This window comes from Paraburkholderia tuberum STM678 (assembly GCF_902833905.1).
GTDB lineage: Bacteria > Pseudomonadota > Gammaproteobacteria > Burkholderiales > Burkholderiaceae > Paraburkholderia > Paraburkholderia tuberum.
Genome location: NZ_CADFGP010000008.1, coordinates 1 through 56523, shown reverse-complemented (window position 1 = coordinate 56523; position 56523 = coordinate 1). Strand labels below are relative to the sequence as shown.

53 protein-coding genes, 1 rRNA gene and 1 pseudogene (1 of these 55 only partly in view) are annotated in these 56523 nt (G+C 61.8%); 27 read left to right on the top strand and 28 right to left on the bottom strand.

Annotation, left to right across the window (positions count from 1 at the left end):
- From HWY30_RS08860 to HWY30_RS08850, 3 genes are all read left to right on the top strand, one after another.
- Positions 1-1049 carry the 3' portion of a serine hydrolase domain-containing protein gene (locus tag HWY30_RS08860; RefSeq protein ID WP_090808844.1) on the top strand. It extends 118 nt beyond the left edge of the window, so only the last 1049 of its 1167 coding nucleotides appear in the window; its start codon lies off the left edge, out of view; the stop codon is at positions 1047-1049.
- An 8-nt stretch (positions 1050-1057) separates the two neighbouring features.
- Positions 1058-1915 (top strand): HTD2 family dehydratase, encoded by an 858-nt coding sequence (locus HWY30_RS08855; protein WP_090810382.1) that lies wholly within the window; start codon positions 1058-1060, stop codon positions 1913-1915.
- Positions 1916-1976: 61 nt separating this feature from the next.
- The gene (locus tag HWY30_RS08850) at positions 1977-2798 is read left to right on the top strand and encodes an HpcH/HpaI aldolase/citrate lyase family protein (RefSeq protein WP_090808846.1); all 822 of its coding nucleotides are present in this window, start codon (positions 1977-1979) and stop codon (positions 2796-2798) included.
- A gap of 74 nt (positions 2799-2872) precedes the next feature.
- Here the strand turns inward: HWY30_RS08850 and HWY30_RS08845 are convergent, their stop codons facing one another.
- Positions 2873-3778 carry an SDR family NAD(P)-dependent oxidoreductase gene (locus tag HWY30_RS08845; RefSeq protein ID WP_090808847.1) on the bottom strand — a complete coding sequence of 302 codons (906 nt, stop codon included), beginning with the start codon at positions 3776-3778 and terminating at the stop codon, positions 2873-2875.
- Positions 3779-3930: 152 nt separating this feature from the next.
- Between HWY30_RS08845 and HWY30_RS08840 the strand changes: the two genes are divergently transcribed.
- Positions 3931-5133 (top strand): cytochrome P450, encoded by a 1203-nt coding sequence (locus HWY30_RS08840; RefSeq protein ID WP_090808849.1) that lies wholly within the window; start codon positions 3931-3933, stop codon positions 5131-5133.
- A 33-nt stretch (positions 5134-5166) separates the two neighbouring features.
- The gene (locus HWY30_RS08835) at positions 5167-5337 is read left to right on the top strand and encodes a rubredoxin (RefSeq protein ID WP_090808851.1); all 171 of its coding nucleotides are present in this window, start codon (positions 5167-5169) and stop codon (positions 5335-5337) included.
- A 47-nt stretch (positions 5338-5384) separates the two neighbouring features.
- Here the strand turns inward: HWY30_RS08835 and HWY30_RS08830 are convergent, their stop codons facing one another.
- The 5 genes from HWY30_RS08830 to HWY30_RS08810 form a co-directional block, all read right to left on the bottom strand.
- Positions 5385-6581, bottom strand: a complete 1197-nt coding sequence (locus HWY30_RS08830) for an acetyl-CoA C-acetyltransferase (protein WP_090808853.1) — start codon at positions 6579-6581, stop codon at positions 5385-5387.
- Between the two features lie 49 nt (positions 6582-6630).
- Positions 6631-7923 (bottom strand): acetyl-CoA hydrolase/transferase family protein, encoded by a 1293-nt coding sequence (locus tag HWY30_RS08825; RefSeq protein ID WP_090808855.1) that lies wholly within the window; start codon positions 7921-7923, stop codon positions 6631-6633.
- Between the two features lie 13 nt (positions 7924-7936).
- A complete protein-coding gene (locus tag HWY30_RS08820) occupies positions 7937-9124 on the bottom strand; it encodes a CaiB/BaiF CoA transferase family protein (protein WP_090808857.1) in 1188 nt (395 codons plus the stop codon).
- Positions 9121-10107: an NAD(P)H-dependent flavin oxidoreductase gene (locus tag HWY30_RS08815; RefSeq protein WP_090808858.1), complete on the bottom strand. Its 987-nt coding sequence runs from the start codon at positions 10105-10107 to the stop codon at positions 9121-9123. Before HWY30_RS08815 ends, HWY30_RS08820 begins: the two co-directional genes overlap by 4 nt.
- Positions 10108-10214: 107 nt before the next feature.
- Positions 10215-10991, bottom strand: coding sequence for an enoyl-CoA hydratase (locus tag HWY30_RS08810; RefSeq protein WP_090808859.1), 777 nt, complete (start codon positions 10989-10991; stop codon positions 10215-10217).
- 218 nt (positions 10992-11209) lie between these two features.
- On the opposite strand from HWY30_RS08810, the gene HWY30_RS08805 reads away from it, so the two are divergent.
- Both HWY30_RS08805 and HWY30_RS08800 read left to right on the top strand, forming a co-directional pair.
- Positions 11210-12004 (top strand): crotonase/enoyl-CoA hydratase family protein, encoded by a 795-nt coding sequence (locus HWY30_RS08805; protein ID WP_090808860.1) that lies wholly within the window; start codon positions 11210-11212, stop codon positions 12002-12004.
- A gap of 48 nt (positions 12005-12052) precedes the next feature.
- Positions 12053-13294 carry a CaiB/BaiF CoA transferase family protein gene (locus HWY30_RS08800; RefSeq protein ID WP_090808861.1) on the top strand — a complete coding sequence of 414 codons (1242 nt, stop codon included), beginning with the start codon at positions 12053-12055 and terminating at the stop codon, positions 13292-13294.
- Positions 13295-13649: 355 nt separating this feature from the next.
- Here HWY30_RS08800 and HWY30_RS08795 read toward each other — a convergent pair whose 3' ends face one another.
- A complete protein-coding gene (locus HWY30_RS08795) occupies positions 13650-14414 on the bottom strand; it encodes an SDR family NAD(P)-dependent oxidoreductase (RefSeq protein WP_090808862.1) in 765 nt (254 codons plus the stop codon).
- Between the two features lie 248 nt (positions 14415-14662).
- Here HWY30_RS08795 and HWY30_RS08790 point away from each other — a divergent pair, with 248 nt between their 5' ends.
- Positions 14663-15457, top strand: coding sequence for an IclR family transcriptional regulator (locus HWY30_RS08790; RefSeq protein WP_090810384.1), 795 nt, complete (start codon positions 14663-14665; stop codon positions 15455-15457).
- Positions 15458-15566: 109 nt separating this feature from the next.
- On the opposite strand, the gene HWY30_RS08785 is transcribed toward HWY30_RS08790, so the two are convergent.
- Positions 15567-16988 (bottom strand): MFS transporter, encoded by a 1422-nt coding sequence (locus tag HWY30_RS08785; RefSeq protein ID WP_244144840.1) that lies wholly within the window; start codon positions 16986-16988, stop codon positions 15567-15569.
- A 235-nt stretch (positions 16989-17223) separates the two neighbouring features.
- Here HWY30_RS08785 and HWY30_RS08780 point away from each other — a divergent pair, with 235 nt between their 5' ends.
- The 3 genes from HWY30_RS08780 to HWY30_RS08770 all read left to right on the top strand — a co-directional run bounded on the left by HWY30_RS08780 (position 17224) and on the right by HWY30_RS08770 (position 20049).
- Positions 17224-18420: an amidohydrolase family protein gene (locus tag HWY30_RS08780; protein WP_090808866.1), complete on the top strand. Its 1197-nt coding sequence runs from the start codon at positions 17224-17226 to the stop codon at positions 18418-18420.
- 75 nt (positions 18421-18495) lie between these two features.
- Entirely contained in the window at positions 18496-19290 is a 795-nt protein-coding gene (locus HWY30_RS08775) for an enoyl-CoA hydratase/isomerase family protein (protein WP_090808869.1), read from the top strand.
- Between the two features lie 63 nt (positions 19291-19353).
- A complete protein-coding gene (locus HWY30_RS08770) occupies positions 19354-20049 on the top strand; it encodes an SDR family NAD(P)-dependent oxidoreductase (protein ID WP_090810386.1) in 696 nt (231 codons plus the stop codon).
- Positions 20050-20111: 62 nt separating this feature from the next.
- Here the strand turns inward: HWY30_RS08770 and HWY30_RS08765 are convergent, their stop codons facing one another.
- Entirely contained in the window at positions 20112-21263 is a 1152-nt protein-coding gene (locus HWY30_RS08765) for an NADH:flavin oxidoreductase (protein WP_090808871.1), read from the bottom strand.
- 108 nt (positions 21264-21371) lie between these two features.
- On the opposite strand from HWY30_RS08765, the gene HWY30_RS08760 reads away from it, so the two are divergent.
- The gene (locus HWY30_RS08760) at positions 21372-21836 is read left to right on the top strand and encodes a PaaI family thioesterase (RefSeq protein ID WP_090810388.1); all 465 of its coding nucleotides are present in this window, start codon (positions 21372-21374) and stop codon (positions 21834-21836) included.
- Between the two features lie 33 nt (positions 21837-21869).
- Here the strand turns inward: HWY30_RS08760 and HWY30_RS08755 are convergent, their stop codons facing one another.
- The 6 genes from HWY30_RS08755 to HWY30_RS08730 form a co-directional block, all read right to left on the bottom strand.
- Positions 21870-22568, bottom strand: a complete 699-nt coding sequence (locus tag HWY30_RS08755; protein ID WP_244144839.1) for a TetR/AcrR family transcriptional regulator — start codon at positions 22566-22568, stop codon at positions 21870-21872.
- A gap of 113 nt (positions 22569-22681) precedes the next feature.
- Positions 22682-24046 carry a hypothetical protein gene (locus HWY30_RS08750; protein WP_090808874.1) on the bottom strand — a complete coding sequence of 455 codons (1365 nt, stop codon included), beginning with the start codon at positions 24044-24046 and terminating at the stop codon, positions 22682-22684.
- Between the two features lie 29 nt (positions 24047-24075).
- On the bottom strand, positions 24076-24927 hold the full coding sequence (locus HWY30_RS08745) for an oxidoreductase (protein ID WP_090808876.1): 852 nt from the start codon (positions 24925-24927) through the stop codon (positions 24076-24078).
- 36 nt (positions 24928-24963) lie between these two features.
- Complete coding sequence (locus HWY30_RS08740) at positions 24964-26349, bottom strand: hypothetical protein (protein WP_090808877.1); 1386 nt, start codon at positions 26347-26349, stop codon at positions 24964-24966.
- Positions 26349-27593 (bottom strand): acyl-CoA reductase, encoded by a 1245-nt coding sequence (locus tag HWY30_RS08735; protein WP_244144838.1) that lies wholly within the window; start codon positions 27591-27593, stop codon positions 26349-26351. Before HWY30_RS08735 ends, HWY30_RS08740 begins: the two co-directional genes overlap by 1 nt.
- Positions 27594-27885: 292 nt before the next feature.
- Positions 27886-28368, bottom strand: coding sequence for a MarR family winged helix-turn-helix transcriptional regulator (locus HWY30_RS08730; RefSeq protein WP_244144837.1), 483 nt, complete (start codon positions 28366-28368; stop codon positions 27886-27888).
- Between HWY30_RS08730 and HWY30_RS08725 the strand changes: the two genes are divergently transcribed.
- Complete coding sequence (locus HWY30_RS08725; protein WP_244144836.1) at positions 28351-29490, top strand: phosphotransferase; 1140 nt, start codon at positions 28351-28353, stop codon at positions 29488-29490. The two genes, HWY30_RS08730 and HWY30_RS08725, sit on opposite strands and share 18 nt — an antisense overlap.
- A 22-nt stretch (positions 29491-29512) precedes the next feature.
- Positions 29513-30460 carry an SDR family NAD(P)-dependent oxidoreductase gene (locus tag HWY30_RS08720; protein WP_244144835.1) on the top strand — a complete coding sequence of 316 codons (948 nt, stop codon included), beginning with the start codon at positions 29513-29515 and terminating at the stop codon, positions 30458-30460.
- 103 nt (positions 30461-30563) lie between these two features.
- Here HWY30_RS08720 and HWY30_RS08715 read toward each other — a convergent pair whose 3' ends face one another.
- The gene (locus tag HWY30_RS08715; RefSeq protein WP_167368751.1) at positions 30564-30710 is read right to left on the bottom strand and encodes a hypothetical protein; all 147 of its coding nucleotides are present in this window, start codon (positions 30708-30710) and stop codon (positions 30564-30566) included.
- 21 nt (positions 30711-30731) lie between these two features.
- Entirely contained in the window at positions 30732-31076 is a 345-nt protein-coding gene (locus tag HWY30_RS08710; RefSeq protein ID WP_090808886.1) for a BON domain-containing protein, read from the bottom strand.
- Between the two features lie 493 nt (positions 31077-31569).
- Between HWY30_RS08710 and HWY30_RS08705 the strand changes: the two genes are divergently transcribed.
- Both HWY30_RS08705 and HWY30_RS08700 read left to right on the top strand, forming a co-directional pair.
- Entirely contained in the window at positions 31570-33126 is a 1557-nt protein-coding gene (locus HWY30_RS08705) for a methyl-accepting chemotaxis protein (RefSeq protein WP_090808888.1), read from the top strand.
- Positions 33127-33192: 66 nt separating this feature from the next.
- Positions 33193-34299 (top strand): lactonase family protein, encoded by a 1107-nt coding sequence (locus tag HWY30_RS08700; RefSeq protein WP_410451312.1) that lies wholly within the window; start codon positions 33193-33195, stop codon positions 34297-34299.
- A gap of 356 nt (positions 34300-34655) precedes the next feature.
- Here HWY30_RS08700 and HWY30_RS08695 read toward each other — a convergent pair whose 3' ends face one another.
- The 3 genes from HWY30_RS08695 to HWY30_RS08685 are packed head-to-tail and all read right to left on the bottom strand — an operon-like array spanning position 34656 to position 40501.
- Entirely contained in the window at positions 34656-36164 is a 1509-nt protein-coding gene (locus HWY30_RS08695; protein WP_090808890.1) for an efflux transporter outer membrane subunit, read from the bottom strand.
- Between the two features lie 29 nt (positions 36165-36193).
- Positions 36194-37333: an efflux RND transporter periplasmic adaptor subunit gene (locus HWY30_RS08690; RefSeq protein ID WP_090808893.1), complete on the bottom strand. Its 1140-nt coding sequence runs from the start codon at positions 37331-37333 to the stop codon at positions 36194-36196.
- Positions 37334-37351: 18 nt separating this feature from the next.
- The gene (locus HWY30_RS08685) at positions 37352-40501 is read right to left on the bottom strand and encodes an efflux RND transporter permease subunit (protein WP_090808895.1); all 3150 of its coding nucleotides are present in this window, start codon (positions 40499-40501) and stop codon (positions 37352-37354) included.
- 87 nt (positions 40502-40588) lie between these two features.
- On the opposite strand from HWY30_RS08685, the gene HWY30_RS08680 reads away from it, so the two are divergent.
- From HWY30_RS08680 to HWY30_RS08655, 6 genes are all read left to right on the top strand, one after another.
- Entirely contained in the window at positions 40589-41248 is a 660-nt protein-coding gene (locus tag HWY30_RS08680; RefSeq protein WP_244144834.1) for a TetR/AcrR family transcriptional regulator, read from the top strand.
- Positions 41249-41572: 324 nt separating this feature from the next.
- On the top strand, positions 41573-42661 hold the full coding sequence (gene pdhA / locus HWY30_RS08675; RefSeq protein WP_090808899.1) for a pyruvate dehydrogenase (acetyl-transferring) E1 component subunit alpha: 1089 nt from the start codon (positions 41573-41575) through the stop codon (positions 42659-42661).
- A complete protein-coding gene (locus tag HWY30_RS08670; protein ID WP_090808901.1) occupies positions 42654-43631 on the top strand; it encodes an alpha-ketoacid dehydrogenase subunit beta in 978 nt (325 codons plus the stop codon). The genes pdhA and HWY30_RS08670 overlap by 8 nt, the downstream gene beginning before the upstream one ends.
- Before the next feature lie 7 nt (positions 43632-43638).
- The gene (locus HWY30_RS08665; protein ID WP_090808903.1) at positions 43639-44754 is read left to right on the top strand and encodes a dihydrolipoamide acetyltransferase family protein; all 1116 of its coding nucleotides are present in this window, start codon (positions 43639-43641) and stop codon (positions 44752-44754) included.
- 374 nt (positions 44755-45128) lie between these two features.
- Positions 45129-45332: a cold-shock protein gene (locus HWY30_RS08660; RefSeq protein ID WP_012428559.1), complete on the top strand. Its 204-nt coding sequence runs from the start codon at positions 45129-45131 to the stop codon at positions 45330-45332.
- A gap of 276 nt (positions 45333-45608) precedes the next feature.
- Positions 45609-45833 carry a hypothetical protein gene (locus HWY30_RS08655; protein WP_090808905.1) on the top strand — a complete coding sequence of 75 codons (225 nt, stop codon included), beginning with the start codon at positions 45609-45611 and terminating at the stop codon, positions 45831-45833.
- Between the two features lie 501 nt (positions 45834-46334).
- On the opposite strand, the gene HWY30_RS08650 is transcribed toward HWY30_RS08655, so the two are convergent.
- Positions 46335-46619 carry a hypothetical protein gene (locus HWY30_RS08650; protein WP_090810391.1) on the bottom strand — a complete coding sequence of 95 codons (285 nt, stop codon included), beginning with the start codon at positions 46617-46619 and terminating at the stop codon, positions 46335-46337.
- A gap of 538 nt (positions 46620-47157) precedes the next feature.
- On the opposite strand from HWY30_RS08650, the gene HWY30_RS41510 reads away from it, so the two are divergent.
- From HWY30_RS41510 to HWY30_RS08635, 3 genes are all read left to right on the top strand, one after another.
- Positions 47158-47445: a hypothetical protein gene (locus HWY30_RS41510; protein ID WP_090810393.1), complete on the top strand. Its 288-nt coding sequence runs from the start codon at positions 47158-47160 to the stop codon at positions 47443-47445.
- A gap of 1053 nt (positions 47446-48498) precedes the next feature.
- Positions 48499-48738: a hypothetical protein gene (locus tag HWY30_RS08640; RefSeq protein ID WP_090808907.1), complete on the top strand. Its 240-nt coding sequence runs from the start codon at positions 48499-48501 to the stop codon at positions 48736-48738.
- Positions 48739-48800: 62 nt separating this feature from the next.
- Positions 48801-49016 (top strand): hypothetical protein, encoded by a 216-nt coding sequence (locus HWY30_RS08635; RefSeq protein WP_018424494.1) that lies wholly within the window; start codon positions 48801-48803, stop codon positions 49014-49016.
- A gap of 362 nt (positions 49017-49378) precedes the next feature.
- Here HWY30_RS08635 and HWY30_RS41505 read toward each other — a convergent pair.
- Positions 49379-49566 (bottom strand): annotated as a pseudogene (locus HWY30_RS41505) (IS3 family transposase); the annotation flags it as partial.
- A gap of 174 nt (positions 49567-49740) precedes the next feature.
- Here HWY30_RS41505 and HWY30_RS08630 point away from each other — a divergent pair.
- On the top strand, positions 49741-50862 hold the full coding sequence (locus HWY30_RS08630) for a sensor histidine kinase (protein ID WP_090808909.1): 1122 nt from the start codon (positions 49741-49743) through the stop codon (positions 50860-50862).
- A gap of 291 nt (positions 50863-51153) precedes the next feature.
- On the opposite strand, the gene HWY30_RS08625 is transcribed toward HWY30_RS08630, so the two are convergent.
- The 5 genes from HWY30_RS08625 to tnpA are packed head-to-tail and all read right to left on the bottom strand — an operon-like array spanning position 51154 to position 54309.
- Positions 51154-51417 (bottom strand): hypothetical protein, encoded by a 264-nt coding sequence (locus tag HWY30_RS08625; RefSeq protein WP_090808911.1) that lies wholly within the window; start codon positions 51415-51417, stop codon positions 51154-51156.
- Complete coding sequence (locus tag HWY30_RS08620) at positions 51414-51938, bottom strand: response regulator (protein WP_090808913.1); 525 nt, start codon at positions 51936-51938, stop codon at positions 51414-51416. The genes HWY30_RS08625 and HWY30_RS08620 overlap by 4 nt, the downstream gene beginning before the upstream one ends.
- Before the next feature lie 14 nt (positions 51939-51952).
- Positions 51953-53509, bottom strand: a complete 1557-nt coding sequence (gene tnpC / locus HWY30_RS08615) for an IS66 family transposase (RefSeq protein ID WP_090801434.1) — start codon at positions 53507-53509, stop codon at positions 51953-51955.
- A 30-nt stretch (positions 53510-53539) separates the two neighbouring features.
- On the bottom strand, positions 53540-53848 hold the full coding sequence (gene tnpB, locus HWY30_RS08610; RefSeq protein WP_425199363.1) for an IS66 family insertion sequence element accessory protein TnpB: 309 nt from the start codon (positions 53846-53848) through the stop codon (positions 53540-53542).
- Between the two features lie 32 nt (positions 53849-53880).
- Complete coding sequence (gene tnpA / locus HWY30_RS08605; protein ID WP_244144833.1) at positions 53881-54309, bottom strand: IS66-like element accessory protein TnpA; 429 nt, start codon at positions 54307-54309, stop codon at positions 53881-53883.
- A 904-nt stretch (positions 54310-55213) separates the two neighbouring features.
- On the opposite strand from tnpA, the gene rrf reads away from it, so the two are divergent.
- Positions 55214-55327 (top strand): 5S ribosomal RNA (gene rrf, locus HWY30_RS08600).
- A gap of 159 nt (positions 55328-55486) precedes the next feature.
- Here the strand turns inward: rrf and tnpC (HWY30_RS08595) are convergent.
- Positions 55487-56523 (bottom strand): IS66 family transposase (gene tnpC / locus HWY30_RS08595; RefSeq protein WP_244144832.1); only part of this gene is annotated, 1037 nt, incomplete at its 5' end.

Here is a 56523-nt window from a genome sequence, read left to right as displayed (position 1 = left end):
AGCTCATGATCGACGCATGGAGCGGCGTGGCCGATCCGTCCACCGGCCGTCCGGTCGACGGCGAAACGCTGTTCAATGTGTATTCGGTGACGAAGGCGGTTGCAGCAACCGCGTTGCATATCCTGGCCGACCGCGGGCTCATCGAATACGACGCGCCGGTGACACGCTACTGGCCAGAGTACGGTGCCCACGGCAAGCAGAAAACGACGGTGCGCGATGTGCTGACTCATCGCGCGTGTGTGCCGCAAATGCCCGAAGGCGTCACGCCGGAGCTGATGTGTGACTGGCAGTGGATGACCAGCGCCATCGCCAACCTTGAGCCGCTTGCGGAGCCGGGGACGAAGACGCTGTACCTCTCGATGACGTTCGGCTGGATCGTTGGCGAACTGGTGCGACGCGCCGATCCGAAGAAGCGCTCGCTGGGCCGTTTTGTCCGGGAGGAGATTGCGATGCCACTCGGCATCGACGATCTGTGGATCGGCATTCCCGACGAAGTCGAGCCGCGCATCGCACGTCTCACCGATGCAATGGTGCCGGTTCCCGCGGAATACCTGCCGCCGCTGTTCCTGCGCTCGATGCCGCCACAGGTCGCATTGGCGCCGCAAGTGTTCGAGCGTCCGGACGTGCGGCGCGCGGAAGTGGCGGGCGTTGGCGGGATCTTCAACGCGCGCAGTGAGGCGCGCTTCTGGGCAATGCTGGCATGCGGCGGCGAGTTGGACGGCGTGAGGATCCTCTCGAAGGAGCTCGTCGCCACGCTGAACACGCCACGCGCCAATAGCGAGGAGCCCGACCCGGTGATGTTCGGCTTTCCGATTCCAATCACGATCGGTGGCTTCTGGTTCGGCGGCAACCATCCGCCGGTGACGGCGGCACGCTCGCCGCGCGCTTTGTGCCATCCGGGGCAGGGCAATTCGATCGGCTGGGCGGACCCGGATACCGGGCTCGCCGTCGCGATCTGCCACAACAAGCTGTTCAACCCGGCCACGCCGGAAGAAGATCCGCTGCTTCCGATCGCTGCGGCGATTCGCGACGCACTGGATCTGAAGTGATTGGCACGATGCGCATGGATATCGAGTATTTGCAGCAATGGACTGGGCGCACTGAGGAAGTGCGGGACCAGGTCACCTCCACGCCGATTGCGGCGCTCAGCGCCATGCTTGACCACGATGACGCGCCTTCAGCACGTGGCGATGACTTACCGCCGTTGTGGCACTGGCTTTATTTTCTGCCGGTTCATCGCCAGTCGATGGTGGGGGCGGACGGTCATCCGAAACGCGGCGGCTTTCTGCCGCCGGTCGATTTGCCTCGCCGCATGTGGGCGGGCAGTCAACTCGAGTTTCTACGGCCGCTGAAAGCGGGTAGCGCGATCACGCGTCTTTCATGCATCGAGAGTGTTGCGCACAAGCATGGACGTACCGGCGATCTCGTGTTCGTGAAGGTCAAGCACGAGGTCAGCGACGCTGCTGGCCTTGCGATCGTCGAGCGCCAGGATATCGTGTATCGCGATCATGCGGCTGCCAGCGAAAAGCCTGCAGCATTCCAGGCCGCGCCCATCGGCGCTCAATGGGCACGCGAGGTCAATCCCGATCCGGTGCTGCTGTTTCGCTACTCAGCGCTTACGTTGAACGGTCATCGCATTCACTACGATCGGCCCTACGCGATCGGCGCAGAGGGATACGAGGGACTCGTCGTGCATGGCCCGCTGCTCGCCACGCTACTGATGGACTCGCTCGGATCGGAGTTGCCGGGCGCGCGCGTCGGAGCGTTTTCGTTCCGCGCGATCAAACCGGTGGTGGACACTTCGCCTTTCTATGTTTGCGGAAAGCAACACGAATCGGACCAAAGCAAGGTGAGCTTGTGGATCGCCGGCAGCGACGGATCGTTGCGCATGGAAGCCACGGCTGTTCTGATCTGATCGTCGAGCCGGTCCGCTGGCGGGGTCGCCGTAGCCGGACCTGACGCTGAATGGGAGACTTATGCGTTCGTTTCTTTTTGTGCCGGGCAGCAAGCCCGAACGATTCGCCAAGGCACTCGCGGCAGGCGCCGATGCGGTGATCGTGGACCTGGAGGACGCTGTCGCAGATGTGGACAAAACGTCGGCGCGTGCACGTGTTGCCGGTGCGGTACGAACATTTTCGGCATCGGCGGTTCGCGTACTGTTGCGCATCAATGGAGCGGGTACGCAGTGGTTCCAGCAGGACCTCTCACTCGCAGCGTTCGATGGTATCGATGGCGTGGTGTTGCCCAAGGCCGAGAATCCGGCTGCTTTGGCCGCTGTCGCGGCGGCAACGGCGAAACCCATATTGCCGATCATCGAATCTGCCGAGGGCGTCCGGAACGCACTGGACGTGGCGCGCACGCCCGGCGTCGAGCGACTCATATTCGGCTCGGTTGACTTCGAACTCGATCTGGATTGTGACGGTTCATGGGACGCGCTGCTGCTCGCGCGTTCGCGTATTGTGCTGGCCTCCCGCGTAGCGGGCATTCAGTCTCCCGTGGATGGCGTTACCGTGGCAATCGATGACGAACGACAACTCGCGCACGACTCGTCGAAGGCGCGATCGCTGGGCTTTGGCGGGAAGCTATGTATTCATCCGCGCCAGGTTGCAGCGGTCAATGCGGCGTTCAGCCCGAGTGGGAATGAAATTGCCAAGGCGCGGCGAATCGTCGACGCGTATGAGCGGGCAGAAGGCGGGGCGGTGTCCGTAGATGGACGGATGGTGGACTTGCCGGTATTGCTCAAGGCGAGACGCATCGCTGGCTTGTCTGAAAGCGTGCGAGGTTCAGAGGAAGGGTAAGTGGTGTGGCGGGTGAGCGCCGCACCGCCCGCGCCACCACCGCATCATGTGGCGCGGGCGTGACACGGTATCGCTTACACCGGATCCCAGGGCGTGAGCGCCATGGACGGCACGTTCGGGAAGAAGCTCGATTCGAACGCCGGCATGACCTGCTCGGCAATTGCTTCGGGCGTCCAGCCGCCGTCGCGATGCAGCGAGCGGATCATGCGGATCTGGTTGAAGAAGTAGATCTCGTTGGCGCGCACGCCGAAGATCTGACCCGAAACCTTTGCGGCCTGGTCGGACGCAAGGTAGACCGCGAGCGGCGCGATCTTGCGCGATTCCATGCGCTTGAGAATTTCGACGCGTGCTTTTTGCTCAGGCGTCTCCGAGGGGATCGAGGCCGTCATTGCGGTCCATGCCCACGGCGCAATGCAGTTCGAGCGCACGTTGAATTTCGCCATGTCGAGGGCAATCGACTTCGACAGACCGACGACCCCCATTTTGGCGGCGGAGTAGTTGGCCTGTCCGACGTTGCCGATCAGACCCGAGGTGGAGGTCATGTGAACGAAGCTGCCGCCGTTTTGTGCCTTGAAATGCGGAGCCGCCGCGCGTGCCACGAAAAACGACCCGTTCAGATGCACGTCGACTACGGCCTTCCACTCGTCGAGGCTCATGTTGAAGAACATGCGGTCACGCACGATGCCGGCGTTGTTGACCACACAGTCGATGCGGCCGAACGTGTCCAGCGCGGCCTGCACGATCTTCTGCGCGCAATCCCATTCAGCGACGCTATCCGTCGAGGCAAGCGCTTGCCCGCCGGCCTCCTTGATTTCTTCGACGACGCGCTCTGCGGCGAACTGGCCGGATTCGGCGTTGCGACCCAGGTCGTTGACGATGACCTTTGCGCCGTTCGCCGCGAATTGCAACGCAAAATCGCGCCCGATGCCGGCACCCGCACCCGTTACCACTACCACCTTGTCCTTGACGAAATCGCTCACTCTTGTCTCCGTTCGATAGGCGTTGATGTAAAAAAGCTCGCTTCGGTATAATATCAAAACTGAACGGCGTTGCATAATATGAACGCTGGCACGTTGATGCAAAGTGTGACGATTGATCCATTCGAAGACGACCAAATGATAGGAGACGCGAGATGAACCCTACGAAAGACTGGACCGTGCCGGATCATGTTCCGCGAGAACTCGTGGTCGATTTCGACTATATGAATCCGCCAGGCGTGCAAGACGATGTTCATATGGCGTGGAAGACGCTGCACACCGGGCCCGATATCGTCTGGTCCCCGTACCATGGCGGCCACTGGATCGCCACGCGCGGCGAAGACATCGAGGCGATGCAGAAGGACCACACCCATTTTTCGCATCGCAGTGTCAACATCCCGCCGCTCAACGAGACGCAGCTCGTGCCGCTCGAGCTTGACCCGCCCGAACATACCGCGTACCGCAACCTGATTACGCCCGCTTTCCTGCCGCAAGCTATCGCCTCGCTGGAAAGCGACGTGCGCAGCCTCGCAATCGAGCTGATGGAAGAAATCGCTCCACGCGGCGAATGCGAGTTCGTTTCGGAGTTCGCGAAGATCCTGCCGATCGTGATTTTCCTGCGTCTTGCCGATCTTCCGTTGAGCGATCGAGGACAATTGCTCGAATGGGCGGAATGGGCCGTGCGCGGCAACGTCGAGCAGCGCAACGAATCCCAGCACCGGCTGATTGGCTATATCTCGACCTGGGTGGAGAAGCGCAAGGCAGAGGCGGGCGGCGATCTCGTCAGCCTCATTGCCAACGCGCAGATCGACGGCAAGCCGATCAGCCCCGAGCGGATGTTCGGGATGTTTATCGTCGTGCTGTTTGGCGGCCTCGATACCGTCGCGTCGATGATGGGTTTCATCGCGCGCTTTCTGGCGGAGAATCCGGCGCACCGGAGGCAACTGATCGAGAATCCCGATCTGATGGTGTCGTCGGTCGATGAGATGATTCGTCGCTTTGGCGTGGCGAACACCGCGCGGCTCATCACGCAGGACATGGAATACAAGGGCATCCAGTTCAGGAAGGGTGACCAGATTCAATTGCCGAACTCCCTGTTTGGCCTCGACGACCGCAAGTTCAGCGATCCGCTCGCCGTCGACCTGACGCGCAAGCCAGTGCTGCACGCAGCGTTCGGCAACGGCCCGCATCGCTGCCCGGGGTCGTTCCTTGCGCGTACGGAGATCAAGGTTTTCCTCCAGGAGTGGCTCAAACGCATTCCCGATTTTCGCATTCGCGAGGGCGACAAGCCCCGATGCGGCTCGGGCTCCGTCAACGGCATGCTCTATCTGCCGCTCGTCTGGGACGTAGCGCCCTGAAGTATCCCCACCCTCAACGACTCATCGACGATCATGAAAAAGTGGCAATGCATTTTTTGCGGTTTTTACTACGACGAAGCAGCGGGACTTCCCGCGGAGGGCATCGCGCCTGGCACTCGCTGGGAAGACATCCCGGATGACTGGGCATGCCCCGAGTGCGGTGCGACCAAGGCCGACTTCGTGATGTTCGAAGTGGAGGCCTGAGCGCGGGCGCGCGCACGGCGCAAGGCCGTGCGCTTCATCGCTCAGGATCAGGCGCGCTCGAACACGGCGGCAATACCCTGGCCACCGCCGATGCACATGGTCTCGAGCGCATAACGTCCTTTCCGGCGCGTCAACTCGTGCAACAGCGTTGTCATGATGCGCACGCCCGTTGCGCCAATCGGATGGCCCAGCGATATGCCAGAGCCGTTCACGTTGAGCCGGTCGGTATCGTGCCAGTTCCAGCCTTTGAGGACTGCCAGCACCTGACACGCGAATGCTTCGTTTACTTCGACAAGATCCATCTGCTCGAGCGTAAGCCCGATGCGCGTCATCAGCTTCCGCACTGCGGGCACGGGCCCAATGCCCATGCGTGATGGCTCGCATCCGGCTGCGGCCCAGCCGGTCAGCCAGGCCATGGGTTCGAGTCCGAGCGCTTCGAGGCGGTCTTCCGCGACGACGAGGCAAGCGGCAGCGGCATCGTTTTGCTGGCTGGAGTTGCCTGCGGTGACTGTGCCGCCCGGCATCAACGCGCGAAGCTTGCCGAGGCTTTCCATGCTGGCGTCGGCGCGGAATCCTTCATCTTTGGAAAACAGAAGCGGCTGGCCTTTTTTCTGAGGAACGCTGACCGCCACGACCTCTTCGGCCATATGGCCGGACTCCCATGCGGCGGCCGCGCGCTGATGGCTGCGCAGCGCGAACTCGTCGGCGGCCTCGCGGCTGATGCCATAGTCGGTGGCCAGATTTTCCGCGGTCTCGATCATGCCGGAGATAAAGCCGAAGCGCGATTCCGGCTGTGAGCGCTCGCGGCCCCGCGCGAGCCGGTCGTGAAACTGGACGGAGCCCGACCGTGCGCCCCAGCGCATGTCCGTGCTGTAGTACTCGATATTGCTCATGCTTTCCACGCCGCCGGCCAACACCACGTCGGCGGCGCCGGTCTGCACCATCATCGCGGCGGTGACGAGCGCCTGCAGGCCGCCGCCGCAACGTCGGTCAAGCTGCATGCCCGGCACCTCCACGGGCAGGCCCGCCTGCAGCGCAATCCAGCGGCCCACGCAAGGTGTTTCGCTGTTTGCGTACGATTGCGCGAAGACGACGTCGTCGATGCGAGCGGGATCGAGTCCTGCGCGCCGGATCGTTTCATTCGCAACGAGCGCGCCGAGATCTTCGACGCAAACGCCGCGCAGGCTACCGCCAAAGGTGCCGACGGGCGTTCGTACAGGGGAGACAATTGCCGCGCGTTTCATTGGACGTTTCCTTGCAAAGTTTGAAGTTCTGATTCGGGTGCGGTTGCAATCAGCCGACGAGCGTCGCGCTTCTTAAGCGATTGGAAGGCGGGACGCCCGCCATCTGATCGAGAGCGCTGCGATGGTCCGGATGGGCGATTGCCAGCATGCGTTCGCGCCTTTGGCGCAGCGTCAGGCCGCGCAGATCGGCCACGCCGTATTCGGTCACCACGATGGCGGCGTCGCTGCGCGGCGTGCTGACCGGTCCGTTCAACGACGCGACGATGCGGGTCGCGCCCTTGCCCGCTGTGGACGGCAATGCGATGACAGGAACGCCGCCACGCGAGCGCCGCGCGCCGCGCAGGAAATCCAGCGCGCCGCCCACCGCGCCCACATACACGCCACCGGCAATTTCGGCGTTGATCTGGCCACTCAGATCGACCTCGACCGCCGAGTTGATGGCGACGAAGCGGTCGATGCTTGCGAGCACGTTCGGATCGTGCGTGTAGCGGGTCGAACGAAACTGCACGGCGTCGTTTCGATGCGCGAACTCGTGTATGCGGCGACCCCCCATCATCACGCCAGCAATGGTCTTGCCCGTGTCGATGGTCTTGCGCACATTGTTGATCACGCCGCTTTCCATCAGATCGGCGACTTTGTCCCCGATCGTGCCGGAATGGATGCCAAGGTCTCGCCGGTCGCCGAGGCAGGCAAGGATCGCTTCTGGAATCGCGCCGAGGCCGACTTGAATGGTGGCGCCGTCTTCGATCAAACCGGCCGTGTGCCGTGCAATCGCCAGCTCCGTCGGGCTGACGGCGCTGGGCGAACTCTCGGGCAAAGCGCGCGACGTCGGGACAATGAAGTCGAGGTCGTCGTCGCGAAGATATCGCTCGCCGTAAGTCCAGGGTGCCTGTTCGTTGACTTCCGCAATGATGACGCGCGCGCGCTCGAGCGCCGGGATCAGATACTCATGCGCGACGGACAAGCTGTAGCGGCCGTGCGCATCGGGTGGCGCCAACTGCAGTAGCAGGACGTCGATCGATAGCTGACCCGACTCCATCATCTCCGGCAACTGCGAATAATGGCAGGGCAGGATATCAAGCGCGCCAGCCTTGGCCAGTGCGCGGTTGGAGCCGCTCCCGCAGTACGAAACGAAATCGATGCAGTCCGCGTGCTCAGGCCGGCACGTGTCGTAGTTGCCGGCGCCGAGAAAGACCCGGAACGCGCCGATGCTGTGCCGCTGCTGAAGTAGAGTGCGCGTGAGCGCAAGGGGCTCTGCGTTCGATTGGCCCCATGCGACGGTATCGCCGGGGCGGATGATGGACGCGAAATCGACGGCGTCCGCCTCTAGCTGTAAGGGCATGGTGTGGTTTGCGTCAGGTGGCGGGTTGCGCAAGGGCCTGGGCTTCGTCGTGCTGCCCCCGTACTGCGCCTGTCGCGACGAGTTCCGCGATCCGTTCGGCGCTGTAGCCGATGCTCCGCAGCACGAGTTCTGTGTGCTCGCCAAGGTGTGGAACGGCGAGCGGTGGCGACCCAGGCTCCAAACGGAAGTGAATCGGGCTTGCAACGTGGTTGCGTCCGGACGGATCCGTCTGGACCATCCCGCGCTCGTGCGCTTGCGGATGGTCGAGCGCTTCGGCGAACGAGAGCACCGGCGCCACACTGATGTTTCGGCCTTCGAACCAGCAGAGCCATTCATCGAGTGTGCGAGTCAGGAAGATTTGCGTCAGGCACGCCCGGACGCGTATCTGGCCCTCACCGGCTGGGCCGATCGCGTCGGCGACGAGATCCGGACGGCCGAGTGGTGTCAGCAGGTTGGTTGCGAAGCTGTGTTCCCGGCCGCCCAGGCAGAGCCACTTCGAATCGGCGGTCTCATAGGTGTCGAGCAACGCGAGCCCGCTGTCGCCTTCAGTCGGCCCTCGCAATTGGCTGTCCGGCGCGTTGAGCAAGCGGCCGCTCAGATACGGCTGCGAGGTGAGCGCCGCATCGAAAAGCGCCATGTCGATGTAGTCGCCGCGCCCCGTTTCCCGCGCGCGCAGCAGCGCCATCAACACGGCGGACAACGCTGTCAATGAACCGGCCAGCGCGGCGAGCGACGGCCCCGTGGCAATTGGGATCCCCCGGCCATCGCGCGGCAGCGTGCCTGCAAGCGATTGAACTACCGGATCGTGTGCGGGCAATTGAGAGAGCGGGCCGGTTTGGCCGAATGCGGTAATCGCACAATAAACGACTCCCGGGTTCGTCCGGCTGATCGTGTCGTAGTCGATGCCAAGCCGAGCGGCCACGCCCGGCCTCGACGATTCGATCACGACGTCGGCCTCGTTCATCAGCTTGAGCGCGACCTCGCGTGCGTCCGGATGTTTCAGATCGAGCGCGATGCTGCGCTTGCCGCGGTTGATCGCGGCGAAGAACGCGCCGTCGGTGCCGGGTGCGCCGCGGGTGGGGTCGCCGGTGACCGGTTCGATCTTGACGACGTGCGCGCCGTGATCGGCGAGGTTGGCGGCGAGGAACGGACCCGGCATGAATTGCGACAGGTCCACGACGCGAAGGCCGGTCAGTTTCATGCCAGAGCAGCGCCGAAGCCGAGCTGGCGTTGCGCAATCGCGGCGGCTTCCTTCACGATGCGACCGATCAATTCCGCACAGGTCGGCAAGTCGTGAATGAGGCCGGTCACGATACCGGCGGGGAAGGCGCCGCCTTCCACTTCTCCTGTCACGAATGCGTCCATCCAGCGCTGTGCTCCGGTCAGCGCGTAGAGGTCCGAGCGCGTCACGTTGCCGGCGCGCTCGAGTTCGAGCGCGGCGAGACTCACGCTGTTCCTGACCACCCGGCTTGAATCGCCGATCGAGCGGCCAACCAGCACCGTATCGCGCTCGCTCGCTTCCAGCAGCCGTTGCTTGATCGCAGGGTGGACGGGGGACTCCTGCGTGAGCATGAATCGGGTTCCCATGTTGATGCCGTCCGCGCCGAGCGCGAGAGCCGCCATCAGCCCGCGCCCATCGGCAAAGCCGCCGGACGCGAGAATCGGCACCTTCAGCTTGTCGGCGGCGGCGGGAATCAGGATCAGTCCAGGGATGTCGTCTTCGCCAGGGTGCCCCGCGCATTCGAACCCGTCGATGCTGACGGCGTCCGCGCCGAGCGATTCGGCCTTCATCGCGTGGCGAACCGTCACGCACTTGTGCACGACCTTGACGCCCTGCGCCTTGAACTCGGCGATGTATTTCGCCGGATTGCTGCCTGCTGTCTCGACGACCTGGACGCCTTGAGACACGATCGTGCGCACATACGCGTCATAGTCGAGACCGACATTGGCGCCGAGAACGGTCAGGTTGACTCCAAAGGGCTTGTCGGTGAGCGAACGCACCCTGTCGATTTCGCGCGCGAGTGCATCGGCGCTTGCATGGGTGTGTGCGGAGATGAAGCCGAGACCGCCCGCATTGGCCACGGCCGCCGCCAGTTCGGCTCGCGCCACCCAGCGCATGCCGCCTTGAATGAGGGGATATTGAATGCCGAGTAATTCAGTAATGCGATTGACATACGGTTTCATCGCGCGCCTGTAGCCTGGATAGGAAGTATGGGTGCCAGAGAAATGCGCGTGACGCGCGTGACCTGGCGGGCTTTGTTCGCCACGACAGCGTGGCGCTTTTGAGCAATTCAACAATCGCGAAACTGGGGTTTGCGCTTTTCGGCGAAGGCCGCCATGCCTTCCTTTCGATCTTCTGTGGCGAAGGTCGAATACGCCATACGCCGCTCGAACAGGATGCCTTCTGCCAGGCTCGATTCGTAGGCGCGGTTGACGCACTCTTTGGCCATCGCTACGACGGGTTGCGAGTATCGCGCGATCTCGTCGGCCGTTTTCAACGCTTCCTCGACGAGCGTGTCGGCGGGCACGATGCGGCTCACGAGGCCGCATCGTTCGGCTTCAATGGCGTCCATCTCGCGGCCGGTGAGGATCATTTCCATCGCCTTCGATTTGCCGAGCGCGCGCGTAAGGCGCTGCGTGCCGCCGGCGCCGGGAATGGTCGCGAGCGTGATTTCGGGCAGGGCGAAACGGGCGTTGTCGGCGGCAAGAATGAAGTCGCACATCATGGCCAGCTCGCAGCCTCCGCCTAACGCAAGACCCGCGACCGCGGCGATGACCGGCTTGCGACAACGCGACGTGCGTTCCCAGTTCGACGTGATGAACTGATTCTTGTACACGTCCATGTACGTCCATTCGTTCATCATCTTGATGTCGGCGCCGGCGGCGAACGCCTTTTCGCTACCGGTCATCACGATGGCGCCGATGGCGGGGTCGGTTTCGAGCTCGTCGAGTGCCGCCGTCAGCTCATCCATCAGCTGGTTGTTCAGTGCGTTGTAGGCTTGCGGACGGTGCAACCTGATCAAGCCGGTTTTTCCGTGCGTTTCGACGACGATCGTCTCGTAGGCCATGGTTCTTCCTTGAACGAATGAGGGTGAACACCTAGGCCCGAATGGGGCCTGCTCGCCGATGATTTGCATGTCTGCGGTGCGCCGCGCGGCAGCGTCGGAGCGTATCGTGCGTTGCCAATTTTATGAACGACGTTTATGATTCTGAATGTGTGACCCCGCTTTGTCAATTGAGCGCGAGGTCAGAATTGCTAACGGAAAACACCGCGAGGAGACACTGCATGACCACTCGTCACGAGGACGGACAGATTCGCGTTGAGCAGCGTGGGAACCTGCTCTTGATGGGCATTGACCGGCCGGAAAAGCGCAATGGTTTCACGCCGAAAATGTTCGGAGAGCTTGCCATGGCTTACACGCAGCTCGAGAAGAGCAGCGATATTTTTTGCGGGCTGGTATACGCCGAAGGCGATCACTTTACGGCAGGGCTCGACATGCCAAAGGTCGCGCCGTTGCGCCGCGAAGGGAAACCGCTGCTTCCTGAAGGCGAGGTCGATCCGTTCAACTTGCGCGCGCCGCTGCGTACCAAGCCGGTCGTCATTGCGCTGAAGGGAATCTGCTTCACGGTCGCGGTCGAATTGATGCTTGCATCGGAAGTGGCTGTTGCGGCCGACAACTGCCGTTTCTCCCAGCTTGAAGTCAAGCGGGGGATCATGGCAGGTTGTGGTGCGACGTTTCGCATGGTGCAGCGAGCCGGCTGGGGCAACGCAATGAAGGTACTGCTTACCGGCGATGAATTCACCGCAGACGAGGCACGGCACATGAACTTCGTGCAGGATGTCGTGCCTGCGGGGCAGGAGTTCGACCGGGCGCTCGCGATCGCCGAGCGAATCGCGGCACAGGCACCGCTAGCCGTGCAGGCCACGATGCAGAACGCGCGCGTTTCGCTGGGACAAGGCTGGCAGGATGCTTACGCGACGATTCAGTCGACCCAGCAGTTTCTCTACAACACTGAAGACGCGAAGGAAGGCGTTCAGTCCTTCATCGAAAAACGTACGGCGAAGTTCGTCGGACGCTGATGCAAGGCTTCCGGCGCAGCCGGTGTGAATTCAAGGGGACCGTTTGCTATGACAAAAGGCGCATTGGCGGGTGTTCGCGTACTCGACCTGAGCCGCATTCTCGCGGGGCCTTGGGGGGCTCAGATGCTGGCGGATTTCGGCGCGGAGGTCATCAAGGTCGAGCGTCCGGGCAAGGGCGACGATTCGCGGCAATTCGGCCCCCCGTTCCTGATGGATCGGGAGGGAAAGGTCACGCGCGAGTCGACGTTTTTTATCAGCGCGAACCGAGGCAAGAAGTCGATCACGTGCGATATCTCCACGGCCGAAGGCCAGGCGCTGATCCGCTCGTTGGCGGCGCACTGCGACGTGTTGATCGAGAACTATAAGGTTGGCGACCTCAAGCGTTACGGGCTCGACTACGACAGCCTAAAGCTGGTCAATCCGCGCCTGATCTACTGTTCGATAACCGGATTCGGTCAGACCGGACCGTATAGCCCGCGCCCCGGCTACGACTCGATTTTCCAGGCGATGGGTGGCCTGATGAGCGTGACCGGAAACGGCGACGACGTGCCGGGCGGCGGCCCAATGAAAACCGGGCCCAGTCTTGCGGACATCCTGTGTGGTCAGTACGCCGCTTCGGCGATCATCGCAGCGCTTTATCATCGCGACGCGGCGCAAGGCGGTACCGGGCAGGGGCAGTACATCGACCTGGCGTTGCTGGACGCGATGATTGCTGCCACATCGCACTATGCAAGCCAGTATCTCGTTTCCGGCCAGATTCCCATTCGGCGCGGTACCGAGGGCAACGGTGGTATGCCGTCCCGCATGTTCCGCTGCGCCGATCGCGACATCATGATCGTGGCGGGCAACAACGAGCAATACGCGCGGATGTGTAACGTTCTGGGGCACCCCGAGCTAGTCAGCGATCCACGATTCAGCGAGATTGCGCTGCGCGTGAAGAATCGTCGCGCGCTGGGCGAAGTGTTCGAGCCGCTGATCCTTCAATGGCAGAGCGATGAACTGCTCGCAGCACTCGACGCCGCCGGGGTGCCGGCCGGACCGATCAACAATCTGGAGCAGGTGTTCGCAGATCCGCATGTGCAGGCACGCGCGATGTGCGTCGAAGTTGCGCACCCGCTCACGGATAAGGCGGTTCGGATGGTCGCCAACCCGGTCAAGATGTCGGGCACGCCTATCGATTCGTACGGGGCGCCGCCGATGCTCGGACAACATACGGACGACGTGCTGCGTGATGTGCTGAGTATGTCGCAGTCGGATATCGATATCCTGCGCGAAAAGAAAATTCTATAGAAAGGGCAAAGCCTGCGACGCGCAACTTGCCTGGACGCGCTTTTCGTTCGACGGTTGAATGATTGCCGCATCCCGTAGCGGCCTCGTCGGTATTTTCGTATCACGCTTATGTAATCAGAGGTTCTTTGATGCACATCGGAATACCCGCGGAAACGCGGGCGCCGGCGCGAGCTATCCCGACGACGCGTACACCGCCGTGGGCGCACACGCTCTCGCGAAGAGTGTGAGAGGAGAAACGCCTGATCGCTCTTCAAGCTTCGTGGTACGCGCCCGGCGGGAAGCTCACTCCTCGGATCGAGGCTCGCGATAATGCAACTGGACGTTTCATATGTTGCACCGTGTTCAAACAGACGCACTAGAGCATTGACTGTCCGCCGTCCACACTGATAGTCTGCCCGGTTATGAAATTAGCGTCGTCACTACATAGAAATGCAACTGTTCGTCCAATATCGCGCTGAGGATCGCCGAAGCGGCCAAGCGCAATTTCAGAGAGATAGCGAGTGCGTTCCTGAGGATTGGCTTCGAGGTAGGCTTCGGCGGCAGGTGTGAGCGCTGCCGGGCAAATGACGTTGACGGTAATGCCGTAGACGCCCCATTCGCGCGCGGCAACACGCGAGAGCCCACGAATGCCCTCCTTGGTTGCGGCGTACGCGCCGAATCCCTTGAGGCCTTCGATGCCGGTGCGCGAGCCGAAGTTGATGATGGCGCCGCGGCCCTGCGACTTCATCCGCGGCAATGCGGCCTGCATGAAATACAGCGTGCCGTACAAGCCCGATTCGAGCGTGTTGCTCCAGTCATCGTCGGTAACGGACTCGAGCGGTACCCCCGGGCTGCTGCTTTGGGCATTGTTGATGAGTGCGTCCACACGTCCGAATCGCTCGACGGCAAGCTCGACTGTCCGCACGGCGTCGGCACGATTGCGCGTATCGCCGGGCACAACCAGCACTTGCGAACCGAGGGCGCTCAGTTCCTCAGCAGCCCGCGCGAGTTTGGCCTCCGTGCGACCAGTGAGGACCAGACTCGCCCTCTCGGTGGCAAGCGCCAGGGCGATGCCGAGTCCAACGCCTTGGCCGCCTCCGGTCACGATGGCGACCTTTTCTGCCAGTTTTTTCGTGTACATGAGTGAATCCAGAAGTGAAGGTTGATGTTGCTGTTCGACGCGCGAGCGTATTGCGTAAATGGTCTGGAAGATGATGCTTCTGCATTTCAGATTTGCGAACGATGTTCAAATATATATCAAGCTGTGTGAGGGAGCGCCCTGGCGTATTCCCGAATTCGGGTGGTGTAAAAGTGTGCCAAATTTTGATCGATGTAAAACTATGTGAATAGTTCACGTATAATCGATACAGTCAATTCATGGGGAAAATCATGTTGAAAGAGACCTCAGCGCCGGCGGACCGGGACGTCAGCGGGCCGCGCTCGCTGACCCGACTCCTCGGAATTTTCGATGTGCTGGCGAAGTCTCCGGACGGGATGTCGCTAGCAGAACTGAATGTCGCTCTCGAGTCACCGAAGAGCAGCCTGCTCAATCTGCTGCGACCTCTGGTGGCGGAAGGGTACTTGATGCACGACGTAGGCCGCTATCGCCTGGGACCGTCGATCTTCCGGTTGTCGGCAGGCGTGATGGCCGCGTGGAATTTTTCGAAGATACTGCGCCCGTTCCTGGTGGATCTCTCGAAGAGCACCAATGAAACCGTGTATGTCGGTGTCCTTGACGTCGAACACAAAGAGATCACCTATGTCGACGTGATCGAGAGCGAGCAATCGGTGCGCTATTCAATGCACATCGGTTTGCGTCGCCCGCTCTATTGCACGGCTGCGGGCCGCGTGCTGCTCGCCCACGCACCGGACGCTTTCGTTACCGACTACATGAAGACGGTCAAATTGGAGCGCCGCACCCCGCAAACGATCGCAACGAAGAAGGCGTTGCGTGACGAACTCGACCACATCCTCGAAAGCGGCCTGTCGGTGAGTCGCGGTGAACTACTGCCGGATTCGGCCGGCGTGTCGTCGCCGGTCTTCGGACCGAATGGCAATGTCATCGCGGCGATGGCAATTGGTGCGCCGCTCGAACGCTTCGACCGCGAACGTCACCGGCTCGAAGAGAACATGATCAGAGTCGCCCAGCGGGCGTCTGCGTTGGGTCAGGCAGACGAGGAGTGACTCGCCAGTCGGCCGGCGGCGCAGTGAAGCGGGTGCTTCAATGCGCCGCGGTCGCGGTGCGGTCGAAGAAGCGTCGTACCCGCGCGCCACGGATCGGTCGCAACGACCGTCAGTGTGTACGACGCTTCGGCAGCATGAAGGCGACCAGCAGTCCGGCGATCGAACTGCAGGCGATGTAGACGAATACCGAAACATAGCCACTCTCGGCCGGAAACGATGCACCGTCGTGTCCCGCCGTCGCGCTGCGCAGCAGCGCAAATACCGCCTGGGCGCCTACCGCGAAGAAACACGAGAAGAAAACGTAGAGCATGCCCGTTGCCTCGCCTGTCTGATGTGCAGGCGTCGCTTCCACGATCTGGTTGTACAGCGCCGTGCTTGCGAAGGCGAGGCCGAACGAGCACAGCACCGCACCTGGAACGAAGAGCAGCAGGCTGCGATGAAGCACGATCAGCGAGGCCCAGCCCAAGGCCAGTATGAGCATGCCAATCAAGGCAGCGGGCCGGGCCTTGTAGCGGGCCGCAACCCGGCCGCTCCATGGGCTCGCGACCAGCGCGACGATGTTGACGCTGAACATCAGTAATCCGGCCGCCGTCGCGCTCAACCCGAATCCGGCGTGCGTGCCGGCAGGTTGCTGGGCGAGCAGCGAGAAGACCTGTCCTAGTTGCATGGCGCCTGCCGCGAGGAATGCCATGCATGCATTGGCCAACACGACTTCGCGCCTCTTCAGCAGACGCACATTGATGAGCGGATGACGCGCCTCGTGTTGATGGCGTGCCCAGAGTCCGAGCACGATCATCCCGCCAGCGATCAAGCCCCACAGCCGCGGATCGCCGAGCCCCCACGTGCGGATTTGCTGCACGGCGAAGAGGATGGCGCAAAGTGCCGGAGCGAACGCGAGACCTCGAATGTAGTCGATCCGTACGCCGGGATTCGGTGGCGACGGCGGTGCCCACGCGCGTACCGCCGCGACGGCCACGACGCAAAGCGCGACTTTGAACCAGAAGCCGCCCTGCCACGAATAGTGATCCACGACAACGCCCGCGCAGATGTAGATCAGCCCCGCCGACACCATGCCTGCTGCACTGATCAACCCCACCGCGGCAGGCAGCCTGGCGGGTGGCAGATTCTCACGGACCAGCCCGATGGAGAGTGGCGTAATGCCTGCCGCGATCGATTGCATCGCACACCCCGCGACGAGCATGCCGACATCGGTCGCGCATGCGGCCACGACTGCGCCGGCCGCAGCGACCGACATCACCACGAGCAGGATGCGGCGGTAACCCAACAGGTCGCCGAGTCGCCCGCTCACGGCGGCAAAGACGGCCGAGCCGAGCCAGTACGCGGTGACGGTCCAGCTCACGGAGTTCGATGCAGGAAAAGCCTTGTAGAGCGTGACCAGCACGGTGTAGATGACGGTGATGCCGGACGAGGCCGCTACCGCGGCAAGCAGGATCGCCATCGTGAACCCGCGCGGTGGACCCGCCACGGGTTGCGCTCGGTGTGCCGGCTGGGAGAGTACTTCGGCTTGCATAAACGTCTCCGGTTGCGTGTCTTCGTTTCGATTATACTTATATACGAACGGCGTTCGTATTGATGTTTTTGGAGAGTTCGATGCCGACCGCAAGGATCGCGAGGCCACCGCCCGATATCAAATCGATATCGACGTTTTCGAGTTCGATATGAAAGTTTTTTGGTCGATGGCTTGACCCCATACTTCTCTCAAGGGCGCACGTTCTGAAGCGCTCCCCACAATCAGGAGCGAGACCATGCAAACGTATCAAGGGAAGATCTACGACGCCGACACGCACTTCTACGAAGTCGAGGACGCGTTCAACCGTCATTTGCCCGAGAAGTTCAGGAAGGACTGGTCGTTTACCAGCCGTGTCACGGCAGACGGCAACCGCTGCATGTATGTGGGCGACCGGAAGGTGGAAATCAGCGAGGGCTACACATCGGCCGATGGGCACGTTCCGCCGCCGGGCAAGCTGCATGAATGGCTGCGCGCGATGAAGGATGGCAAGGATAACGTCGATATGCGGGTGTCGCCGACGCCGGACATGTTCAACCGCGACGCGCGCCTTAAGAAGATGGACGATTTCGGTGTTGAAGCCTGCACGATGTACATCGGCGAAATGGTCGCGTGTATTTCCTACCTCAACGAGCCCGTTGCGGCAAATGCGGTGTTGCATGCGTATAACCAGTGGATGCTCGACGACTGGGGCTTCAACTACAAAGACCGCATCTACACGACGCCGGTCGTCACGCTCGACGATCTCGATGCGGCTGTCGCCGAGGCCAGGTGGCTGGTTGCGAACGGTGTGCGGGTGATCCTGATGCCGATGGGGCCGTTCAATGGCCGTGCACCTGCGGATCCGTACTTCGATCCGTTCTGGTCGGTCCTCAACGAAGCGGGCGTGCGCGTCACCTTCCATGTGTCGGAAGCGATCTACATGAAGGATCATATGGCGGTGTGGGGCGAGCCCGTGCAGCAGTCGCGCCAGCGTCAGACCGCCTTTGTCTGGATGCACGGTTACGGCGAGCGGCCGGTCATGGAAACGCTGTCGTCGTTCATCTTCTACAACTTCTTCGAGCGTTTCCCGCGGGTCAAGCTGTGCAGCGCCGAAAACGGTGCCGAATGGGTGCCTTCGCTGCTCGTCAAAATGGACAAGTGTCGGGGGATGGCGAAGAATGGCTACTGGCCGTGCGGTCAGCTGAAGAAACGCCCGAGCCAGATCTTCAAGGAAAATGTCTTCGTGGTCGCGTATCCGGAGGACGACATCGCCCAGATCATCGCTCAAACGGGATCGTCGGACTTCCTGTTGATGGGCTCCGACTATCCGCACGCGGAAGGCGTGCCCGAACCGAAGGACTTCGCGTCGGAAGCATGCAATGAGCTCTCGGAAGAAGACACGCGCAAGATCATGTACGACAACGGCCGCCGGTTCATTCCGCTGCACGTGTAATCGGCCTTGCACCGGTCGACGGCGGCAGAAGGTCTGTCGGTCCCGCGCGATTTCTTCATTATGAACAGGTTAGCCATGAATATTTCGGACTATCAGGCGCTATTGCTCGAACGCGAAGGCGGCGTCTTGACCGTTACGCTCAACCGCCCGGAAACGTTGAACGCGTTCGACGAGCAAATGGACATTGAGATGTCACGGCTTTTTCTGGATGTCGCCGAGGACGTTGAGACCCGTGTCGTGGTGTTGACGGGCGCAGGGCGGGCTTTTAGCGCGGGCGGCGATATCGAGCATATGCAGCAGGTCATCGACAACCCCACGCTGTTCCTCGAAGGCATGCAGCGTGCAAAGAAAATTGTCTTCTCGATGCTGGATTGTCCGAAGCCGGTCATCGCCAAGATCAACGGTCATGCAATTGGTCTCGGCGCGACGATCGCGCTGTTCTCGGATCTGAGCTACGCGGCCAATCATGCAAAGATTGGCGATCCGCACGTGAAAGTCGGCTTCGTGGCGGGCGATGGCGGCGCGGTGATCTGGCCGCAGCTCGTGGGCTATGCGAAGGCCAAGGAATACCTGTTGACGGGGGATCTCGTCACCGCGGAAGAGGCGGCACGACTGGGTCTCATCAATCATGCCGTACCGGCCGACCAGCTGGATGCGGTGGTCGACGCGATGGCGAAGCGTCTCGCAAACGGCGCTTCGCGCGCCATCCAGTGGACCAAGGCGTCGATCAACATCGGCCTGAAGCAACTTGCGCATGCCATTCTCGACGCGTCGATTGCATACGAGGCGCTGTCGAACCTGACGGAAGACCATCAAGAGGCGGTCAACGCGTTTCGCGAGAAACGCGAGCCGGTGTTCAAGGGACGTTGAGCTTTTACAGTGTCCGGCGCCAGCGGTACAGGCGGCGCCGGGCGCGGCGAGGGAGAGATGCACATGCAACGGGTAGTGGCGATAACGGGCGGATTCGGCACGCTTGGGCGCACGGTTGGTCGCGTGTTTGCCGAGAACGGCTGGAAGGTCGCGCTGATCGACAAGGCGCTGGAACCGGAGAACGCGAGCGCGGAGCAGCTGCACGCTTCCTGGTGGCGAGGAGGCGTCGAGCTGACTGATCTCGATGCGGCGCGCTCGGCGCTTTCCGCGGTCGTCGAGCAGCTTGGCAGGCTCGATGCGATCGTCAATGTAGCGGGAGGCTTTCGCTGGGAAACGCTGGCGGACGGCAGTCTCGACACCTGGGATCTGATGTACCGGACGAACGTGCGCACGGCGGCGACTGCGTCGAAAGCGGCACTCGACCATATTGCCGACAGCGCGGAGGGCGGACGCATCATCAATATTGGAGCCGGCGCTGCGCTGAAGGCGGGCGCGGGCATGGGAGCGTATGCGGCCTCGAAGTCGGGGGTGATGCGTTTGACTGAGGCGCTGGCCGAAGAACTCAAAGGCCGTTCCATTACCGTCAACGCTATCTTGCCAGGCATCATCGATACGCCACCGAACCGCAAGGATATGCCCGACGCTGACTTTTCCCGCTGGGTACGGCCTGAAGAAATTGCCGAGGTGATTCTCTTTCTCGCGTCTGGCGCCGCGTCGGGGGTGACCGGTGCGTTGATTCCTGTCACCGGGCGTACGTAAAGATCCCGAACCGGAAATAGCAGTTGACGCCGGAGTCAACGGCGCCGACTGCAAATCGCGTTTCAGCTGAGGTGTGCGAGCGAGTCGTTGCTGAACCCGAGGAACGGCTCGCCAAGCCGTACGCGCCGCGCCCAGTTCGGATCATGTAGAAGCGAGCGTCCCACGCCAACAAGATCGAACTCGCCGCGTGAGAAACGATCGAGCAGGGCAGTGAGGTCGGGCTGCGCCGATGTCGCGGCCCCGGCCATTGAATCGTAGTAGCCCTTGTTAATGCCGATCCCACCAACGGTCATCGAAAGCTTGCCGGTTACCTTCTTCACCCAACCGGCGAGATTCATCTCTGAGCCCGCGAATTCCGCCCGGTTGAAATAGCGGGTGCTCGCCTCGAAGATGTCGACGCCAGCATCCGCGAGCGGCGCGAGAATGTGCTCGAGTTCGTGCGGGTCGTTGGCGAGACGCGCGCGGAAATCCTGCTGCTTCCACTGGGAGAAGCGGAACGAGATCGGCATCGTCGCGCCGATCGCTTCGCGGATTGCGCGGACAACTTCGGCGGCAAAGCGGCTGCGCGCCGTGAGATCCTTGCCCCATCGATCCGTGCGTTGATTGGTTTCCGCCCACAAAAAAGCGTCGATCAGATAGCCGTGAGCTCCGTGAATCGCGATGCCGTCGAAGCCGGCGGCCGTCGCATAGCGCGCGCTTCGACCATAGGCTGCAATGACGTCCGCGATCTCGGCATCGGTCATCGGGCGCGTTGGCGGCATGACGCGCTCCATGTAACTTGCGTTGAGCGATGTCGTTCGTCCTTCCGGTCCCCACAGTCCCGATGGGCGCAGTGGCGAGGCGGCCGGGAAGGGGCCCGTATTCGCCTCTTTCATGGGTCCCATATGCCACAACTGAGGAAAGATGATTCCGCCGCTAGCGTGAACTTCGTCCGTCACGCGTCGCCACGCGGCAACTGATTCCTCTCCGGCGAGCATGGGAATCGAATTTTCTCCGAGTCCGGCCTCGCCGAGCGCCGCGGGGTGATCGACGCCGACGCCTTCTGTGATGATCAGGCCTGTCTCGCCCTGCGCACGCCGCTTGTAGTAGGCGGCGACGTCACTACCGGGCAATCCGTTCGGCGAAAAGCCGCGAGTCATGGGTGACATGACGATACGGTTGGCAAGCGTGACCCCGCGCACGGTGAGGGGTGAAAAGAGCGAAGCGGTATCCATGGGCATTCACATATTTGACTTGTGTGCGGATAATGATACGCTATGTTCTATCGATGAAAAAGCAATATTGGCGCCGTCTCGCAGGCGGCGTTGAACAGGAGGATTGCATTGGAGCAAGCAGACTCATTGGCGGTAGACGCGCTCGAAGAGAGCGGCGCAAAGCTCATCCCGGAGGGCTTTGCATTGATGCCGGAGTTCGGTCCCTTCCATCGGATGTTCGGACCTACCTACTTTCGCAAGAGCGAACGCGGACACGTCGTCGGCATGTACGTTCGCGAAGCGCATCGCAACCTTGGCCAGATGATGCACGGGGGCGCTGTTTGCATGCTGGCAGACACCGCCATCACGTGGGCGAGCAAGTATTCGCGTCAACCAGCCGTCAGGGTGTTGACGACGGGCTTGACGGTCAATTTCATGGGGAACGCGGAGCCGGGCGACTGGGTGGAAGCACACGTCGACGTTCTACGTTCGGGAAAGCGGGTGATTTTCTCCGACTGCCGGATCTGGGCGAATGCGAAATGCATCGCCCAGGCGTCGGGGCAATTCCAGGTGATGGGTGAAATTGACAGCTAGTGCGTCGGCGAGACCTGGATGGCCGCACGAACGTTACGGCATTGACCGGGCTCGAACCTTATCCAGTGCCGCACGGTACCTCCACGCGGTTAACAGAAGGCGATGAATCCGCTCAGCCCGGCGTTTCCGTTCGGAACGAGTGGTCTGAACCGCGAGGTGCACTTCGGGCGCGCCTGTGACCAGTGTGAGAAGATCGCGCGCCGCGTTCGAGGGATCGTCGATGGCGATTACGCCGCTGAGCGCGGCGGCTTCCAGAACGCCGGTTAGCGGCTCCAGCATCGTCACCACGAACTGCAGAAACTGCTTTGCGACATCGGGAAAGCGAATCGCCTCGCCAATGACCATGCGTGAAGTGTGCATGCTGTCCGGTATTGCCATGTGTTCGACGAGCGCATCGATAAGGGATGCCAGGTTCGTCGAAAAATCGCGGCCCGGTTCCAGGTGCTCCGAGATCTTGCCCCGCAGATCGGCCATCCCGCGCCAGACGATGGAGCGAAAAAGCTCTTCTTTCGTGCCGAACTGGCGATACACGGTCGTTTTGCTGACGCCAGCCAGCGATGCGATTTCCTCGACCCTGGCGGCGCCGAAACCTTCTCTGATGAACACGGATTTGGCGGCGTCGAGCAGCCGCTCGCGCAACTGAACCGCATCGTCGTGGGTGGGCCGGCCAGCCGTTCGAGGTTTGTCCGCCGCAGCGAGCCGCGAGGCTCCGTTGGGAGCCTGAACTGACATAGGTTTGTACATCGGGGAGTGTTGGATGTCGGAATCAGGACATCAGTATACTCATGAGCCCAAGGGGGCGCCAGTAATGGCGCCCCTGGGATTCGGACCGAGCGCAGCAGGGCTCAAACGTTGATCATGCCACGTACATACGACTCCATCGTGCCTGCGCACGAGAGCTTGTCTTCGCCTTCCTCGAGATCGGCATAGCGGCCGACTTGACGGACCAGCGGCCCCTGCAGGCCGTCGGTGTTCCCCGCCGGTGAAAAGTCGACCACGACCTTGTCGCCAGTGATGAAACCACCCCAGTATCCTTCGGCCAGCAGATCGAAAAACGCGAAGCGCCCCTCAACGACGCCCAGTCCATCCGCAGGATTCAGCAGTTGCTCTCCCGCCTTGTCGAGGACGAACGGGACGATCCACGGGCAGATTGCATAGCCCTGCGCAACTTCCGACCAGGGGCCGGTCCCGATCATCTCGGACATGCCATAACTGTTCTGGACGTTCTCGGCACGAATACCGTAGAAGCGGATGATTTGCTCCCGATAGTCGGCGGGGGCCGAGGTGCCCTTCAAGCCGCCACCGGTGGTGATTACCGTATCCGGATGGCAGATGCCATCGGCGCTGCCGCGCTGACGGGCGCGCTCGACGAGCGTCCAGTGCAACGACCAGTTGCCCTGGACGAGCACCGGAACTTCGCGCTGCGCGGTGAGCTTGTCGAGAAACCGGTCGATCATCTTGCCGGTATGACGTTGGCGCGCCACCGCCTGCTCCTGAAACGCCGCGACCTCGCTCGGTTTCGCGGAGCCGTCGGCGATTGCGCGGCGCATGCGGCCCATCGAAATCGTTGCGGATGCGAGCACCGGTTCGTCGAACATCAGCGTGGTTTCCGCGCCGAGCCGTTGCGCTGCGTTCAGTACCGGTTCGATATGCCGATGCGCGCCGGCAGGCGGCATCATGAGGAAAGCCGGGCGCTTGCCGAAATCTCTTCGGATCATTGCGTTGCCGTAGACGCCCAGCTTCACGCACGACTCGGTGACATTGTCGAGATCGGCTTGCGTCTGACTGATGAAGCTGCACTTTCCGGATGTGCCGCTCGAGCTGAAAACATGGTGTCCCGCCGTGCGCAGACGGTCCATCCATGCGTCGACGTTGTCCAGGCCGTCCAGATCGACTTCGGCCACCCGTTTGCTCGATAGCGTTTGCAGCCATGCCGAAAGATGCTTCCAGCGGCCGTTGTCGATGAATGACTCGGGGTAGCTCTTGTAGATCTGATGCGCAAACAGCAGGGGCACCATATCTTCATGGCGGGTCACCTCGTTGACGCCGACATCTTCCGCTCTGCGACGCAGTAGCCTGATCTGTTCGCGGCGCTCGGCGAAGCGCTCTTTCATGGCAGCGAGCTGAAGCTCGCGAAGGTTCTCGGGGTGCTTGCGAAACGGGTCGCTTTCACCGCGCAGCATTGCATAGAACGGGTCCAAAGCGGACATGTCGTCTCCAGGGCTTGAGTTGCCAGGCGTCAGTGGTCGAAGTCGGTGGAACTCGACACGTCGAGCCAGGCTTCGAGGTCGTGTTGCACGGACGAAAGTTTCTTCCGAACGAGGTCGACGGCGTCCGGACCTAGCGGTAGCCGCAGCGGTGGGACGTCTGCGGAAACCGCGCGCACGATGGCGTCGGCAGCCTTGGCCGGATCGCCCGTTTGCGTGCCGTGGTAGCTGCTCATGTAACGACGCATCTTGCCCACGGTCTCCGTATAGACGGGTGATTCGACCTCGCTCCACTTCAGCGATCCGCCCGCGAAATTGGTGCGGAAGCCGCCCGGCTCGACCACGGTCACACGAATCCCGAACGGGCTCAGCTCACGAGCGAGCGATTCCGAAAGCCCTTCGATCGCATGCTTCGAAGCGCAATAGAAACTGCAGCCCGCGATGCCGATCACGCCCGCGACCGACGAGAAGTTCACGATATGACCGCGGTTGCGCTCGCGAAAATGAGGCAGTACGGCACGTATGACGTTGACCGTTCCAAACACGTTGGTATCGAACAGCTGACGTGCTTCCGCGTCGGAGACCTCTTCAAATGCGCCGAAGAGACCGTAGCCCGCATTGTTGACGAGTACGTCGATCGGTCCCGCGCGCTCGATGGCCTGCTCGACGCCGCGACGCGCCGCTGCCGCGTCGGTCACGTCAAGCAGCACACCGTGCGCGCGTCCGGGTGCGAGATTTTCGAACGGCGTGATCTGTGCGTCATTCCGAACGGTCCCGACCACTTTGTCGCCACGGGCGAGGACCGCCTGCGCAAGCGAACGGCCGAAGCCGGACGAAACGCCGGTAATGAACCACACGGCTGGGCTTGCATGTGTTTCAGTCATTGTCGATTGGCCTTCAGATGAGTAGCAAACATCGATTTAGTTGGCGGTCCGGGCCTCGGTCATGTCGGCGATCTCTCCGCGGACGTAGGCGTCGATCGTTCCCGCGCAGGACAGCTTGTCGTCGCCGCCGGGCAAATCCTTGTAGCGCACCACGTCGCGAATGATGGGCGTGCGTACGCCGTCGATGCCGTGACCGAACTCCACGGTGACCTTGTCGCCGCTGATCACGCCGCCCCAGCGCCCATCCGCGAGCAGGTCGATCATGGCGAGCCGTCCCTCGACGATGCCTTTCCCGTCCGCAGGATTGAGCAGTTGTTCGCCGGTCGAGTCGAGCACCAGCGGGACGAGCCAGGGCGGGACCGTCCACGCCTTCGCTTCGTGAAACCACGGGCAAAAGCCCGATACTTCGCCCATGCCGTAGCCGTCGTTGAAGTTGGTCGCGTTGAAGTTGAAGAAGCGCTCGCACTGTTGCTGGAAATCTTCTGGCAGGTTCGCACCTTTCTTGCCGCCGCCGATACTAATGATCGTGTCGGGGTGAAAGTCGGCGTCGGGAATGCCACGCTGGCGCGCCGTGGCGACGATCTGATAAAGCATGCCCATCATGCCCATGATGAACATGGGCTCGTGACGCCGTTCGAGCAGTTGGTCGATGAACTGCCGGAAATCGGCTTGTACGCGTTCGCTGCGTTCTCGACTTTCGTTCTGGAAGGCTTCGATTTCACTCGGGAGCACGGTGCCGTCCGCGATGGCCCGCCGCATGCGCGCCATGCGCGTGGTGTGCGCGGCGCTTTGCGGCACATCCGACATGTAATGAAGGTCGCCCGGCATTGCAATCGATTCGGCGAATTTCGCCATGCGCTCCGTTCCGGTGTAAGAGCCGGAGGAGGGCGTCAGAAGGAACACGGGATAGCGACGCGACGGATCGCGCATGCCGCTCGCCGCCCAGCGAATGCCTTGGGAGAGAAGGCGCCAGCCGAGATCGCGGTCGGCTTCGCTCTGGTAAATGAAGGACTGCTTGCCCGAGGTCCCGCTCGAGCTCATCACGTAGTGGCCGTTTCGACGCAGCGCATGGATCCAGTCGTCGAGATCGGCGATCGTGCCGTAGTCGAGTCCGTCGATCTTGCGGGTTGTGAGCGTTTGAAGCCACGCCGTGAGGTGGCGCCATTTTCCCTGCTCGATGAACGAATCGGGATAGCTCTTGTAGACGGAGTCTGCAAAAAGCAATGGCACGGCGTCGCTCATGCTCTTCACTTCCGTCACTCCGGCCTCGCTGGCTCGCTTGTCGAGAATGCGAATCTGCTGCCGGCGCTGCGCGAAGCGCTCGCGCACGGCTTGCAGTTGCGCGGCATGGAGGCTTTCCGGCGCGTTGCGGAAGGGGTCTTGAAGATCCGTGAGTTGAAGCAGCGTGGAAAGGGCTTGCATTATTGGGTCTCCCCCGGATTCGGGCCCGATTCCTCCGAGACCCATTTCATGAATCGATGGATCGGGAACATGCCGTCGTGCGGATAGCCGCCAACCCCATCTGAAATAGACTCGCCCAGCGCCACGATGCGTTGCACGCCAGCGCACGCGAGCGCGTCGCGCACCTCTGTGACCCGGTGCGGCGGATAGATGCCGACCGTTTGCGTGGCGACGGTCGCATAGCGCGCACCGTCGCGCAGGCTTGCCACGGGAACGACGTTGACGGTCTTGCAAATGGGATGAAAATCGACCATTTCTTCCGAGCGAATGACGAGCCCCTTGCCGTCGTATCCGCCGAACACCCGGTAGAGCGGCTCCATCTCACGCAGCACATCAACCGCTTCGCGAATGTCGCTGGGCACCAGCGGGCCCTGGCCGTCGCCATAGCGAAAGTCCTGGCCGAGTGCCAGCGCCAGTTGCTCGGCATAGCGGTCGGCGTCGTCTTCGTCGCCTTCGATGAATTGATACCGGCTCGCATTGCACGCGTCCTGGTTGAACGACAGCACATCGGCTGCGCCGGCACGCGCGACGTCGCGCAGCACCTCGTCGGATGCAAAGGCTTCACGGCCGACCAGCGAGATAGATACCTTCGGATCGAACGCGACCAGCTCGAGCCCGGGGCCAGCGTAGCGCATCACGTGCCGAACCGCGCTGTCGCCACCCCATACGACAATCTTGTCGAAGTACTGCGGACGATAAAGAATCGACTCGACATTTTCGTCTCCACCGCGCCAATACGCAGCCGAAAACGACTGGGTGACGGGATGATCCGGGTCGATGTCGGCCATCGTGCGCAGAATTGCAGTGGCCGTGAAAAGATCGTTCGAAGGCAGCTTGAGCAGGTGGACGCCTTTCGTCAGCGCCGCGCGCATGACCGTCATGGCTGCCACCATCGGCGAGTTGCCTGCGAGCACATGTACGAGGCGCGGAGGAAACGCGCGCAGACGACTCGGGCGCCCGCGCAGCGTGCGTGCCACCCAACCGTCGACGAGGCGCGCGTCGCCAAGACTTACGCGCAACTCGTCCTCGATTACCTCGCGTGCGAAAAGGTTGGGAATGTCGCGATAGCAGTTTTCGAGAATCCGTCGCCCGAGCGGACTCACTTTGATCATTGACTCGAGCGCGGCCTGCATCAGCGGATTGACGTCCAGATGCAAACGCGGCCCCAGCTCGACAAGAAAGTCGATAACCTTCGCAATCGGCATATCGAAGGCGGGGCCTGACTCAGCTCGCGGCCACACGAGGTCGTCAAGGTCGATCCTGGGCGTGCAGAAACCTTGGCCAAGATCACGCGACACGTGCCTGATGGCGCTTCCGGTGACAGTGCGACCGCGGTATACGTGAGGAACCGGCAGCGGCACGAGGCTGGGCTCCTGCGCCGGGTTCCCGCGTTGCCTTTCCGTTGTTTCGGGGTGCTCCATAAAAGCTCCTTTCAAATATCGATACGCGTTGACCTGGGGCGCAGACGCTGGTCCATTCCGAGCTTGCTATCGCTAGTCAGCTCAGATTGACGATCATCCGATCGAGTAAATGTTTGACGGTTCGGACTTCTTCGACCGTGAAGCCGCGAAGCTGCCGATTGCTTGCATCGACGATGTGCGGCAGGGTTCCGCGCAACAACTGGCGGCCGTTCGCAGTCAATGTGAGCTCGACACAGCGTCGGTCGGAAGTGCTGCGAATTCGTTCAATCAATCCTCTTTTTTCAAGCGAATCGAGCTTGCGGGTCATGATGCTGCTGTCAGCGAGCAGCACCCGGCACAAGGCGGTAGGTGTGCGAGCACGTCCGTCGTACAGTGCTTTCAGGATTCCCCACTGTATTGCTGAAAGCTCGCTCGCAGCGAGCTTTTCGTCGATTTCCTGCCAAAAAAGTAGCTGCATTTGCAAGCAACTATATGCACGGCATTCAAAATATGCAACGATAGGCGAGGTGTGGTTTTCCCCATGTTGCGACGGGGAGCAGGTATGCGCGACGATGCGCATGCGTCTTTTTGTTTGCAATCTTCGGGAGGAACCTTGTCGGAATCTGGTGTGGTAAGTGACATGGCGTTGCCTGTCGCTGTTGAGGAAGTGACCGCAAAGTGGCTAAGCTCCGCGATCGCGTTCCGCTTTCCCGGCGCCGAAGTAACTTCGTGCCGGCACGTGGAGGTATTGCCGGGTACGTCGACCAAGGTACGCGTCGCACTCGAGTACAACGAGGCGGGACAGGCAATGGCGCTGCCGGCGCGCATGATCGTCAAGGGCGGTTTCGAGGATCACAGTCCTTCGATGAGAGACATGTATCGCAACGAAATGCGGTTTTATCGCGACGTTCTACCGTTCATCAACATGAACGCGCCTAGATGCTTTTTTGCAGGCACGGATCCTGACGCCTGGCAATCGGTCGTCGTGATGGAAGACCTGAGCGAGCGTAACGTTCAGTTTTGCCGTGCCCAGCAATCGCAGGGCTACGAACAAGTCGCCCTACGGTTGAGTGCGATGGCGCGCTATCACGCGCAAACATGGAACAGCCGGGAGTTCGACAAGGGCGGTCGGCTCGAATGGGTGGGAGAGCGCTTTTCGGACTGGTCGCTGGAATACCAGAACCGATACCTCGAACCGGACGTCTGGGCCCACTACATATCGCTGCCGAGAGGAGCGGCAGTAAGCCGGTATCTGCACGATCGGGACTGGATGATGGCATCTCTCGCGCGCATTGCGCGCGAACATAAGAGCAAACCGGTATGCCTTATTCACGGCGATACGCATCTGGGAAATCTGTACGTCGAAGCTGACGGGACGCCAGGTTTTTTCGATGCCCAGGTCAGTCGGGCGCCTTGGAGCCTCGAGGTTGCCTATCACATAGGGTGCGCACTCGATATCGAGGACCGTCGCTCATGGGAGCGGTCGCTGCTCGAACACTATCTTTCGCAGCTGGCGATTGGCGGGGTCGAGGCGCCCGATTTCGACGAAGCGTGGAACGACTATCGACGCGATCTCGCGTATGGATACTTCATCTTTGCGATTAACGAAACCCGCTTCCAGACCGAAGCAGTGAACACCGCGTATGCGGCACGCTTTGGCGCGGCATTGTTGGATCACGGCACGGTGCGCGAATCGACATGATCCAGGCCAATAATGCAACCATATGTTGCATTATTGGCCTCGCGAGACTAAGCTCGACCATCGGCAGCCTCCTGGCGAGTTATGGCTTGAACGTGCAGGTGCTCGCTCGAACGTTCAAGATGACAGTGGACTTTCATCAACCGATTACGGCATGCCTGTTCCGAAAATCTTTCATCAACGTTTAAGCGGCAAGATCGCGATCGTGACCGGCGCAGGATCGCTCGGTCGGGGTTTTGGCACGGGCAAGGCCATTGCCTGTCTTTTTGCGGCGGAGGGCGCGTCCGTCTGCCTCGTCGATCAGCAGTACGAGCGGGCGGCGGAAACGCTCGCGCTGATCACGGAAGCGGGCGGCCGAGCGTTCGTATCGACCGGCGATATCACGGACGGCGCTGTCTGTGCGCGCATTGTCGAAGAGACCGTTCAGCGGTATGGAGGCCTGGACATTCTCATCAACAACGTCGGTATCTCGGGCGCGCCGGGGCGATTGCAGGACGTCGACGAAGCGTCCTGGGACCGTGTGATCGACGTCAATCTGAAAAGTGCGTTCTTGATGAGCCGAAGTGCGGTGCCGAAGATCGTGGCGCGCGGGGGCGGGGCCATCGTCAACATCGGTTCAATCGCAGGCATCCGCAGCCACGGGTCGGCCGCGTATGGCTCGTCAAAGGCGGGAATGGTCGGCTTTACGCGTGAACTCGCGGTGATGTACGGCCGCGATCAAGTTCGTGCCAACGCGATTGCTCCGGGGCATATTCTTACGCCAATGGTGGAAAGCATGCTTGACGATAAGGCTCGCGAACGTCGCCGCAAGATCGCGCCCCTCCCATTGGAGGGAGATGCATGGGACGTCGCGGCCGCCGCGCTGTTTCTCGCCAGCGACGAATCGCGATTCATTACCGGTACGTGCTTACCCGTGGACGGTGGCGTGACGCAGATTGCGGCGCTTGCGGCGTACGATCTGGTCCAGCAATAGCCACCGTATCGGGCGGGGTACGTCGGGCAGCAAAGCGTCACTTTCCGCTGTGCTTTCCTGGCCAAATCTTCTGGTAACTTAGCGGGGCCGAATTTGACCCGCGTTACAGGAAACGGCACCTGTCTGGCACTGGCATGGCCGTCGAATTGCGGTTCATGCCAATCGCCCCTTTGCTCGGCCCTGGATAAATATCGCGCTCGATCCGAACGATCTGTCGATGTTCGTCCAGGTCGTCCGCGCCTTGGTTCATCTGCTTTCCGGCAAACGCGCGTCATTGCGGCCTGAGGTGCAGATCGTTGCTCACGGATTGCACCCCCGGCACGCCGCGCGTCACGGCAAGCGCTTTCTGAATCTGTGCCTCCGAATCCACGTATCCTGACAACTGCACGACGCCTCGATACGTCGCGACGCTCATCGGCAAGGATCTCAGTTCCGGGTTCGCGACGAGCGCCTGCTTCACCCGGGCGGCGAGCGCAGCGTCGTCAGCGGCGATCTTCCCCGGCGCTGTCAAGGGCGGCGTCACCGTGGATTTACAGCCGCTGGTGAACACGAACGCTGGCAATGCGAACGCCGCGACGATCAGCAATCGGCTTTTGATGTATGGCGCGTTTCGCATGTCGGCTATGAAATCCTGATTCGATAAGCGCTAAATGGTGGGCTGAAAAGCGCGCCGAGTGGCGAAGGGATACGGCGCATCTCGGCTTACAGGCTACCTGTATTGGCAGGGCAACCCTTCGCGTCGATTTGGCGAGGCGAATCAGGCGTAGCAATTGCGCAGGTACGAGAGAACGAGTATCTGACTGTCGCCATCGCAGTTTCCCACGAACTGCATACGTTAGCCGAAGACGGTATCTGAAGAAGTTTTCCCATGTCTGAGCCTGTCAATCCTCCCAATACCCGGGCGAGCGGGTTTCAAGGTGTCACGCGGAGGGTCGCACTGTCATCGGTCCGCTGGTCAAAGCGCCGCACGGGGGCAACGAAGACCCTTGAAGCGCCCCACCAGAAGTCTGATGTCCCGGCATAAAGCCTATCTGCATGCCCATTTTCTAAAGAGATCGCGGAATCTGCCGATAAAGAGGTCATCGTACAACACCGGGTTGAAAAGCGGCATGAGAAACGTATCGGTTCGAAATAGTCTCCTGACTGTCTTCCTGATCTTTGCGGCGATGATTTTGCTGGGCGGCGTGATCGGTGTCGCCACGCTCAGCCGCGCGAACGCCAATCTCAACCGCATCCATCAGATTGCGACGCAGGAAATTCTCGTCAACGACGCATACAAGGACTCCACACGCACTCGAGCCGCGTTGACACGAGCCTACTCAGCTCTAAAGGAGCGCAACGACGAGACGACGCGAGACTCGGCATTGAAGAGCGCCGAAACGACGATGAACCGGGCGGCTGCGGAAACCGAGTCGTTTCGAAGCGCCGCCGTTTTTCGTGGCCAGGACGACGGGTTGAAGCAGCAGTTGATCGAATCGTCAGTCAACCTCGCCGCGATTCTGAAGAAAGCCTCCGATGCTCTGCGTGCCGGCGATACGAACGCCTACGCCGCTATCAACGATCACGACATTACGTCAACCGGTGTGGCGTATTCGGTGAATGTCGAGAAATTCCAGAGCATGGCTAACAGGTTGTCGAACGATGCCATCGCGCAGCTCGATCGCGAATATACGTGGGTCGTCAGCCTGGTCATTTTCGGAGTGAGCGCGGCGCTGGTCCTGATCGTCGCTGCGCATTTCGCGCTGCGGCGCATCGTGACGACTCCGCTGAACGACGCCGCCAATCTGCTCGACCGAATCGCGGCGAATGATCTGACAGCGCGCATCCCCGAGGCGAGCGGCAACGAGATCGGTCAGCTATTCGCGGCGATGCAGCGGATGCAGCGTGGTTTGGCTCGGACAGTGGCGAACGTGCGCAACAATTGCGAGGCCATTTACGGCGGCGCGCGCGAGATTGCCGCGGGCAATGTGGATCTGTCGAGCCGCACAGAGCAGCAATCAGCGGCACTGGAAGAAACCGCGGCCAGCATGGAGCAATTGACGTCCACCGTCAAACAGAACGCGGATAACGCGCAGCAGGCAAGTGCACAGGCTTCGAGCGCAGCCGATGTCGCCGAGCAGGGCGGCGAAGTGGTCGAGCGCGCCATCGAGACAATGAATTCAATCAGCCAGAGTTCGCGGAGGATCGCCGAGATCACCGGGATGATCGACAGCATCGCATTTCAGACCAATATCCTTGCGCTGAATGCGGCGGTCGAATCGGCACGGGCCGGTGAGCAGGGACGCGGCTTCGCCGTGGTCGCAAGCGAAGTTCGCAGTCTAGCTCTGCGCAGCGCGGACGCCGCCCGAGAGATCAAGACCTTGATCGGCGCCTCGGTCGAGGACGTGGCTAACGGCAATAGCCTGGTCGCGCAGGCGGGTCAGTCGATGAAGCAGATTGTTAGCGCCGTGCGCGGCGTGGCCACCATCATGAATGAAATCAAGGCAGCAACGATCGAGCAGAGCACGGGCATCGAACAGGTCGGCCAGGCGGTTACGCAGATGGACCAGGTGACTCAACAGAATGCGGCACTCGTCGAAGAAGCCGCCGCTGCCGCGAGCGCGCTCGAACAGCAGGCGCAGTCAATGACGGATGCAGTCTCGGCATTCCGCCTCGCCGCGCAATAGAAGCTCCGATTGACCGACGCAAAGCGCTGGTCGATTCAGACAATCTAAATCATTTCTAACTGGGGTATGAATATGAACGTTAAAGGCGTGCTGGGCGCCACCGCAATTCTGATTGCCGGTGCTTCCCTCTCCTGCATGTCACAGGCCGCGACGTACGCATATGTATCGAATGCAGATAGTCAGAATATCTCGGTTTTCAGTCTCGACAAGTCGAACGGCTCGCTTGCGCCCGTGGAGACTGTGTCTGTCGGTGCAACGGTGATGCCGATGGCGTTTTCGCCGGATCACCTTCGGCTCTACGCAGGACTGCGTTCGAAGCCTTATCGCGTGGTGAGCTTTGCGGTCAATCCGCTCGATGGCCGGCTGATCGAACTCGGCAGGGCGCCGCTTGCGGATAGCATGGCGTATATCTCGACGGACGCAAACGGCCGTTACCTCTTTTCCGCGTCATATGGCGGCAACCTTCTGGCGGTGAACCAGATCGGCGCGGATGGTGTGGTCGGCAACGTACAGCAGACCGTCAAGACCGGCCCGATGGCTCATGCGATCCGCAACGCTCCGGACAACCGTTTCGTATTCGCGTCGGTTCTCGGCGCGGATGCCTGGCTCCGTCTCAAGTTCGACGCCTCGAATGGGCAGTTGACCGAGGACACCGCGCCCGCCTATTCGTTGCCGCCGAAATCGGGACCACGTCACTTCGTATTCTCGCCGGATCATCGCTTCACGTACCTGATCGATGAACTCGACGGCAAGCTGCACGTACTCGCCTTCGATAGCACCCGCGACACCGTCAAGCCGGTCGAAACAGTCTCGATCCTGCCGCCCGATTTCTCCGGCGACAAGCCATGGGGGGCCGATCTCCACCTGACCCCGGACGGGCGATTCCTGTTTGCATCGGAGCGCACATCGAGCACGCTCGCGGCGTACAAGGTGAACGCTGCCTCTGGCAAGCTGACGCGTATCGGTACGTACCAGACGGAAAAGCAACCGCGTGGATTCAATATCGATCCGTCCGGCAAGTACTTGCTGGCTGTCGGGCAATTATCGACGAGCCTTAGCGTTTACAACATCGATCGCAAGACTGGCAAGCTGAGTGCGATCGGACAGTATCCGGTCGGCAAGGGCGCGAACTGGGTTGAACTCGTGGAGTTTGATGGCACGAACGCCGATTGAGGTTTGATTCCCGGATCGCCGTGCGGTGAGCATGGCGTTCCTGCTTCGGCTTTCACTGGGCGCCACGATTTGCGTTTTGTCGGCGGTGATGCGTCCAGTCTTCCGAGAGGTGGCGCTGCCTTGGAACGCACCCGGCGCCCCGTTGCAGAACGTCAGGCTTTCGTGGCAGCGAACGGCCGCTATAGAGAAGGTCGACCCTCCACTTACGGCCACTCTGAACCACTCGAACCAGATTTGCCACGGTCTCATTGCGGGCCGACAGGATGTCAATCCGAGCGGTCCGGAATGGCTTGCCAGGACCATGGCTGTGCCGCATGGTTCCGGGCGACGGAAGGGCATGCCCGCGATGAGGATCATTAGCCGCGCTCACGCACCACATCGCTGCGGTTCCACCATCCGCCGCCGACAGCCTGAAAGAGTGCGACGGTATCGGAATACCGGGTGGCCTGAGTCTGGACGAGGCTGATGCGGGCCTGCTGGTACGTCCGCTGCGCGTCGAGCAGCGCAAGATAGCTGATCGCGCCAACGTGGAACTCGCGCTGGGACACAGCGAGGCTGTCGGCCGCCGCCCGCTCGGCTGCTGCCTCGGCCACCACTGCGTCCGCATCTGATTGCAGCGCTCGCAACGCATCAGCCACGTTCTGAAACGCCGAGATCACGGTGTTGCGATACTGCGCCGCTGCTGCATCGAAAGCGTCAATTGCGGCGCGGCGCCGGTGCAGCAACGTTCCACCTTCGAAAAGGGGCTGCGTGAGTCCCGCTCCCAGGTTCCAGATCGCGCTTCCCGGCGAAAACAGCGCATCGTTGGTCTCGCTGCCATAGGCGGCGCTGAGCGTGAGTTGCGGCAACATATTGGCGGTGGCGACGCCGATCTCTGCGCTTGCGGCGTGCAGTTGCGCTTTCGACGCGCGAATGTCCGGACGCTGCTCGACGAGTGTCGACGGCAGGCTGACCGGCAACGTGTCGGGCAACTGCAGCGACGCGAGATCAAACGTCTCGACCAGCTCGTCACTCGGGAAGCGGCCAAGATAGGCCGTGAGCTGATTGCGGGTCAGCGCCAGTTGCTTTTGCAGCGGCGGCAACTGCGCGCGTGTTTGCGCCAGCGTGGCCGCCTGCGCGAGTACCGCCGCATTGGCGACGGCGCCGATCGCGAATTGCCGTTTCAATCCCGCGAGTTGCTGCGTCTCGATGTCGACGATCTCCTCTGTGGCTGCAATCTGCGCCCGCAACGAAGCCTCCTGTACGGCGGCCGTGGCGACGTTCGACGTCAAGCTCAGATAGCTCGCCTCGAGTTCGAAGCGTTCGTACTCGGCTTGCGCGGCGAGCGATTCGATCTGCCGGCGCGTACCGCCCCAGATATCGAGCAGGTAGGTGACGCTCACCGAGGCGTTGTTGAGCCTGAAGACCGGCACCGCGGTCGAGATCCCGAACGGCGAGCCCGAAATCTTCTCGCGAGCAGTCGAGATGTCCGCACTCACCGTCGGGAACAGCGCCCCTTGTGCTGCGTAAAGCGCTTCGTTGGCCTCGCGAAGGGTGGCCTGCGCCGCCTGCAGGCTCGGGTTGGCCTCAAGCGCACGTTCTACGAGTGCGTTTAGCGCAGCCGAGTGGAATAGCGTCCACCATTGCCCCGGAATGTCGAGAGCTTGCACGAAGCGCTGCGCCTCGCCGCCGTGGACGTCCGACGCGACGGTTCGCTCCGGCAGTGGCTCCCGCGTATAGCCGCTGACCTGCGGCGGCCCGGGTGGCGCGAAGTCAGGTCCGACTTCGCAGCCGCCAAGCAGCGTCGCCGCCGAAAGCGCCGCGCAGGCGGCGCTGCGGCAACATGCTGCCCGGGGGTGACGCGCAAAGCCGGGGTTCGATGTCATTGCTGCGCGCTCCTCATGTTCCGGGCCGTTTACGAAGGCTTCGCCGCAACCGGTTTCACGGCCATGCCGGGGCTGAGCTTGAGGAGATTGCCGACCACGACCGAATCGTCCCGAACGACGCCCTTCCTGACCACGACAAGTGGCCCGTAGTCCGAGCCGAGGGTCACGTAGCGCTGCTCGACCCGCTTGTCTGCGCCGACGACGTAGACGTATTTGCCAAGCTGGTTGGAGCCGACGGCCACTTGTGGCACCAGCAGCGTGTTGGGTGCGTCCGCGACGTGCAGGCGCACGCGGATGAATTGCCCCGGGAGCAACGTGTGATCCGGGTTCTCGACGGTCGCGCGCGCGGTGATGGTGCCGCTGCTGCGCCCCACGTTGTTGTCGAGAAACGTGAGCCTGCCACGGTACTGCGGGCTCGCGCCCTGACCGACGATGACCTCGGCCGCGATGGTCCCCTTCGCCTGATCCCGCTGGATAGTGGCGAGATCGGTGTCCGGCGGATTGAAGGTGGCATAGATCGGGTCGAGCTGCACGAGGGTGTTGAGCTGGGTCCCCGTGCTGCTGACGAGCGCACCTTCATGCACCTGACTCAGGCTGAGACGCCCGGAGAACGGCGCGCGGATCTTCGTAAAGTCGAGATTGAGCAGCGCCGTCTCGATCAGCGCACGATCCGCCGCGAGCGCGGCCAGGTCCTGATGCTCGGTGCTCGCGGACTGCTGCAGCGTATCGATCGACACGTCGCCCGTCTCGCTCATCAGCGTATTGCGGCGATGGCTGGCGATGGCATATTCGAGCGCAGCCGCATCCTTTGCCGCCTGCGCCCTCGCCTGATCGAGCGCCGCCTGATAACTGCGCGGATCGATCTCATACAGGAGTGTGCCCTTGCTCACGTCCGAGCCATCGGACACCCCCTGCTTCGCCAGGTAGCCGGTCACCTGCGCCTGAAGCGTGACGGTGCGGATCGCGTCCGTGGTGCCGACATATTCGAGGTAAACCGGCACGGTCTGCTCGACCACCTGGGTTACGGGCACCTCGGTGGGGGCGGCTGGGTCCGGCGCGGGCGGGCTGCCGGTAGCCTGTCGCGCTCCCCCACCCGTGAACGACAGGACGCAGACGACTACGGCGATCGCCAGGCCCGGGGCTACAACGCGAAGTTTGCCGACTCTCATTGCGCCGTTGCTCCCCGATCAATCCCCGGACGCCGCCTCGCCGCCATCGCGAGGCGCGCGACCGATACGTTTGAGCACGGCCTCACGCAAGTGCTCGATCACCGTGTAGAAGATCGGCACGAATCCGAGGCTGAGCAGGGTGGCGGCGAGCATGCCGCCTACCACCGTCGTCCCGATCGAGCGGCGGCTCGCGGCGCCCGCGCCGGAGGCGATCATCAATGGGACGGCGCCAAAGATGAACGCGAACGCGGTCATGAGGATCGGGCGCAGACGCAGGCGGGCCGCCTCGGTCACCGCCGCGACGATATCGAGGCCGGCTTCGCGGCGCCGCTTGGCAAATTCGACGATCAGGATCGCGTTCTTCGCCGCCAGCCCGATCAGCAGGACGAAACCGATCTGCGCATAGATGTCGACCTGCATGTGGCGCAGCCACAGCAGCCCCAGCGCGCCGAACAGGGCTAGCGGCACCGTGAGGATGATGGTGAACGGCAACGTCCAGCTCTCGTATTGCGCGGCGAGGAACAGGAACACGAAGGACAGCGCGAGCGCGAAGACCAGGCCCGCGACCGAGCCGGCCTGCAGCTCCTGATAGGTAATGCCCGTCCAGTCATAGCCGAAATCCGCCGGCAAAACGCGCGCCGCGCGCTCCATCGCCGCGATCGCCTGGCCCGAACTGTAGCCCGGCGCCGCACTGCCGGTGATCTCCGCGGCACCGTAGAGGTTGTAATGAGGCACCGTGTCCGGCCCCACCGTCGGTTCGAGCCGGCCGAGCGTGCCCAGCGGCACCATGCTTCCCGCGGCGTTGCGCACGTAGAGCCGCGACAGGTCGCTGCGGTTCCCGCGGGCGTTGTCGTCGGCCTCGAGCAACACCTCGAAGGTGCGGCCGAACAGCGTCACATTGTTCACGTACAGCGAGCCGAGATAGATCTGCATCGTATTGAACACATCGCTCAGGTTGAGCCCGAGCAGCTTCGCCTTCACGCGGTCGAGATTGAAATCGTATTGCGGCGTTGACGTGTTGTAGCTGGTGAGCAGGGTGCGCCGCTCGAGTTCAGGCTGTTGCTGCGCCTGGGCGAGAAAGGCCTGGGTCGCCTCGCCGAGTGCGGCACTGCCCCGGCCGCTCAGGTCCTCGATTTCGAAATCGAAGCCGCCGAAGGTGCCGAGGCCGGCAATAGTCGGTGGAATCAGTGCAAGCGCCACCGCCTCCGGAATCTGATTGAGCTTCGGCTGTACCGTGGCGATGAGGTTGGCGACGCTCTGCTTCGCACCTCGCTCGTCCCACGGCTTCAGGATCACAAACTGGGCCGCACTGTTCGACGTCGTGCTGCGAGTGATGAAATTCAGACCGCTGATGGACAGCACGTTCGCCACGCCGGGCGTCGCCCTCAGGATCGCGCGGGTCTTCTCCATTACGGCCTCGGTGCGTTGCAGCGAAGCGCCATACGGGAGTCGCGTAATCACATAGAAATAGCCGGGATCTTCAACCGGCAAAAAGGCGGAAGGGATCGTCGAATGGAGCAGCCAGGTCACACCCAGGCCACACGCGAAGACCGCCAGCGCGAGCCAGCGCAGCCGGATCAAGTCGCGCAGCGAATTCGCGTAGTGGCTGCGCGCCCAGTTAAAGCCTTGATTGAACTTGCGAAACAGGATGAACCGTGGCGGCCTGTCCCGTCGCAACAGCAACGCGCAGAGCGCCGGACTGAGCGTCAGGGAATTGAACGCCGAGAGCGCCACCGAAATGGCGATGGTCAACGCAAACTGATTGTAGAGGCGGCCCGTCACGCCCGGCAGGAAGGCGATCGGCACGAACACGGCGCCGAGCACTGCCGAGGTGGCAACGATCGGCCCCGTCACTTCCCGCATCGCCGCCTTGGCCGCAGCCATGGGCGTCAGCCCGCTCTCGAGTTGGCGTTCGACATTCTCGACCACGACGATCGCATCGTCGACGACGAGGCCGATAGCGAGGACCATGCCGAGCAGGCTGACCGTGTTCAGCGAAAAGCCGAGCACCAGCATGATCGCGAGGGTGCCGATGAGCGCCACTGGAATGGCGATCATCGGAATGAACGTGGTCCGCCAGCTCTGCAGGAACAGGAACACGACGCCCAGCACCAGCAGCAGCGCAAAGCTAAGCGTTTTCATCACCTCGACCATCGAGGCGGACACGAACATGGTGGTGTCGTAGGTGATGCCCCACGCCATCCCTTTCGGGAAGCGCTTTGCAAGCGTCTGCATCGTGGCCTTGACACGCTGGTCGAGGTCGAGCGCATTGGCGCTCGGCAACTGGAAGACGGCGAGCAGCGCCGCCGGGTGTTCGTTCACGGAGGCGCTAGAGGTGTACTGAAGTGCGCCCAGATCGATGCGCGCCACGTCGCGCAGATACACAGTTGCGTCGCTCGCCGTGCCGGCGCGCAGCACGATATTGCCGAATTGCTGCGCGTCCGCCAACTGGCCGTGGGTGTTGATCTGGTATTGAAACGTCGTGCCCGCCGGCGCCGGCGCCTCGCCGAACTTGCCTGCGGCGACCTGCACATTCTGCTCGGCGATCGCATGCTGGACATCGCTGGCTGTCATGCCGAGCGCGGCGAGCTTGTTGGGGTCGAGCCAGATGCGCATCGAGTAGCGGCGTTCGCCGAAGATCGTGACATCGCTCACGCCGGGCAGGCGCTTGAGCGAGTCGACGAGCTGGAGATAAGCGTAGTTGCTGAGGGTGACAGGGTCGATCGAGCCGTCTGGCGAATAGAGATTCACCGCCAGAACAAAGTTCGGGTTCTGCTTCTGGATGGTGATGCCGGCCTGATTGACGATGCTGGGAAGCTGCGCCGTCGCCTGCGAGATGCGGTTCTGCACGTCGACCGCGCCGATGTCGATGTTGTAGCCGACGTTGAACGTGACGGTGATCGTGGACGTGCCATCGTTGGCACTCACCGACGACAGGTAGCTCATACCCGGCACGCCGTTGATCTGCTCTTCGAGCGGCGCGGTGACGGTGTCCGCCACGACCTGCGCGCTCGCACCCGTATAGGTCGACTTGACCAGAACCTGTGGCGGCGTGATCTGCGGAAACCGCTCCACCGGCAGGTTGAACCAGGCAATGAGCCCCGCGAGCACCATGATGATGGCGATCGACGATGCGAAGATCGGACGCTCGATAAAGAAATCGACCATTGACCTCGCCCCGAGTCCCAGGTAGCTTGACGGAAACGCGCCGGTATAGTTTCCGCCGTCGGTAGACATTGTCAATAGGCCTGGATCGTGACGCGCGAAACACAGACTCAACCTATCCGATCAGGCGGGCGTCCTACGCTGCGAGAGTCCGAAATTCGTCTGCAGCGCCTGCTCGATGTTGCGCAGCGCCATTTTCTTGCCGCTGGATATCGCGAGACCAGCCTTGAAGGCATCGCGCGAGAGGCGGGTATTGCAAAAAAAACGCTGTACGATCGATTCGGCAGCAAGGCGGGCCTGTTCAGCGCAATCGTCGAGACGCTGCGTCGTTCATGGATCACGCAGCTCGGCGATATCGTGCTCGATGCGCGCCGTCCGGAAAATGTCCTCGAGAAGGTCGCGCTCCATCTGCTGGATGTGTGCACGCGGCCTGACATGATCGCATTGCATCGCCTGCTTCTGACCGAGGCCTATCGTTTTCCCGAACTCATCAGCGGGTATTACAACAAGGCGGGTGGACTACGCGGCATGGAGCCGCTTTCGGACTATCTTCGTTCGGCAGTCGCCGATGGCGCATTGCAACTCGATGACGTTGCGCTGGCTACCGAGCAGTTTCTACACCTGGTACTCGGCGGGGTCCGCGCGCGGCTGCTGCTTGGCGCCACCAGGAGGCGCCCCGGCGCATCGGAGCGCAACAGAATCGCGCGTGAGGCGGTCCGCATCTTCCTCGCTGGATGCAAGGTGCTCTGAGCGAGCACGTTCCGGTCTTCGTCCGATTCTGCCCGGCCGATATTCGCCTGGAGCGGCCGCGGCCGGCGGGATGCAGGCCCAATTCCCGTCTGCTTCCGGGGCCGCGCAACCGGCCACCCGCTGCTGCATTGCGACAATCGGGCGTTCGTATTCCTGGTTGCCGTGCCGCGTGTGGTTGAGGCGGCGAGGAATTGGCCCCCTGTATGTGTTTCCCTTGCCTAAACTCAAGTTGGTACGCGCCGAACTCTGATGGCACAAACGCGGTAGCGCTCGCGCGCGAACTCCGGCACGTATTTGAAATCTGAAAGAACATGGGGGGCGGACATGACGACGGCTGTCAGCTTTCATATCGGCTATACGCAATACCTTGGCCCCGATGGCGAGCCTGTCCAGTCATTGCCAGCCTTCGCACGTGACCCGGCGGCGCTGATTCCGCTCTATCGCGCGATGGTGCTGACACGGGCGTTCGACACGAAGGCGGTCGCGCTGCAGCGTACCGGCAAGCTCGGCACCTTTGCGTCGTCGGTCGGCCAGGAGGCGATCGGTGTCGGTGTCGCCAGCGCGATGCAGTCCGACGACGTGCTGTTCCCTTCGTATCGCGATCACGCTGCGCAATTGCTGCGCGGCGTCACGATGACGGAAAGTCTCCTGTATTGGGGCGGCGACGAGCGCGGCAGCGATTTCAGCGTGCCCCGTAACGATTTTCCGAACTGTGTGCCGATCGGCACACAGGTGTGCCATGCGGCCGGCGCAGCCTACGCGTTCCTGCTGCGTCACGAGCCGCGCGTTGCGGTGGCGATCTTCGGCGACGGCGGCACATCCAAGGGCGATTTCTACGAGGCGATGAACATGGCCGGTGTCTGGCAGGCGCCGCTTGTGCTCGTCGTCAATAACAACCAGTGGGCGATTTCTGTACCACGCAGCCGCCAGAGCGCTGCGCAAACGCTCGCGCAAAAAGCGATCGCTGCAGGAATAGAGGGGCTGCAGGTCGACGGCAACGACGTGATCGCCGTGCATCAGGTTGTCCGCGCGGCGCTCGCCAAGGCTCGCCGCGGCGATGGCCCGACGCTGATCGAGGCGCTCAGCTATCGCCTTGGTGATCACACGACGGCCGATGACGCGACGCGCTATCGCGACGCCGAGGTCATCGCCAAGCAATGGGAATACGAACCGCTGCTTCGTTTGCGCACCTACCTGATGCACGTGAACGTCTGGACCAAGGCGCAGGACGAGGGACTCGGTAAGGCGTGCCGTGCGCAGGTCGAGCAGGCCGTCGACGCGTACCTGGCGATACCGCCTGCGGGCCCATCCGCGATGTTCGATCACCTGTATGAGGCGTTGCCCGCAGCGATGCGTGAGGAACTGGCGATGGCGCAACGTTTCGCGCCGGCTAAGGGGCACGGCGATGGCTGACCTCAACATGGTCGAGGCCCTCAATCAGGCGCTCGCATATGAACTGGCGCACGACCCTGCCGTTGTGCTGCTCGGAGAGGACATTGGCGTGAACGGCGGCGTATTTCGCGCGACCGTCGGGTTGCAGACGCGCTTTGGCGCTCAGCGGGTGATCGACACGCCGCTGGCCGAAACCGCCCTCGCCGGCTGCGCGATCGGCATGGCGGCGATGGGCGTTAAGCCCGTTGTGGAGATCCAGTTCGCCGGGTTTGTCTACCCGACCATCGATCACATCCTGAATCATGCGTCGCGTCTGCGGCATCGAACGCGCGGACGACTGACGTGTCCGCTGGTGATCCGTGCGCCATGCGGCGCAGGCATTCACGCACCAGAGCACCATTCCGAAAGCCCTGAAGCGCTGTTCACCCACATACCCGGGCTGCGCGTCGTGACGCCGTCGTCGCCAGCACGCGCGTACGGCTTGCTGCTGGCGGCGATCCGGGATCCGGACCCGGTGATCTTCTTCGAGCCGACGCGGCTGTACCGGCTCTTCAGGCAGCCGGTGGAGGATGACGGCGAAGCGCTGCCGCTCGACAGTTGCTTTACGTTGCGCGATGGGGCAGACGTCACACTGGTGAGTTGGGGCGGGGCGTTGCAAGACGTGCAGGCCGCGGCCGATCTGCTCGCGCAGGAAGGCGTAATGGCCGAGGTGATCGACGTGGCGACGCTCAAGCCGCTCGACATGAACACCATTCTCGCGTCGGTGGCGAAAACCGGACGCTGCGTGATCGTGCACGAGGGCTCGCATGCCGGAGGGGTCGGCGCGGAGATCGCCGCCAACATCGCCGAGCGCGGACTGTACTCGCTGCTCGCACCGGTGCAGCGCGTCACCGGTTATGACGTGGTGGTGCCGCTGTACAGACTCGAGAATCAATACATGCCAGGCACTGAGCGCATCGTTGGCGCGGTCAGGCAGGCGCTGGAAGCGTAGGGATGCCATGAAAATTTTCAAACTGCCTGATCTCGGCGAAGGTTTGCAGGAAGCGGAGATCGTCGAGTGGCACGTCAGGAGCGGCGAAGACATTCGCGCGGATCAACGGCTGCTGTCGGTGGAAACGGCGAAGGCGATCGTCGATATTCCGTCGCCTCAATCCGGCCGAGTCGCGAAGCTGTTCGGCCAGCCCGGCGATATCGTGCATCTGGGGGCGCCGCTCGTCGCATTCGAAGGAGCGGCCGACGAAGCCGATGCCGGTACCGTGGTCGGTCATATGGAGGTCGGCCAGCATGTGGTGCACGAAGCACCGGCGGCGCTCGGCGGCAGCCCGGGCACGGGTGTCGGCACAATCAAGGCGATCCCGGCGGTGCGGGCGCTCGCGCGCAAGCTTGATGTCGATCTTGCGATGGTGACACCGTCGGGGGCGGAGGGTGTCATCACGGCGGCTGACGTGCAGCGCGTCGCGAAGATACTCGCTCAGCTCGGCCCGCCCGAAGTGCTGCGCGGCGTGCGGCGCGCGATGGCGCAGAACATGGCGCGCGCGCAGAGCGAAGTGGCGGCCGCGACCGTCATCGACGACGCCGACATTCATGAGTGGCCGCCACATACCGATGTGACGATCCGCCTGATCCGTGCGCTGGTAGCAGGATGCAGCGCCGAACCCGGGCTCAACGCATGGTTCGACGGACATGCGGGACGGCGCCACGTACTGGAAAAGATCGACCTCGGCATTGCCGTCGATCTACCGGATGGCCTCTTTGTACCGGTATTGCGCGACGTTGCGCACCGCAACGCAGCGGATCTGCGCGGCGGCCTCGACCGGATGCGTGTCGACATCCGGGCACGCAAGATTCCACCGGAGGAACTGCGCGGCAATACGATCACGTTGTCGAACTTCGGCATGATCGCCGGCAAATACGCAGCTCCCGTGGTCGTGCCGCCCACTGTCGCGATCCTCGGAGCGGGGCGCATTCACGAGCAGGTCGTGGCGGTAAGTGGCGTTCCGGCCGTGCATCGGATCTTGCCGCTTAGTCTGACGTTCGACCATCGGGTCGTCACGGGCGGCGAAGCAGCACGGTTTCTCGCCGCGGCGATCGTGGATCTGCAGATGGCGCAGTAGCTGTGACCGCGCGAATTCAAAAATTCAGAAGGTGTATGCGTTGTGTCCAGCTTGGGACGTTCGCAGATTTAGGCACAGCGAAATCGTATGCCAATCCGTAAATCGATCGAGGCGTGCCGGTTCGCAGCTTCGTGCAGCGCACCCGGTCTTTGGATCGCTTCGTCTGCAAAACGGCCCCGCCCCGTGGAACAGTTACAAGATAAGTATTGACGCTGGTACCACTTGGCGGTTAAGGTGCCGCATGAAGTTCAAGAAGTTCGATTGCTGTTCATCAATTGCTCGCTCCTCAGCGGTATTCGTTGTCCTCTCCCTCCTTGACGCTTCATACGCTCTTCAACGGAGCACATTTTCCCGTTTTTTCTCAAGGATTCTTCATGGATACCGGTACTGTTAAGTGGTTCAACGATAGCAAAGGTTTTGGCTTCATCACCCCGGACAAGGGCGGTGATGACCTTTTCGCTCACTTCTCCGAAATCAGCGGCGACGGTTTCAAGACGCTGGCTGAAAATCAGAAGGTGAGCTTCGAAACGAAGCAAGGCCCGAAGGGTCTGCAGGCAGCTAACATCAAGCCGCTGTAAAGTTTGAAGAGCCCGGCGTTCCGCGACGGACGCCGGGTTGCAGGGACTTCCTTACGGAGCGTTGTTTCCTGAAGTGGCGCGTTCGCTCCTGGCTGCATCGGTTTCGCCGGCAGCTTGCCAAGCGCCATACGTCTCATTGCGCTCATTTTCCCCTCTGGCATTAGCGCCACGTCTTCGCTTTCCGAGTGCTTCAGATTCGGCCTGAGATGCCTTTGAATCGGCGTACCTGTGCACATTTCGCAAGGCACGCGCGCACTCGACATTATTAAAACTAAAATGCAGAACAAACAAACTCAACAATACAACGGCTATGCCGTACAGCCCTCGGCGCATCGTTTGCCCGACGGCAGTTTTTCCTCCAACCTGCTGCTAGAACGCGCCGATAGCGAGCGCGCGGACGGCCGCTACCAGTTCTATTCGCTCGATTACTTCACGAGTGAGGAGCAGGCGTTGCAGCACTCGACACGCTGGGCACGCAACTGGGTCGACACGCGCGGTTAACGGCGACGCCCCAGATCTGCACGCTCAACGCATCTCAGGCATCAGGACGCATGCGATAAGGCGCGCGCAAACATCACGCGCGATCGATTGGTTACCTTTCGGTTTGAGCCGCGCTCAGTGCGAACTTCTGGATTTTCTCTATCGACGTCTTCGGCATTCTACGCACGGCATGGAAGTCGACGACGCTCTTGAGCTTTCAGAATGGGTCGAAGTGTGAACGCAGGCGCGGGCGGACGGCAATCACCCATCGGTCACTATGCGGCCGAGATGGAATGGACATGGCTTCCCTTCGGGCATGACGGTATCTACTTCGTGGTCGACGCCTGAGGAGGCGATGACCGGAACTGGCAGCAATGCGGTCGCACTGGCATAGCCTGCCGAGCATGTGGCGACTGACGATCAGAAGGTCAACTTCTTTATCACACACATTGTTGATGGCGTGCCGCTGGCGCGCGCGAACACGGGTACCTTCCGCATAGACTCGGGTTCCGGCTCTAGCGCTTAGGGGGATTCCAGGATGGCGCGATCAAAGCCGTCAGTATCAATCAGCATTTCGGCGTAGGCCACCGACGCGCGCCTTGCGTCGCCGGCATTCACGAAGGGCCTCTTGCCGGGCACACGGAATAAGCGGCTTCGCGGGTTGTCCGTCATGGAATCCGGGTCGCTGATGCGAATCGACGCATCGAATCCTTCCTCGTAATTGTGACCATATCCTGGTTGAGTCGTGCGATGCGGATACACGAGTAGGGAAATATCGAGGCCGCGATAATGGCGAATGGTTGTCATCAGGTCACTCCTTTTGGCCGCAGCAAGCAGCACGTTTTTGATCGTTGTGCAGGTTTGGCCGAAGGAGATACGCCCCCGAGCCACACCGACGAGGCGACCGGAACGAAGTTTCCTGGCTAGCTGTCCGGTACGCGGATGCCCGAGCTTCGTGCTTAACATCCGCAAGCGTTCCCTCACCCGGCATTCCGCTCACGTTTGTCCGATCGGGCACCACACTGTCCCGAACTCACGAAGTGGGTCGCTCCCGTATCCTTGGCCAGCCTCATCGCGCGTGGCAAGCAGACGCTGTTGATCGCGCGGTGTTCTTGAAGGGTTTGCAACGTAAGCGCAGAGGTGGAACCAGGCAGACAGCCGTCGCCGGCCATCCAAGCCAACGCTATGACAATCCGGGCAGTGCCCCGCTTTGCCGACCCCACGTTTCAAGGTACGCGCGACAGTACTATCGGTCAATACAATTCTGGTAACAGCCTCTGCGTCTGCGCCGCCCGATGTAACCCGTTCCAGCGTATAGTGAGCCATACCCTGTGGAGTGACCATCATGTCGACACACCCGATTCTTCTCTACAAGGGGTACGAACTTCATCCCCTTGTCTTTCCCCGCACATTCAGTCGCTTTGACGGACATTCCCGTTACGCGGAAGGTTACGAAATTGCAGTACGGATATGTCGTCCGGCGGCGACAGCAATTCCCTCCGCAAGCCGGGTCTTCAGGCTGAACCAAACGCATACATTCTCTGACTTCGGTACGGCAAGGCGAGCCGCCCGGCAGCAGGGAAAGGACATCGTCGACGGAAAGGTGAGCGGCGCTTCGGTCATCGACATATGAAAACGCCGCTGACGGACAGCATCCATCGATGTGCTCGATCGTGCGACGAATTGCTGTCTGCCTGATGGCCGATCTGATCGCCGCTCGCACATAAAAGGCGGCTGCCGCAATAGCGGGACAGGGCTGCGATCGACGTGCTGCTCGGGACGCTCGCCGGCGATCACCCTCCTGAACGATTCGCGATTTTGCCTTCCCCGAAGATTCGATGTGGCCGGCTGCAAAAACGTACCGCAGACCTGCAAGTCGAGCAGCAATTGGCGTCGCTGGCTCACGCCGTCTCGTCGCCCAATCGGGCCACGCGTTTCCAACTGTTCCGCGACGAACACGTACCCCCGAAATGAAGCCGGTCCGGATAGCCGTTGCGTGTCACGCTCGGCAATCGGGTGGTTGCGGGTGCGTCCGCGTCGAGCCAGAGGCGCAAACACCGCATCGGTCTCCTCGCAGGCGGTCGGGTAACGCTGGAACTCCTTATTACCTGACGAAAGGGTGAATCGATTTCCGCCAAAAAGGGTGGACGGGGCTGCAATGCAGTTTCGCGCGCTTCGTTTCGCCGTGGTTGAATTGTTGACGTCGAGACTGCTTGCCGCGCATGTCGGAGGCGCACTCTGCGTCGCCACATGATGAACCGGAGAAGAAAGGCAGTCCGATGTGGATCTTCGGATCGCCGCCGCCTACTGGCGCTGCGGTACGTAAGTGCCGGGTTGACTTGCATGTTCCCTGTGCTTCTCTGACGGCGCCTGGAGCACGGGTTTTTCTGTACAAATCCATCAATGGGCGTAGCATGAAATGGTCACTCGACCTGCGACCGGTCCTCGCGTCCTTAAGTTGCGTACCCGACGGAACCGGAGATACGCTTTCACCCAAAACCGAAACGTGGCCGACCTCCTGAACGGCAGCGGACGCAGTGGCCACGTCGCTACGCTTCGTCTTTTCCGCTACACAATGAGACGGCCTCAAAGGTACCGATCACAACCGGTTCCCCGTCTCTACCGCGGGCTCGAACTTCATCCGCTGGTGGTTGACTCAGAGCCGTTGCAATCATTGGAGTGTGGTATGGAAAGAAACGACCTGCTGAAATGGATTCGGTGCGATGGTGCTGACATCGTCGATCGGTTTCTGCCGCCCGGCGCGCAGGGCGAACTGGATAGTCTCATCCATGACCGCCGTCACGAGATCGATGCGGGCGCGTTTCTGATGTTCATGTCGATTCGTGCGCTTCTATGCGAACGCGGCATGGAAAGCTGCGATTCGGATCGCGAGGCCGGACAAATCATGGCCATGCTGAGCACCTAGGTCGCGCTTTTCGACGCCCCTCTGCGACAGTCGCAATCGAGCGATAACCCCAAAGGAATACCATGCGCTTCAATTCCACCCTGATCGTTATCGACCCGACCCCCCGGCGGGCCGACGGCGAGTACATGGCCCACGCACGGATCAGCGGCAGCCGTGCCGACGGTACCGGGTACGAGATTCATTCGAGTGGCGATCTGGCAGGCTTCGACGCACGCGAGGACGCGATAGCCTATGCGAAGAACTGGGCGCAAGACTGGCTGCACGCGCGCTTCGGGTGACAGACGTCTCACCTACGGAAGCAACGAGAGAGGGATTGGCGTGCAGGCCGGCCATTCGCCATCAGAGGAAGATGCAGCGGGATGTTGGTCACGCGTTTCGATCCAATCGCTTGCCCATCGGTTCTGGTAAACCGGTGCCTCCGCTTGACGGCCACAGTACCCGAGAGAGTAGAACTCGAAAAGCAGGGGGCCGTACGGACATCGGACCACCTAAGCGGTCTAAAGAGAAAGAGCCGTCGGATAGAGAGCGAGCACACAGCGTATCGGCGGGACTGCGTGGGGCCACATTGTCGGGCGAGCACCCTTTGCGCGACATCGACCGAATCAGTTTCGCCTCGTGCATACGTGAGAGCCACCCCGGCCAGCAACGTCTTCTCCCGGTTGGTCAGGAGTTGCAGGTTGACGCCCAGGTCTCTTTTAGCAATTGATTGGTCTTCTCCAGGATGTCGTGTTCAAGCTGCAATTGGCGGATATCGCGTCGAAGCGATTCGACCTGCCGCCCCAGTCCTCACCGCTCGGGGGCGTGCGGCGAATCGTTGTGGCGTTTCATGAAAGGCCGGACACGAACGCTCACCACTGTCCAGAAAATCCAGGCGGTTCATTACAAGTACATGGACTACCTCCAGGTAGTCCAAGACGGTGTAAACCCGATGGATCCCGCGACGAACTGACGCGTAATATCGGTTCGGCTAAAAATCTCCTCAATTTCTTCGCCGGAGTAGGCATGCGACTGTCCGATTTTATCGTGCAGGAAATGGAGCCCATTCTGGCGCAGTGGGAGGCGTTTGCCGCCACGCTGCTGCCAGCCGCTGGCAACATGGGCACCCTCGCGTTGCGCGACCACGCGCAGCAGATTCTGGAAGCAGTAGCCAGGGATTTGCAGACTTCGCAGAGCAGGGAAGCGCAGCACGAAAAATCCTTGGGGAGGGCACCCCGGCTGACGGATGCGCCGGAGACAGCTGCGCAATCCCATGCGGTCCTGCGCGCTCGAGGCGGTTTCAACATCAACCAGCTGGCCGCGGAATACCGCGCTTTGCGTGCAAGCGTGCTGCGTTTGTGGATGGATGAGTGTCAGCCCGATGCGCCTCATCTGGATGACATCATCCGCTTCAACGAGGCCATCGATCAGGCGCTGGCCGAATCACTCGGTTTTTTCAGCACACAAGTCGAGCAGGCTCGCAATCTGTTGCTCGGGATGCTCGGACACGACATGCGGAGCCCGCTGCAGACGATCCAGGTGACAGCTTCATATCTGTCCGCGCTCAATGCGGGGCAGCGCGTTTCAGAAGCTGCAGCCCGTCTGGTGCGCAGCGGCGCCCGGATGCAGGCACTTCTGGATGATCTGTGCGATTTCAACCGAACAAGGCTCGGGCTAGGTATTAACGTCATACCTGCTCCCGTTGATCTGACGAACGTGTTCACCGATGAGCTGGACCAGTTGCGCGCAGTCCATCCAGACCGGCAGATCGAGCTCGAGGTGCACGGTGACGTTCAGGGTGTCTGGGACGGTCCGCGTCTGCAGCAACTGCTCGGCAATCTCGTTCTGAATGCGCTCAGATATGGCGCGCGAGACGCGCCCGTTCGCGTCGTGGTGACTGGCGACGAGGCCGAGGTGCGCTTCGAAGTCTGCAATAGCGGACCAGCCATCGAGGGACTGTTGCTGGAGCGCATCTTTGATCCTCTTCAGCGAGGTCCAGAGCGAAAAATCAACGAGGACGCGCAAGGCAGCCTTGGGCTCGGGCTGTATATCGCGAGCGAAATCGCCAAGGCGCATCACGGCGCGATCGAGGCGCGGTCGGATAAAGAAGAGACCGCATTCGCCGTACGTCTGCCGCGCCGGGCGTAGCAGGCGAGCCAGGCTGGGTAACGGGCGTGCCACGAATTATGTGGGGATCTGCTGGTGGTTTTACACCTGCCGAGACGCGCCTTTTCCATCGCCGGTCCTCACAGACCGACCACGACTGCATGAAGCAAATCCGCAGCATCGTGGCAATAGGAAGGGCAGGATGGAGTTGCGCGGCCGAACTCGGGCTCACGGCGTTCGGCCCGGAAGTGCCCGACCGCGCAGCAAGGATCGCAACGGCTGAAGCGGGAAGAACCAAGGTGACAGTCGCCGCCATGGGGTCTCGCGTCGCCATTATTGTTTCATCGCGCCAGTTGCGTTCGAGTTTGACGCGCCTTGAGGCGACATCGCCTGCTCACGCTTCTGCATCAATGTGCCACTGGCGGGCTTGCTGTTGCCGGCGTCCGCAGCACGTCCCATGCTCTGGCCAGCGGCACCCGGCTGCGCGTTTTGAGTATCGCGGTGCGCTGGCGCAGCGTTGCCGGTGTTGGTCTGCGCAAATGCGCAAGTGCTAGCGATGATGGAAATTGCGCTGATTCCTGCCATTATCAACTTCATGATCGTCTCCGGTTCGGGAACTGCTTTCGCATCTCTGACCCGCGTGCAGCATGAGGCATGCCCGGAGGAAGTGGCGAACAATAAGCGAGCGCTGTTGCCGCCCGCGCATAGGTCAGGCGCGCTGCAATGAACCTGTCGACGGCGTCAAGCAACGCCGCTATCGAGGCCGGCTTTCGCAGGAACGCTGTCCAGCAGCGAATCTCTTCCGTAGGTTCCGGCATAGCCGACTGCAGCACCACCGGTAAGCCGGAAAACACCGCCTGACACTTCAGACGCCGACAAAGCTCCTTGCGGTCCATTTCCGGCATCTCCAAATCGGTGATAACGAGTTCCGGAAAATCCGTGTGGGCCTTCTGCGGTGCGTCCCATCCGTTCTCCGCGAGCACAACACGGTGTCTGCGACTCTCCAACGCCAGCTGCAGCGCGCATCGGTTTGGTGGAAGGGATGGATATTCACGTCTGCCGGTGAAAAGTAAGCACCTCGCGACGGCCGTCCGCAACGCGGCGCCCGCGTGAGGCATGATCGGGAATCGGGTTACGTGTCAGCAGACGCCGATGGGCCAGACTGCCGAGGCAGCTTCGTGGCCACGTTCCAGGGCAACAGTTCGTCGATGCGGTTAATGGGGTGGTCAGCGATATGGGTCAGGACGTATTCGAGGTAGGCGCGCGGGTTGATCCCGTTGAGCTTGCATGTGCCGATCAGACCGTACATCGCGGCTGCCCGCTCGCCTCCGCTGTCGGAGCCGGCGAACAGGAAGTTCTTGCGGCCCAGACTCACACAGCGCAGCGCGTTTTCGGCCAGGGCGTTGCTGATCTCAGCACGACCCTCTTCGCAGTACAGCGCGAGCGCGTCCCACTGGTTGAGCGAGTAACGGATCGCTTTGGCCAGTTCGGATTTCTTCGACAGCGTGGCGAGCTTGTCCGTCATCCACGTCTTGATGGTCGCGAGCAGCGGCACGCTTTTCTCCTGCCGCACTCGCAGCCGTTCGGCGGTTGGTTTGCCACGGATGTCCGCCTCGATGCCGTAAAGTCCACCGATCAGTTCGAGCACCTCTCGGGTCGCCTCGGTAGGCGTTCGGGCATGCACGTCGTAGAGGTACCGTCTCGCGTGGTCCCAGCATGCAGCCTCGCGAATCTTGCCGCTCTCGTACAGTTCGTTGAAGCCGCTGTAGGCGTCGGCCTGAAGGATGCCCTCGAATCCGGCCAGATGGGTCTGGGGATGGATGCCTTTGCGGTCCGGCGAGTAAGCAAACCACACTGCGGCCGGTTCGGTCGAGCCCGAACGGGTGTCATCGCGCACATACACCCACAGGCGCCCAGTCTTCGTCTTCTTCTTGCCCGGCTCGAGCACCGGGATAGGCGTGTCATCCGCGTGCAGCTTCGACGGTGCCACCGTGTAGCGGCGCAGTGCCTCGGTCAGTGCATCGCAAAGGGCCTCGCACTGGCCGACCCAGCGGCCCATGCTGGCCGGGTCGAGCTTCACGCCGTCGCGCGCGGCAATCTGCGACTGCCGGTACAACGGGGCGTGGTCAGCGTACTTCGAGACGAGGATGTCGGCCAGCAGGCTCGGATGGGCGATGCTGCGCGTAATCGGCAGGCCGGGCATCGGCGGCTGCGAGAAGTGGTGGCCGCACGGACAGACCGTCTTGCGCCGGATCGTGCGGATCACCTTGAACATTGCCGCGACGCGGGCGAGCTGCTCGGACACGTCTTCTCCGAGCGGCTGCATCGCGCTGCCGCACTTCGGGCAGGTCGCGTCAGCCTCCAGTACGCGTTCTTCGCGTGGCAGATGCGGCGGCAGCGCTTCTTTCGGCGATGCGTTGCCCACAGGCGTGCTCGCGCTTGATTGGCGGGCGCGCCGCACATCAGAGACGCCGCGCTCGCCCGTCAAGTCCTCGAGCGCGGTTTCGAGCCGTGCAACCTCCCGGTCCAACTGCTCGGACTTGCGCCCGAATTGCATACGCCTAAGCTTGTCGAGCTGCGCCTTGAGCTGCTCGATCTCCAGATCGCGCTCGGCAAGCTGGGCACGAGCCTCGACCAGCAAGGCCCGCAGGGTTGCAACATCGTCAGGAAGTTCGGCGCCGTTCGACATGCGGCGCAGTTTACGAGTCTTCTGCTCGGTTTACAACATCGACAGTGCAGCGGTGCGACGCGGCTGCCGCCAATCGATGCCTTCGAGCAACATCGACAGTTGCGCCGCCGTCAGATGGACCTTGCCGCCATCGGCCTGTGGCCAGACGAAGCGACCACGCTCAAGCCGCTTCGCAAGAAGCCAGAGCCCGTCCTCGCTCGCCCACAGAACCTTCACGAGATCGCCGCGCCGTCCCCGGAAGATGAACACGTTGCCACCCAGCGGATTGTCCTCGAGCGCCGTCTGCACCTTTGCCGCCAGCCCCTGGAACCCGCAGCGCATGTCGGTGACGCCTGCCACCAGCCAGACGCGTGTACCCGTGGGTAGAGAGATCACGATCGCACGCTCCCCAGTATGACCCGTAGGGTATCGGCGTCGACGATGCCGTCCACCTTGACTACCAGGTCACCGAACCGGATCTCGATTGTCCCGGCTCGTGTAGTCCGGTTGCCGACGGCCCCTGCATCCGAGGGCATCGTCACGCGCTGCGGCGGCGTTTCATGGACCACCGCCACGGGAATCAGCGACGTCGTTTCCGCCTGCAATTGCTCGCGATAGCGACGCCGCCAGGTGAACAGCATATTTGCATTGATGCCATTGTCCCGCGCCAGCTTCGCGACCGATGCACCGGGCTCGCATGCAGCGGCCGCAAGACGGCGTCGAAATTCGCGATCATAATTCGGGCGCCCCTTGCGGCTACCCGACTTGGCTTCCGACTCTGTCACAGTGATGTCCATCAAATCGAAAATGATGGGCACCACTTTGATGTCGCTTCTCGCCGTCGTCTACGACGGTCGTCGTGAGGTGCTTACGGTACGGGGTACGATGCTTGTTAAGGCTTGTTCGACGCCTGCCCTTGTGTGCCGACGCGTGAGCGCACGACGACGCATGCGGGCAGGCGTTGGACAAGCCTCGAGGGAGGAAACCGCGGAGTGGACCGATGCGGCGTGAGCTTGAGCGGCTATGGGGATTGAACAGATTCCATCATCGACTGGGCCACAGGATGCTGAGGCCGATCCGCCTCACGTTCGGTACAGACGTGCTGTCGACGCTGCCGTACGCCGCGCGTGTAGCCGTGCCGCGACCGCGGCACCGTCTGTCCGGGGCAGGCGTCGCAAGTGTCTCCTGTTGGCGCTCGTTGACGAAGAGCCGACAGTCTGGACATCCCGGGTTATCTGTCTTCATGGATCACCCCGGGACGTTGGCGGTGCGCGAATCGGATGGCTGCGCAGCAGAATATCGATGATGACCATCGGCGCGCCGCAGTGCCGGCACACGAAGGTCGGTGCCGTAGTGTGCGGCGACCCGTCATCGCTGGCGTCAATGATTGCCGGAGCGTGCAGCAGCGCGCGTATCGTTGCCAGACTCNAGGTCAGGTGTGCACGTACAGTAATGTACTGAGCTAACTGATACTAATTGCCCGTAAGGCTTGATCCTATAACAGGTGTGTCTCGACCCGCGGTAGTGCTTCAGCACTTACGCGGGTCCGATCCCCGAAGGGGATTTGTGTGACCTCCCGCGGGAGCTCACAGAAACGCACGGTTGGGATTCAGTGTTGTGCCAGAAACAACACAACCCCCACACACCCGAATCCTTTACGCTTCTTCCCGATTGGCTGTGGCGCAACCGGTTGACTCCAACCCTGCGACGCAGCAACCCGTCATGCCTGATGACCATAGCGAGTCGGCCCCACCCCTTCCCATCCCGAACAGGACCGTGAAACGACTCCACGCCGATGATAGTGCGGATTGCCCGTGTGAAAGTAGGTAATCGTCAGGCTCCTCCCCAGTCAGAAACCCCACCCGCCGCGGTGGGGTTTTTGCGTTTACGCGGCCAAAATTAACAAACAGCATTGAAGCAAGCGACGCCTCCGCCGTAAGCACCTCGCGACGGCCGTCCGCAACGCGGCGCCCGCGTGAGGCATGATCGGGAATCGGGTTACGTGTCAGCAGACGCCGATGGGCCAGACTGCCGAGGCAGCTTCGTGGCCACGTTCCAGGGCAACAGTTCGTCGATGCGGTTAATGGGGTGGTCAGCGATATGGGTCAGGACGTATTCGAGGTAGGCGCGCGGGTTGATCCCGTTGAGCTTGCATGTGCCGATCAGACCGTACATCGCGGCTGCCCGCTCGCCTCCGCTGTCGGAGCCGGCGAACAGGAAGTTCTTGCGGCCCAGACTCACACAGCGCAGCGCGTTTTCGGCCAGGGCGTTGCTGATCTCAGCACGACCCTCTTCGCAGTACAGCGCGAGCGCGTCCCACTGGTTGAGCGAGTAACGGATCGCTTTGGCCAGTTCGGATTTCTTCGACAGCGTTGCGAGCTTGTCCGTCATCCACGTCTTGATGGTCGCGAGCAGCGGCACGCTTTTCTCCTGCCGCACGCACAGCCGTTCGGCGGTTGGTTTGCCACGGATGTCGGCCTCGATGCCGTAAAGTGCACCGATCAGTTCGAGCACCTCTCGGGTCGCCTCGGTAGGCGTTCGGGCATGCACGTCGTAGAGGTACCGTCTCGCGTGGTCCCAGCATGCAGCTTCACGGATCTTGCCGCTCTCGTACAGTTCGTTGAAGCCACTGTAGGCGTCGGCCTGCAGGATGCCCTCGAATCCAGCAAGATGGGTCTGGGGGTGGATGCCTTTGCGGTCCGGCGAGTAAGCAAACCACACTGCGGCCGGTTCGGTCGAGCCCGAACGGGTGTCATCGCGCACATACACCCACAGGCGCCCAGTCTTCGTCTTCTTCTTGCCCGGCTCGAGCACCGGGATAGGCGTGTCATCCGCGTGCAGCTTCGACGGTGCCACCGTGTAGCGGCGCAGTGCCTCGGTCAGTGCATCGCAAAGGGCCTCGCACTGGCCGACCCAGCGGCCCATGCTGGCCGGGTCGAGCTTAGAAGTGGCGCCGAGAATTCGGACAGGTCGGTAAGTGGAAAAGCTGGGACGTGAGTCGGTCATAATGGCCGGCAACAAGGAACCAGAAGATG

Bases quoted from the DNA above. Each gene is read 5' to 3' on its own strand.
- HWY30_RS08795 (WP_090808862.1), bottom strand. From the start codon at position 14,414: ATGTACACGAAAAAACTGGCAGAAAAGGTCGCCATCGTGACCGGAGGC.
- HWY30_RS08730 (WP_244144837.1), bottom strand. From the start codon at position 28,368: ATGCGCATCGTCGCGCATACCTGCTCCCCGTCGCAACATGGGGAAAAC.
- HWY30_RS08830 (WP_090808853.1), bottom strand. From the start codon at position 6,581: ATGAAACGCGCGGCAATTGTCTCCCCTGTACGAACGCCCGTCGGCACC.
- HWY30_RS08850 (WP_090808846.1), top strand. From the start codon at position 1,977: ATGCGTTCGTTTCTTTTTGTGCCGGGCAGCAAGCCCGAACGATTCGCC.
- HWY30_RS08765 (WP_090808871.1), bottom strand. From the start codon at position 21,263: ATGGATACCGCTTCGCTCTTTTCACCCCTCACCGTGCGCGGGGTCACG.
- HWY30_RS08635 (WP_018424494.1), top strand. From the start codon at position 48,801: ATGCGCTTCAATTCCACCCTGATCGTTATCGACCCGACCCCCCGGCGG.
- HWY30_RS08780 (WP_090808866.1), top strand. From the start codon at position 17,224: ATGCAAACGTATCAAGGGAAGATCTACGACGCCGACACGCACTTCTAC.
- HWY30_RS08745 (WP_090808876.1), bottom strand. From the start codon at position 24,927: ATGACTGAAACACATGCAAGCCCAGCCGTGTGGTTCATTACCGGCGTT.
- HWY30_RS08670 (WP_090808901.1), top strand. From the start codon at position 42,654: ATGGCTGACCTCAACATGGTCGAGGCCCTCAATCAGGCGCTCGCATAT.
- HWY30_RS08770 (WP_090810386.1), top strand. From the start codon at position 19,354: ATGCAACGGGTAGTGGCGATAACGGGCGGATTCGGCACGCTTGGGCGC.
- HWY30_RS08790 (WP_090810384.1), top strand. From the start codon at position 14,663: ATGTTGAAAGAGACCTCAGCGCCGGCGGACCGGGACGTCAGCGGGCCG.
- tnpC (WP_090801434.1), bottom strand. From the start codon at position 53,509: ATGTCGAACGGCGCCGAACTTCCTGACGATGTTGCAACCCTGCGGGCC.
- HWY30_RS08740 (WP_090808877.1), bottom strand. From the start codon at position 26,349: ATGCAAGCCCTTTCCACGCTGCTTCAACTCACGGATCTTCAAGACCCC.
- HWY30_RS08800 (WP_090808861.1), top strand. From the start codon at position 12,053: ATGACAAAAGGCGCATTGGCGGGTGTTCGCGTACTCGACCTGAGCCGC.
- pdhA (WP_090808899.1), top strand. From the start codon at position 41,573: ATGACGACGGCTGTCAGCTTTCATATCGGCTATACGCAATACCTTGGC.
- HWY30_RS08750 (WP_090808874.1), bottom strand. From the start codon at position 24,046: ATGTCCGCTTTGGACCCGTTCTATGCAATGCTGCGCGGTGAAAGCGAC.
- HWY30_RS08855 (WP_090810382.1), top strand. From the start codon at position 1,058: ATGCGCATGGATATCGAGTATTTGCAGCAATGGACTGGGCGCACTGAG.
- HWY30_RS41510 (WP_090810393.1), top strand. From the start codon at position 47,158: ATGTCGACACACCCGATTCTTCTCTACAAGGGGTACGAACTTCATCCC.
- HWY30_RS08685 (WP_090808895.1), bottom strand. From the start codon at position 40,501: ATGGTCGATTTCTTTATCGAGCGTCCGATCTTCGCATCGTCGATCGCC.
- HWY30_RS08695 (WP_090808890.1), bottom strand. From the start codon at position 36,164: ATGACATCGAACCCCGGCTTTGCGCGTCACCCCCGGGCAGCATGTTGC.
- HWY30_RS08690 (WP_090808893.1), bottom strand. From the start codon at position 37,333: ATGAGAGTCGGCAAACTTCGCGTTGTAGCCCCGGGCCTGGCGATCGCC.
- HWY30_RS08810 (WP_090808859.1), bottom strand. From the start codon at position 10,991: ATGGCCTACGAGACGATCGTCGTCGAAACGCACGGAAAAACCGGCTTG.
- HWY30_RS08785 (WP_244144840.1), bottom strand. From the start codon at position 16,988: ATGCAAGCCGAAGTACTCTCCCAGCCGGCACACCGAGCGCAACCCGTG.
- HWY30_RS08725 (WP_244144836.1), top strand. From the start codon at position 28,351: ATGCGCGACGATGCGCATGCGTCTTTTTGTTTGCAATCTTCGGGAGGA.
- HWY30_RS08775 (WP_090808869.1), top strand. From the start codon at position 18,496: ATGAATATTTCGGACTATCAGGCGCTATTGCTCGAACGCGAAGGCGGC.
- HWY30_RS08805 (WP_090808860.1), top strand. From the start codon at position 11,210: ATGACCACTCGTCACGAGGACGGACAGATTCGCGTTGAGCAGCGTGGG.
- HWY30_RS08735 (WP_244144838.1), bottom strand. From the start codon at position 27,593: ATGCCGATTGCGAAGGTTATCGACTTTCTTGTCGAGCTGGGGCCGCGT.
- HWY30_RS08620 (WP_090808913.1), bottom strand. From the start codon at position 51,938: ATGCCTCACGCGGGCGCCGCGTTGCGGACGGCCGTCGCGAGGTGCTTA.
- HWY30_RS08655 (WP_090808905.1), top strand. From the start codon at position 45,609: ATGCAGAACAAACAAACTCAACAATACAACGGCTATGCCGTACAGCCC.
- HWY30_RS08705 (WP_090808888.1), top strand. From the start codon at position 31,570: ATGAGAAACGTATCGGTTCGAAATAGTCTCCTGACTGTCTTCCTGATC.
- HWY30_RS08755 (WP_244144839.1), bottom strand. From the start codon at position 22,568: ATGTCAGTTCAGGCTCCCAACGGAGCCTCGCGGCTCGCTGCGGCGGAC.
- HWY30_RS08815 (WP_090808858.1), bottom strand. From the start codon at position 10,107: ATGAAACCGTATGTCAATCGCATTACTGAATTACTCGGCATTCAATAT.
- HWY30_RS08700 (WP_410451312.1), top strand. From the start codon at position 33,193: ATGAATATGAACGTTAAAGGCGTGCTGGGCGCCACCGCAATTCTGATT.
- HWY30_RS08720 (WP_244144835.1), top strand. From the start codon at position 29,513: ATGTTGCATTATTGGCCTCGCGAGACTAAGCTCGACCATCGGCAGCCT.
- HWY30_RS08640 (WP_090808907.1), top strand. From the start codon at position 48,499: ATGGAAAGAAACGACCTGCTGAAATGGATTCGGTGCGATGGTGCTGAC.
- HWY30_RS08625 (WP_090808911.1), bottom strand. From the start codon at position 51,417: ATGAAGTTGATAATGGCAGGAATCAGCGCAATTTCCATCATCGCTAGC.
- HWY30_RS08630 (WP_090808909.1), top strand. From the start codon at position 49,741: ATGCGACTGTCCGATTTTATCGTGCAGGAAATGGAGCCCATTCTGGCG.
- HWY30_RS08840 (WP_090808849.1), top strand. From the start codon at position 3,931: ATGAACCCTACGAAAGACTGGACCGTGCCGGATCATGTTCCGCGAGAA.
- HWY30_RS08710 (WP_090808886.1), bottom strand. From the start codon at position 31,076: ATGCGAAACGCGCCATACATCAAAAGCCGATTGCTGATCGTCGCGGCG.
- HWY30_RS08650 (WP_090810391.1), bottom strand. From the start codon at position 46,619: ATGACAACCATTCGCCATTATCGCGGCCTCGATATTTCCCTACTCGTG.
- HWY30_RS08715 (WP_167368751.1), bottom strand. From the start codon at position 30,710: ATGAACCAAGGCGCGGACGACCTGGACGAACATCGACAGATCGTTCGG.
- HWY30_RS08665 (WP_090808903.1), top strand. From the start codon at position 43,639: ATGAAAATTTTCAAACTGCCTGATCTCGGCGAAGGTTTGCAGGAAGCG.
- HWY30_RS08660 (WP_012428559.1), top strand. From the start codon at position 45,129: ATGGATACCGGTACTGTTAAGTGGTTCAACGATAGCAAAGGTTTTGGC.
- HWY30_RS08835 (WP_090808851.1), top strand. From the start codon at position 5,167: ATGAAAAAGTGGCAATGCATTTTTTGCGGTTTTTACTACGACGAAGCA.
- HWY30_RS08825 (WP_090808855.1), bottom strand. From the start codon at position 7,923: ATGCCCTTACAGCTAGAGGCGGACGCCGTCGATTTCGCGTCCATCATC.
- HWY30_RS08820 (WP_090808857.1), bottom strand. From the start codon at position 9,124: ATGAAACTGACCGGCCTTCGCGTCGTGGACCTGTCGCAATTCATGCCG.